29 protein-coding genes (1 of these 29 only partly in view) are annotated in these 50,299 nt (G+C 41.0%); 20 read left to right on the forward strand and 9 right to left on the reverse strand.

Features of this window, described 5'->3' with window-relative positions:
- Nucleotides 1–1,550: the 5' portion of a bifunctional aldolase/short-chain dehydrogenase gene (locus UXI14_RS03425; RefSeq protein WP_335964850.1), read on the reverse strand. It extends 547 nt beyond the left edge of the window; 1,550 of the gene's 2,097 nt are visible here — the first part of the coding sequence; the start codon lies at nt 1,548–1,550; its stop codon lies off the left edge, out of view.
- 177 nt (nt 1,551–1,727) lie between these two features.
- On the opposite strand from UXI14_RS03425, the gene UXI14_RS03430 reads away from it, so the two are divergent.
- The 5 genes from UXI14_RS03430 (at nt 1,728) to UXI14_RS03450 (ending at nt 11,455) form a co-directional block, all read left to right on the forward strand.
- A complete protein-coding gene (locus UXI14_RS03430; protein ID WP_335964851.1) occupies nt 1,728–2,789 on the forward strand; it encodes a GntR family transcriptional regulator in 1,062 nt (353 codons plus the stop codon).
- A gap of 74 nt (nt 2,790–2,863) precedes the next feature.
- Nucleotides 2,864–4,168: a rhamnogalacturonan acetylesterase gene (locus tag UXI14_RS03435; protein WP_335964852.1), complete on the forward strand. Its 1,305-nt coding sequence runs from the start codon at nt 2,864–2,866 to the stop codon at nt 4,166–4,168.
- The gene (locus tag UXI14_RS03440) at nt 4,158–7,031 is read left to right on the forward strand and encodes a glycoside hydrolase family 2 TIM barrel-domain containing protein (protein WP_335964853.1); all 2,874 of its coding nucleotides are present in this window, start codon (nt 4,158–4,160) and stop codon (nt 7,029–7,031) included. Before UXI14_RS03435 ends, UXI14_RS03440 begins: the two co-directional genes overlap by 11 nt.
- Nucleotides 7,032–7,037: 6 nt before the next feature.
- Complete coding sequence (locus UXI14_RS03445) at nt 7,038–8,600, forward strand: rhamnogalacturonan acetylesterase (RefSeq protein ID WP_335964854.1); 1,563 nt, start codon at nt 7,038–7,040, stop codon at nt 8,598–8,600.
- Complete coding sequence (locus UXI14_RS03450; protein ID WP_335964855.1) at nt 8,597–11,455, forward strand: glycosyl hydrolase 115 family protein; 2,859 nt, start codon at nt 8,597–8,599, stop codon at nt 11,453–11,455. The genes UXI14_RS03445 and UXI14_RS03450 overlap by 4 nt, the downstream gene beginning before the upstream one ends.
- A gap of 4 nt (nt 11,456–11,459) precedes the next feature.
- Here the strand turns inward: UXI14_RS03450 and rhaM are convergent, their stop codons facing one another.
- The 4 genes from rhaM to UXI14_RS03470 all read right to left on the reverse strand — a co-directional run bounded on the left by rhaM (nt 11,460) and on the right by UXI14_RS03470 (nt 18,716).
- Nucleotides 11,460–11,774: an L-rhamnose mutarotase gene (rhaM, locus tag UXI14_RS03455; protein ID WP_335964856.1), complete on the reverse strand. Its 315-nt coding sequence runs from the start codon at nt 11,772–11,774 to the stop codon at nt 11,460–11,462.
- 17 nt (nt 11,775–11,791) lie between these two features.
- Nucleotides 11,792–13,156 carry a glycoside hydrolase family 28 protein gene (locus UXI14_RS03460; protein ID WP_335964857.1) on the reverse strand — a complete coding sequence of 455 codons (1,365 nt, stop codon included), beginning with the start codon at nt 13,154–13,156 and terminating at the stop codon, nt 11,792–11,794.
- 259 nt (nt 13,157–13,415) lie between these two features.
- Nucleotides 13,416–15,521 carry a RagB/SusD family nutrient uptake outer membrane protein gene (locus UXI14_RS03465; RefSeq protein WP_335964858.1) on the reverse strand — a complete coding sequence of 702 codons (2,106 nt, stop codon included), beginning with the start codon at nt 15,519–15,521 and terminating at the stop codon, nt 13,416–13,418.
- A gap of 39 nt (nt 15,522–15,560) precedes the next feature.
- Nucleotides 15,561–18,716 (reverse strand): TonB-dependent receptor, encoded by a 3,156-nt coding sequence (locus UXI14_RS03470; protein ID WP_335964859.1) that lies wholly within the window; start codon nt 18,714–18,716, stop codon nt 15,561–15,563.
- 405 nt (nt 18,717–19,121) lie between these two features.
- On the opposite strand from UXI14_RS03470, the gene UXI14_RS03475 reads away from it, so the two are divergent.
- The 6 genes from UXI14_RS03475 to UXI14_RS03500 all read left to right on the forward strand — a co-directional run bounded on the left by UXI14_RS03475 (nt 19,122) and on the right by UXI14_RS03500 (nt 33,709).
- Entirely contained in the window at nt 19,122–20,450 is a 1,329-nt protein-coding gene (locus UXI14_RS03475) for a glycosyl hydrolase family 28 protein (protein ID WP_335964860.1), read from the forward strand.
- A gap of 92 nt (nt 20,451–20,542) precedes the next feature.
- The gene (locus UXI14_RS03480; RefSeq protein WP_335964861.1) at nt 20,543–23,245 is read left to right on the forward strand and encodes a glycosyl hydrolase; all 2,703 of its coding nucleotides are present in this window, start codon (nt 20,543–20,545) and stop codon (nt 23,243–23,245) included.
- Between the two features lie 27 nt (nt 23,246–23,272).
- A complete protein-coding gene (locus UXI14_RS03485) occupies nt 23,273–24,397 on the forward strand; it encodes a glycoside hydrolase family 88 protein (protein ID WP_335964862.1) in 1,125 nt (374 codons plus the stop codon).
- 7 nt (nt 24,398–24,404) lie between these two features.
- On the forward strand, nt 24,405–26,222 hold the full coding sequence (locus UXI14_RS03490; protein ID WP_335964863.1) for a prolyl oligopeptidase family serine peptidase: 1,818 nt from the start codon (nt 24,405–24,407) through the stop codon (nt 26,220–26,222).
- Between the two features lie 177 nt (nt 26,223–26,399).
- The gene (locus UXI14_RS03495) at nt 26,400–30,251 is read left to right on the forward strand and encodes a TIM-barrel domain-containing protein (protein WP_335964864.1); all 3,852 of its coding nucleotides are present in this window, start codon (nt 26,400–26,402) and stop codon (nt 30,249–30,251) included.
- A gap of 80 nt (nt 30,252–30,331) precedes the next feature.
- Nucleotides 30,332–33,709 (forward strand): glycoside hydrolase family 2 TIM barrel-domain containing protein, encoded by a 3,378-nt coding sequence (locus UXI14_RS03500; RefSeq protein ID WP_335964865.1) that lies wholly within the window; start codon nt 30,332–30,334, stop codon nt 33,707–33,709.
- Between the two features lie 68 nt (nt 33,710–33,777).
- Here the strand turns inward: UXI14_RS03500 and UXI14_RS03505 are convergent, their stop codons facing one another.
- From UXI14_RS03505 to UXI14_RS03520, 4 genes are read right to left on the reverse strand one after another with little or no spacing between them, the layout of a single operon-like run.
- Nucleotides 33,778–34,191 (reverse strand): DUF6691 family protein, encoded by a 414-nt coding sequence (locus UXI14_RS03505; RefSeq protein ID WP_335964866.1) that lies wholly within the window; start codon nt 34,189–34,191, stop codon nt 33,778–33,780.
- Nucleotides 34,192–34,195: 4 nt separating this feature from the next.
- Nucleotides 34,196–34,756, reverse strand: a complete 561-nt coding sequence (locus UXI14_RS03510; RefSeq protein ID WP_335964867.1) for a YeeE/YedE thiosulfate transporter family protein — start codon at nt 34,754–34,756, stop codon at nt 34,196–34,198.
- A gap of 59 nt (nt 34,757–34,815) precedes the next feature.
- Nucleotides 34,816–34,980, reverse strand: coding sequence for a hypothetical protein (locus UXI14_RS03515; protein ID WP_335964868.1), 165 nt, complete (start codon nt 34,978–34,980; stop codon nt 34,816–34,818).
- The gene (locus UXI14_RS03520; RefSeq protein ID WP_335964869.1) at nt 34,977–35,948 is read right to left on the reverse strand and encodes an AraC family transcriptional regulator; all 972 of its coding nucleotides are present in this window, start codon (nt 35,946–35,948) and stop codon (nt 34,977–34,979) included. The genes UXI14_RS03515 and UXI14_RS03520 overlap by 4 nt, the downstream gene beginning before the upstream one ends.
- Before the next feature lie 154 nt (nt 35,949–36,102).
- Here UXI14_RS03520 and UXI14_RS03525 point away from each other — a divergent pair, with 154 nt between their 5' ends.
- The 9 genes from UXI14_RS03525 to UXI14_RS03565 all read left to right on the forward strand — a co-directional run.
- Nucleotides 36,103–36,744 carry a class I SAM-dependent methyltransferase gene (locus UXI14_RS03525; RefSeq protein ID WP_335964870.1) on the forward strand — a complete coding sequence of 214 codons (642 nt, stop codon included), beginning with the start codon at nt 36,103–36,105 and terminating at the stop codon, nt 36,742–36,744.
- A gap of 72 nt (nt 36,745–36,816) precedes the next feature.
- Nucleotides 36,817–37,113 (forward strand): hypothetical protein, encoded by a 297-nt coding sequence (locus tag UXI14_RS03530; protein ID WP_335964871.1) that lies wholly within the window; start codon nt 36,817–36,819, stop codon nt 37,111–37,113.
- A gap of 22 nt (nt 37,114–37,135) precedes the next feature.
- Complete coding sequence (locus UXI14_RS03535) at nt 37,136–38,716, forward strand: PepSY-associated TM helix domain-containing protein (protein WP_335964872.1); 1,581 nt, start codon at nt 37,136–37,138, stop codon at nt 38,714–38,716.
- A gap of 112 nt (nt 38,717–38,828) precedes the next feature.
- Entirely contained in the window at nt 38,829–41,204 is a 2,376-nt protein-coding gene (locus UXI14_RS03540; protein WP_335964873.1) for a TonB-dependent receptor, read from the forward strand.
- A gap of 31 nt (nt 41,205–41,235) precedes the next feature.
- Nucleotides 41,236–42,492 carry a DUF4374 domain-containing protein gene (locus tag UXI14_RS03545; RefSeq protein WP_335964874.1) on the forward strand — a complete coding sequence of 419 codons (1,257 nt, stop codon included), beginning with the start codon at nt 41,236–41,238 and terminating at the stop codon, nt 42,490–42,492.
- Between the two features lie 63 nt (nt 42,493–42,555).
- On the forward strand, nt 42,556–43,821 hold the full coding sequence (locus tag UXI14_RS03550) for a DUF4374 domain-containing protein (RefSeq protein WP_335964875.1): 1,266 nt from the start codon (nt 42,556–42,558) through the stop codon (nt 43,819–43,821).
- 899 nt (nt 43,822–44,720) lie between these two features.
- Complete coding sequence (locus UXI14_RS03555; protein ID WP_335964876.1) at nt 44,721–45,308, forward strand: Crp/Fnr family transcriptional regulator; 588 nt, start codon at nt 44,721–44,723, stop codon at nt 45,306–45,308.
- Nucleotides 45,309–45,709: 401 nt separating this feature from the next.
- Nucleotides 45,710–46,267 carry a DUF4347 domain-containing protein gene (locus UXI14_RS03560; RefSeq protein WP_335964877.1) on the forward strand — a complete coding sequence of 186 codons (558 nt, stop codon included), beginning with the start codon at nt 45,710–45,712 and terminating at the stop codon, nt 46,265–46,267.
- An 11-nt stretch (nt 46,268–46,278) separates the two neighbouring features.
- Nucleotides 46,279–50,299, forward strand: a 4,021-nt coding sequence (locus UXI14_RS03565) for a thrombospondin type 3 repeat-containing protein (RefSeq protein WP_335964878.1), incomplete at its 3' end; no start/stop codon positions are given.

The raw sequence follows: 50,299 nt of genomic DNA on the forward strand, positions 1-50,299 counted from the left end.
ATGCCCCCAAATGCAAGTGCAGCATGCTCGAAGGCTTTTTCAATAGAATCCTCTTGGGTTACATCGCAAACAACGGTTGTCACCTGATCTTTTTTATATGTTTTTTCGGCCTCTTTTAAATAGGTTTCATTAATATCGGTCAATACCACATTGGCACCTTCGGCAACTAACTTATCGGCTATCGACTTACCAATGCCGCCCCCTGCACCGGTTACAATGGCCACTTTTCTGGAAAGGGGCTGTTCGGCAGGCATGCGTTGCAATTTGGCTTCTTCGAGCAGCCAATATTCAATATCAAAAGCTTCTTGTCTTGGCAAGGATGTGTATTGAGAAATGGCTTCGGCACCGCGCATTACATTAATGGCATTTACATAAAACTCGCTTGCCACACGTGCCGTTTGCTTGTTTTTGGCAAAAGAGAACATGCCAACTCCCGGATAGATAATAATAACCGGATTGGGATCCCGCATGGCAGGGCTGTTATTGTGTTTACAATTGTTGTAATAATCTTCATATTCTTTTCTGTACCGTTCAAAAGCCGGTGCTAATTTTTTTAAAACCGTTTGATGGGCTGTTACATCTTCATTTTTATCCAGGGCAAGAACCAACGGTTGAATTTTAGTGCGTAAAAAATGATCCGGGCACGAAGTTCCCATTGGGGCCAAACGTTCCAGATCGTTGCTGTTTATATATTCCAGCACGGTACTGCTATCGGTAAAATGCCCGATCATTGGCTTTTCAGAAGAACATAACCCCCGTAATAGGGGCATTAATAGGGCAGCTCTTTCTTTTCTTTTTTCTGATGGTAGACTTGTTACTTTTTCACCGCCAAAGACGTTGCCATTTTCTTTTACCTTTTTCTCGATATATTCCGAGGCCATTTCAATAACCTCCAAACTATTCATATAACATTCATGGGAAGTATCCCCCCATGTAAAGAGTCCGTGGCTTCCCAAAACAATGCCGCGAATTCCGGGGTTTTCGTTCAGGCATTTTTCTAGTTGTAAACCCAGATCAAATCCCGGTCGTTGCCAAGGTACCCATCCCATGGAACCCCCCCATATTTCTTTGGTTACCTTTTCACTGTCTTTTGCGGCTGCAACGGCAATCAGGGCATCGGGGTGTAAATGGTCAATATGCTTAAATGGCAATAATCCGTGCAAAGGGGTGTCTATAGACGGGGCCCTGCTATCGAGATCGTATATACAATGGTCGAAAAGGCCGACCATCCTATCTTCATCTTCCAAACCTTTATATACATTTTTCAAGCTTCTTAACCGATTGGTGTATAAACCGGCAATACCGGCCCGCGTAAGGGTCCCAATATCGCCACCGGAACCTTTTATCCACATTACTTCCACATCTTCATCGGTAAGCGGGTCTTTTTCAATGGTCTTGCAACTGGTATTTCCTCCACCGTAATTGGTAATTCTAAGGTCGGCGCCTAATATATTGGAGCGGTACAAAAAAAGTTCAACTTCGTTCCCTTTTAGAGCACTGGCTTTTTTATCATCCCAAAGATAGTTTACGTATTTAAAGGTTTTCTCCATTTTTTAATTTCTAATTGAATTTTATATGCCAAATGTAATTCTTAATAAAAACCATTCTATCCTGTGGTGTACTGTAAGAGTACAAAAAGAGTTTTTGTTAAAAATTATTATATTGGCAATAATTATTTAATTTTACGCAGTTAATCCGTAAAGTTACTACCAAAACCATAATAAATTATGAGTTCCGTTATGACCCAACCTACCATAAATATTACTATTGATGAAACATCCAGGGTTCCAAAGTATAAACAGATTGTTGACTCTATTATTAATGATATAAGTAAGGGCAGGTTACAGGTAGGCCAGAAAATACCATCAATTAACGAGTTGAGCGAAACCTGTTATTTATCAAGGGATACCGTAGAAAAGGCATACAAACAGTTAAAGGAGAGAAAAATAATAGTGTCGGTTAAGGGAAAAGGCTATTACACTGCCAAGACCGACCTTATATCCAAGGCGAGTATATTTTTTATGATCAATAAGCCAAGCTCGTACAAGATGATGATATACAACTCTTTTGTTAATGCCATTGGAGTGAATGCCCACGTAAACTTGTTTATTTATCATTGCGAGGAGTCGCTGTTTGTAAAAACCCTGGAAAAGAACATGGGAGCTTACGATTATTATGTAATCATGCCCCATTTTAAGCTGGACGATTTAAGTCATGTGAGTTACACCGAGGCCATATTGGATACGATCAATCAAATCCCGAAGGACAAACTCATTATCATGGATAACGCCAAGCCGTTTATTGAAGGGAAATACGGGTCTATTTATCAGGATTTTAAGGAAGATATATACAATGCGCTCAAAGAGGGGTTGGACCGCCTAAAAAAATACGACAAAATATTACTGGTATATCCCACCAAATCAGTCCATCCATATCCAAAACGGATTTTGCACGGTTTTAGGCAATTTTGTGTTGAATATGATTTTGATTTCGAGATTTTAGATGAAATCTATGACGATATGGAGCTTCAAAGTAAGGATATTTATATTACCATTGAAGAAATGGACCTGGTGAATTTGGTTCGGCAAATCCGTAAAAAGGGACTTGTTTTAGGTTCGGACATTGGTATTATTTCTTATAACGAAACCCCGTTAAAAGAATTATTGGGGATTACCGTAATTAGCACCGACTTTAAGGCAATGGGCGAAACGGCCGCTTATATGGTATTAAAAAACAAGAAAGAAAAGGTTAAAAATGTATTCAAGTATATTGAAAGAAACTCTCTTTAATTGCTTGTGGTCATCATAGTACAGGATGGTAGTTATGTCAACCCTTAATATATTGGGCAGAAATACACCAACCCATGTTTATAAAACAAAGAAGTTTTCTACTCATAATTTTTATTTTTTCTAATACTTTATCTGCTCAAAACCCCGGCACCGGTAAAAGCCTGCTATATCATTTCGGTAACAAACATGCCAAAAATGCCATTTCAATAACCAATGCAAGGCCTTTTCAGAACGGCGGTTACGGATTTGATTTTGAAACAGCCGAGAAGGTAAGCGTAGAGGAAAACGCTATATTGGCAAAAGAATCCGTTTATTTTTCAATAACAATCCCAGAAGGAAATTATAAAGTTGAGGTCCAACTAGGGAGCGATAATGCCACAACATGTAATACTGTTAAAGTAGAATCCAGAAGGGTAATGATTTCAGAAGAAAAAGTAAAGGCTGGGCAAAGCATAAATAGGAGTTTTACGGTGGAAGTTAAAAGCGCCCAGATAAACAGTGAGGAAACGGTCAAGTTGAAAGATAGGGAAAAAGCGGCCTTGAACTGGGACAAAAAACTCACTTTTGAATTTGCCAAGGGAACAGCAATACAACAACTTACAATTACAAAACAGGATACTGTTAACGCTCTTTTCCTAGCCGGCGATTCTACCGTGACCGACCAGGATTTATCGCCGTGGGCCTCTTGGGGGCAGTTTATCACTCAATATTTTAACGACGGGGTTGTGGTAGCCAATTATGCTTCGTCAGGAGCTTCGTTGGCTTCGTTCAAGGGAAGAAAAAGGTGGGATAAAATTTTATCGCTCATTAAAAAAGGCGATTATGTAATGATTGAATTTGGGCATAATGATGAAAAAAGAAAAGGAGAAAATGACGGGCCATGGCAATCGTATACCGATTTGCTTAAAGAATATGTAATAAGTGCGCGCAAAAAAGGGGCAAATCCTATTTTGGTTACCCCAACGCAACGGCGTTCTTTTAAAGGTGATGGCACACTAAACGAAACACATGGCGATTATCCCGATGCCATGAGAAAAGTAGCGCTGGAACTTCATGTGCCGCTCATAGATTTAACCAAAATGACAACAAGGCTCTATGAAGCATGGGGCGATGAAGAATCCAGGAATGCTTTCGTGCAATATCCCGCACATACGTTTCCAGGGCAGGAAAAAAAATTGGAAGACAATACACATTTTAATGATTTTGGCGCAAACGAGATAGCCTTATGCGTTGTAAAAGGGATAAAGGAAACTGCTGTTGGACTTGAAAAGTACTTGATAAAAACGCAAGAATATTCTCCGGAAAACCCAAATTATGTAAAAAATTGGACTTTGCCCATAAGTCCGCGATTTGAAGCAACCAAACCAGATGGAAACTAAAAAAAGAAAGATGTACAAAAACTTTTTTGCAATACTGATTGCAGTTGTTTGCATAGGTCCCATAAATAGCATGCTGGGACAGCAAACGGAAAAAATTTACCTTTCGGGAAAAGATTTTAAACATCCCGTAAAGTGGGATTTTATGTGTACCGATGGAGCGAACAGCAACAAATGGACCACCATAAATGTGCCCTCTCAGTGGGAATTGGAAGGGTTTGGAACCTATACCTATGGAAGATGGTATAAAGAGTTGAACCAAGATGAACCCAGCAAGGAAGAAGGTTTCTACAAATACCAATTTAAAGTGCCTCCCCGGTATAAAAACCAGCAGGTGAAGATTTTTTTTGGGGGAGCCATGACCGATACCGAAGTGAAAATTAATGGGAAATTAGCAGGGGCAATCCATCAAGGTGGGTTTTATGAGTTTAGTTATGATATTTCGGATCTGATAAAAATGAATGAAAACAATCTATTGGAAGTTCATGTAAAAAAACATTCAGAAAACACATCGGTAAATAATGCCGAACGAAAAGCAGATTGGTGGCTCTTTGGAGGGATTTACAGGCCTGTTTGGCTGGAGATAAAACCAACGTCTCATATCGAGCATATTGCCATAGATGCAAAAATGAACGGGGCTATGATGGTTAGCTTCAATGGTAGTAAAATTCCCGAAAATGCATATATAGAAGCATCGATCAATCCCATACATGAAGTTAGTGCAGTATTTCCATCACAAAAAATAAATATAGCTACAAACGATGCCCGGTTAAAATTTCAATGGGAAAATATTCAACTTTGGTCGCCCGAGACCCCCAATGTATACAATTTAAAACTTCAACTAAAACAAGGGAATGAGGTTTTGCATGAAGTAAATGAACGTTTTGGCTTTCGGACTATCGATTTTAGAAAAAAGGATGGCATATACGTCAACGGGAAAAAGATACTTATGAAAGGCATTAACCGGCATACCATTTGGCCGGAATCCGGGCGCAGTACCAATAAGGAGATAAGTATCCTGGATGTTAATCTAATAAAGGACATGAACATGAACGCGGTTCGGGGCCATTATCCGCCGGACGATCATTTTTTGGATGTGTGCGACTCTTTGGGACTATTTGTATTTGATGAACTTGCCGGATGGCAAAATCCATATGATTTGGAAACCGGGGCAAAGCTTATCGAAGAAATGGTTGTTCGCGATGTAAATCATCCATCTGTTATTATTTGGGATCAGGGAAACGAAGGAGGCTGGAAAGATGAACTCGACTCGGTTTTTGAGCAATTCGATCCGCAAAACCGTATTGTAATTCATCCATGGGCCGATTACAATGGTTGGGATACACATCATTATCCAACGTATTTAACCGGCGTTCACCGTTTTGTAAATGGAGAAAATGTGTTTTTTCCTACGGAATTTATGCATGGGACATATGATAATGGCCTTGGTGCCGGGTTGGAGGATTTTTGGAATCGTTTTAAAGAAAGTCCGCTTTTTGCAGGTGGCTTTATGTGGGCATTTATAGATGAAGCTGTAATGCGTACAGATTGGGAAGGGGAAAGAAAATACGACTCCAAGGGTTCTTTGGCCGCCGATGGAATTTTAGGGCCACATAGGGAAAAAGAAGGAAGTTTCTATACCGTAAAAGATGTTTGGTGCCCCATACAATTTGAACCCTTGCGCATAACTCCTTCATTTAGAGGGCAATTTTATGTATCAAACGGATACATATATACCAATCTCAATACTTGTACACTTTCGTATAATGTGTTTTCCATGCCAAACGATGCTTTTTATGCAACTAAAACAGCTGTTTCTATTGCCTCTGGGGAGATTTCGTTGCCCAGCATTCAACCAGGTGAAAAAAGGATGGTAAACATGGAGGTGCCTTCAAATTTTAACGAAGGCGATTGGATAGAAGTAAAAGCCCATGATCCATATGGGAGGCTCTTGAATACTTGGACATGGCCCATCCATCAACCTGTTTATTATGCACAAAAATTGATGAAAGAAGAAAGTGGGGAAAAAGCCGATATGGAAGAATTGCCCAATAGCATAGTGTTAAAGGCGAATAATATTCGTGTGGAAATAGGAAAACAAGACGGCATTATTAAAACCATTCATCGAGGAAAAGAATTAATTCCTTTCAATAAAGGGCCTTATCCCATTGGGATGAAAGCAGAAGTTAAGCAAACTACAGTTAAAAAAGAAGGCGACAATGTAGTTTGTATGATAAAATATAACGGGGGGATAGACCATATAAAGTGGATACTATTTCCCGATGGAAGGTTGAAAATGGAAATGCTGGCACTCAAAAACGCAGGCAGAAACAGTGGTTTTGATGGTGCTTTTTATGAAGGTGATATCGATAAATTCGGCATTACATTTTGGTATCCCGAAGAAGGTGTAAAAGGCATGGAATGGTTTGGAAAGGGGCCATACAGGGTTTGGAAAAACCGAATTAGGGGCGCCAATTTCGGTTTGTGGCAAAAAGATTATAACAATACCATTACGGGCGAAAGTTTTGAAAATTTAATGTATCCGGAATTTAAAGGGTACCATGCAAACTTAATTGCCGCAAAGATTGAAGCGGGAAAAAATACATTTAAGGTATTTAGTGAATCTGAAAATGTATTTTTAAGACTGTTTACCCCCGGCGAACCAAAATACGCCTTTAAGGGAGCCGATGCATATCCGGATTTTCCACCGGGCGATATTTCTTTTTTATATGAAATTCCTGCCATGAAGTCTTTTAAACCTGTATCTCAGCAGGGCCCACATAGCCAACCTACAAACATTAGGATAAAAAGTGGAGATGATGGCATTCCGATGCTATTATGGTTTGATTTTAGAAAAATAAAATAGCGATACATGAAACGAACAACGGTTTTATTAGCATGCTTTGGATTTTTATTGATGCAATGCAAAAAGGTAGATTCGGCCAAACAAAAACCTACCGTATATGCGGTTGGTGACTCAACAGTAAAAAACGGACATGGCGATGGAGCCGGAGGGCTGTGGGGGTGGGGCGATTTTATCGGTCAGTTTTTGGATACAACAAAGATACAGGTAGAAAATCATGCATTGGGCGGGACCAGTAGCCGAACCTACCTTCAAAAAGGATTATGGAAACCAGTATTGGATAGTTTAAAAAAAGGCGATTATGTATTGATACAATTTGGGCATAATGATAATGGTCCCATTAACGATAACTTTAGGGCACGGGGGACCATAAAAGGTATAGGCGATGCATCTAAAGAAATCGATAACATGTTAACGGGGAAGCATGAAGTTGTGCATACTTATGGTTGGTATCTTCGAAAAATTATCGAAGGAGCCAAGTCAAAAGGTGCCATTCCTGTAGTGATGTCACCCATTCCGAGAAATAAATGGAATAATGGACAAGTGCCCAGAAATAATGATTCTTATGGGTTATGGGCAAAACAAGTAGCAGCTCAGGAAGCGGTGACTTTTATTGATTTAAATGAGCAAATGGCTTTGAAGATGGAAGGACTTGGGGAAGAAAATATGTATGGAAATCTATTTTATAAAAAAGATCATACCCATACCAGTGCCAAAGGGGCTGTTTTAGCGGCTTCTATTATAACACAAGAATTAAAAAAGACAGCGAACCCTTTAAAAGGATTTGTGCTGGAAAACCCAACCATTATACTTCCCAAAAAAACGGACATTTATTTAATAGGCGACTCTACTGTGGCAAACAATGGAATTCCCGAAGCCGTGGGCTGGGGTGTTGAATTGTACAAATATATGGATACTACAAGGGTCAATATTATCAATAAGGCAAGAGGGGGCAGGAGCAGTCGTACCTTTTATAATGAAAAACTTTGGCAAGCGGTATACGATACTTTACAAAAAGGCGACTATGTATTAATGCAATTTGGGCATAATGATGGTGGAAATATAGACAAGCCTAAATACAGAGGCTCTCTTCGAGGCATTGGCGACTCCATACGAATAATCACAAAAGATGATGGTAAAAAAGAGGAAGTACATACGTATGGTTGGTATATGTCGGTGTTTATAAATGGCGCTAAAGAAAAAGGAGCTGTTCCGGTTGTATTTAGCCATATTCCTAGAAATGAGTGGCAAGGCAAGCAAGTCGAAAGAGCCAACAAAACTTACGGTTTATGGGCAAAGCAAACGGCAATACAAAACAATGCCGAATTTATAGATTTGAACGATAGTATTGCCATAGCTTATGAAGGAGTAGGGGAACCGATAATAAATAAGTTTTTCCCCAAAGACCATACGCATACCAATGCCAATGGAGCTTCATACAATGCATCAATTGTAGCTATGTGCCTAAAGAATGATAAATCAATAGGATTGAGTGGATTTGTATTGGGGCAAAAAGAAATTGACACGCTTTCAGCAAAAACAATAAACGATTCAACAGCAATAAGAAAATGATGAATTTCCAAGGTATATTTTGGATGAGCGTGGTAACTTTAATGGCTTTTTTTGAAGGGTTTTCACAAACAGAAGCATTTAACATCTATTCTAATGCCCGAATGGCAACTATTTTTTATGATGCCAAAGGGAATTCGTTAGATTCCATTTCAGCAAATTTATTGGCCGATGATATCGAGCGTACCACAGGACATAGACCGGAGGTTAAACCTGTTGTGAAAAAAGTAAGCGGACATGCCATATTGATAGGCACTATAAATTCATCTTTCATACAGAAGCATTTTTACAAAAAAACAAGCAAGCATTTTTTGTTGCAAAAGGAAAGTTATGTTTTGCAGCTATCAAAGGATAAGAAACGGTTAATTATAGCGGGCACCGATCCCAGGGGAACGGCTTATGGCGTTTTTAACATATCAAAAAAAATAGGGGTGAATCCATGGTATTGGTGGGCAGATGTACCGGTAGTAAAGAAAAATAAGTTAGAAATCGATATCGATACATCATACTCGAAAGAACCTTCCGTGGCCTACCGGGGAATTTTTTTAAACGATGAGGACTGGGGTTTGCAACCTTGGGCGGCCAACACCTTCGAACCTGAAACGGGAGATATTGGTCCAAAGACCTATGCTAAGCTATTTGAGCTTTTATTGCGCCTAAATGCAAATACTATTTGGCCTGCCATGCACCCCAGTACCAAAGCTTTTTTTCATTATGCGGGCAACCCTGAGATGGCAAAAAAATATCATATTGTTGTGGGGAGTTCCCATGCGGAGCCCATGCTGAGAAATAATGTGGACGAATGGGATGAAAAGCAATTGGGGAGCTTTAATTACAGAACAAACAAGGAACGGGTTTATAATTATTGGGAAACCCGTGTGAAAGAGTCAAAAAATATGGATGCTATTTACACCATTGGCATGCGTGGTGTCCACGATAGTGGCATGGAAGGTGTAGAGAATAAACAAGAAGCCATTACTGTTTTAAACAATGTAATTACAGACCAAAGGCTTTTGCTTGAAAAATATATCAATAAGGATATTTCATCAGTTCCGCAGGCGTTTACCCTCTATAAAGAGGTATTGGACTTGTATAAAAATGGTCTTGAAATACCCGATGATATTACCCTTGTTTGGACGGATGATAATTATGGGTATATCCGTGCCCTGGGTGATGCCAAAGAACATAAACGAACCGGCGGCGGCGGGGTTTATTACCATGCCTCTTATTGGGGGCGGCCCCATGATTATTTATGGTTAAGCACTACCAGCCCAAGTTTAATAAGGGAAGAAATGATGAAAGCATATGATTTAGACGATAAAGAAATATGGATCTTAAATGTAGGCGATATAAAACCAGCGGAATACAACACACAATTGTTTATGGATATGGCATATGATGCCGAAAAGTTTAAAGATGCGGCCTATCTTGAAAAACACCAGCAAGGATTTTATGCCGATGTTTTTGGTGCCGAAGTGGCTAAAAAAATTGTTGATATAAGAAAAATATATTACCAGTTGGCTTTTGAACGCAAACCGGAGTTTATGGGCTGGAGCCAAACCGAACCGACAACGTCCATACACCAAACAGCATACAACCCGCTGGTAAACGGGGATGAAATAAAACAACGCACCGTAGCTTATGAAATGATTGAAAACAGGGCTGATGAAATAGAAGAACGATTGCCGGAAAATTTAAAAAGCACCTATTTTCAATTGGTAAAGTACCCAATTCAGGCTTCGGCCAACATGAATAAAAAATTTTTATATCGGGACAAGGCACTGACCTATGCCGGGCAATTCAGAAAAAGTGCCTCCACTTACAAAGAGAGGTCAAATAAAGCGTATAAAAATATTGTTGCATTAACAGGGCAATACAACCAGCTGACTACCGGAAAGTGGAGCGGTATTATGGATATGAAACCAAGGAATTTGCCCGTTTTTGACAATCCTGAAATAAATATACCAGATATTTATTACAAACAACTTACCGGCATTGCCGTTGAAGATACCCTGAAAACCGCAGAAGGGATTGATAAACTGCCGAATTTTTATATAAATAATGCCGATGCTTATTTTATAGATGTTTATTTAAAGGCAGCCAATCATGCAAAATGGCAATTCTCTAAACTACCAGCTTGGCTTAGAGTTTCAAAAACATCGGGAGAATTAGCTCAAGAATTATTAGAAGATAGAATGTATGTTTCTATTGATTGGGATGCATGGAGAAAATCCGGAAAACCACTTTCAGGAATAATACATATTGAAATGCATGGTATGCAGAAAGAAATTCAAGTAAATGTTTCTGCCAGTTTTACAGATATTCCAAAACATAGCATTATTGAAAAAAACGGAATGGCAGTTATTTATGCCAAAAGCTATACTAAAAATATTCCTTTTAAGAATTCAATGTGGCATGAAATAAAAGGTTTGGGGCATTCAAAAACGGTGATGCAGTCCATGCCTTTTGATAAAACACCTAAAGCAAAACCTGAAAAAAATGCAATTTTAGAATACGAGCTGTATGCCGAAACGCTATCAAATAATGCAGAATTAGCAATTGTTGCATTGCCCACGCACCCCTTGACAACAGATGGACAGGTAAGAATTGCCGTGCAATGGAATGACGAACCAAGCGAAATTATAAATTTTAAAACAGCAGGAAGAAGTGAAACCTGGAAAAAAAATGTTCTGAGCAATAAAGCACTGAAAAAAATAGTGGTACCGATAAAACATAAAGGAAAACAAAAATTAAAGATATATGGCATTGATCCTGGCGTTTCCTTGGACTACTTTATTTTAAAAACAAATAGTAAAGAATTGCCTTATAAATTAATGCAGGAAACAACGAATGATTAATCGATTAATCCATATGAAACATTTTAATTAAGGGTTTTTCAACAGGGGAATTATCTTTATTGGTTTCCATGATATCGGCCATATATGCCCACCATTTTTTAACTATGGGATGATTGGGGATCTTAGAAGGAACAAAATCATCAGTTAATTTTTGAACTGCAAAAAGGGTCAGGGTGGTTTCGTCTAAAAAAATGGAATAATCAGAAATACCTGCTTCAGAGAGTAATTGTTTTAGCTCCGGCCAAATTTCATCGTGCCGTTTTTTATATTCACCCACAAAACCGGGCTTTAGCTTCATGGTAAATGCATTTTTATACATAAAGTGAAATGTTTTTGTTAGTTTTGGTTGAAGTTATCAACGTTTTGGTGAATATGCTTTTCTTTTCTAATACTATCGGAAGCAACTTCTGTTAATCGCACATTTTTAACGGGCTTTTCTTCTTGTCCTAAAATCCGGGATAAAAATTCAACGTTTTTGGCATGAATTTTATTCATGTAAATACCGTCAATTAAAGTAAGTCTGCGTTCATAGGTAGGTACTAAGTCCCGCCACTGATATAGCACATCGGTTTCTATGCCCAGGACACCCGCATCGATTTTCCCGGCTTGAATACTGTCCATGTAAATATTCTTTACATAGCCGCCGCGGCGTTCGTTGGTTTTTATGAAAAGTAAATGGTTGAGTTTTGCATTTTCGGCAACTTCGCAGTTAGACATATAGATGTTCTCCACCCCTCCAGAAAGTTCGCTTCCAATGGCCAATAATTGATGCCCGTTGATGATTTTACAGTTTTTTATAACAATGTCCTTTGAGGGCGTGTTTAGTTTCCATGCATCTTGATTTCTTCCGGACTTGACCGCAATTGCATCGTCACCTTGGTCAAAAACACAATTCTCGATTAATATATGCTGACTCATTTCGGGGTCCACACCGTCGTTATTGTGCCCATGTGCAAATACCTTTACGTTTTTAATAGTTACATTTTTAGACAGATACGGGTGAATTACCCAAAAGGGGCTGTGCGTAATAGTGATACTGTCCAATAAAATGTTTTCGGAACGGTTGAACTGAATAAATTGGGGCCTAAAATTGGAAGAATCGTTTACCATTTGGCGCTGTTCGACCGGAACGTCTTTAGCGGCCATATTGTACAAGCGTTTTAAACTGTTCATATGGCCCGGCGGCCTATCGAACCATTTCCGCCAAGTACCCATTTCCGCCTTTAATGTTCCCTGTCCCGTAATGGCAATGTTTTTACATTCATAGGCATAAATAAGGGGCGAGTAATTAAAACATTCCAGACCTTCCCATGTGGTATGCACGGGGGGCAGATAATCTTCAGGGGCATCTGAAAAAAGCAAAACAGCCCCTTTTTCCAAGTGCAAGTTAATATTGCTCTTTAAATGAATTTTACCCGTCATCCATTCCCCTTTGGGAATCACAATGGTCCCGCCCCCGTTTTCACGGGCCTTTTCAATAGCTAGTTTAATGGCTTGGGTATTTGCTTTTTTATCCCCGGGAACTGCGTTAAAATTGGTAATGTAATACTTGTTAAGATTACTAAAATCGGGAGTTTTAACAGCGACCCTTCCAAAGGGGGCAGATACCGGTATGCTTTGTAATATAACTTCCTTTTTTTTCGGTTGGCAGGAAATAAAGAAAAAAGAAAAAAACATTCCTAAAAATAGGCATCTGGACATAATGGTGCTTTTTGAGAGGTTAATGGGATTTTTTATAAAAATAATGCGCGCCCCGTTCTTTATCATCCTGTACCTACCTGAGGGATATTCCGTAGCCTTATGGTAAGAGATAAAACAAAACGCCCCGCCAAATGTTTAGGCGGAGCGTTAAGTAAATGAAGCTATACTTGTATGAAGAACAAAAGTGCTATTATAATCAACTGCTAATTTAATGTCTGCTTTAATAAATTAATTGATATGCTTAGCTTCATTATTAGGTTTAATTGCCATAACCTGGATTTTGCCATATGGCTTTATCAGAAGGCGATAAGTTGGTTCCATCCTCATTGAGCAGACCATCGATAAAGGTTTGCGGAATGGGGCGGAGTTCATGCTTGTTTTCCGTGATGCCGGTAGCGGCCTCCGGATTAAATGCCCGTGCTCTTTTAAACAGGGTCCCGGTTCGGGAAAGGGTCTCCCATCGTTGCCATTCGCCCAGTAATTCACGGGTCCGTTCATTTAAAATAAAATTGAGCGCTCTGTCATATTGGCTGGAAGCGCCTATTCTGGTCAGTATTTTTTCATCCTCCGGAGGCAAGTTGCTGGGGAAAGAACTTAGTTCCAGGCTAGATGCTTCCGTAGTGACATCAATATCCGGGTTGGACAAATAATACGTGTTCATGTTGAGGTTGGAATTGATGTAATTTTCAGCGGCAGTACCGGTGTTCAGACTATTGTTTTCAAAGGCCATGCCCCCATCGGTATAATAAGACCTGTTTTCTCCTGCCTTCCATTCGGCCCTTCTTCTTACTTCGTTAATATCGTTCATGGCATTTCCGTATTGATTCAGGCGCACATAACACTCGGCCCTTACCAGGTACGTTTCTGCCAGGCGGGCCATCGTTACATCGCGGTGCGCGTCTCCTTTTTCCGCAAAACGCGAGCCGTCATCGGTTTTGTTTATTCCCGCAAAAAAGTTACAAATGGGCTGGTTTTTGAAATTGGGGGCCACGTATTCCCCATTTTGGTACAATACCAATGAATTGGGGACCCATTGTCCGGGTTCATCGGTTAAGGTTCCCGCGGTTGGGGTCTGTCGTTCCCCCACATTCCACTCGGCAAGCCTTCCCTGGGTATCTGTCCAATCGGGGCTCTGCACAAAAGCGCCAAAGGTATAAGCATCGTAAGTATGATCGTCCTGTGTATTCAGGATCATTACAATTCCGGGGTCCCCGGGTTGAACGTCATGTCCTTCTTCAGCAATATTATTGGTTCCGTAAACGGTTTTAAAGGTCTTCCACATGCGGGCATCGTTTACGTGGTCGAAAACCGCATAGCTGTATTCGGTAGGCCTGCAGCGTTGAAAATCCATACCTCCGATCCATACTCCACGGCGTACCCAACCTCCCGAAAAGCTGGAAAATTGCGGGTTGAAATAGTTGTATGTCCTGTTGCCAAACCTTCCACCGGTTGCCCCGTCCGCATTATATCCGGCAGCCATTAAAATTTCATCCAATTGCTCGATTTCACAATCGACCCCCGTCCAGTTGGCATACAGGTCGTTATAATCGGGCGTAAGGGGGCCACGGGCACTAATGGCATATGAAGCGGCTTCTATGGCTTCATTTAAATCGGCCTCTTTATAGGAACTATTCCAATCGTCGTTCCGTTCAGATGCCCTGAACAAGAGCGCCTTGGCCAAGAAATGAGCTGCGGTGGCCTTGGTCCATGTAATCCCTTTTCCGTAGGTAAAGACTTCACCTTCAAAGAGCTCATAAGCATTTCTGAGGTCTGAGATTACTTGCTCCCAACATGCTTCCGCGGTCGGCCTTTCAAAATTCCTGACGATACCTTCAGCGGGTTCTGTCTGTAATACAACGCTTCCGTATTGGGCGGTAAGCCTGTAATAGTTATATCCCCTTAAAAAATAGGCATGTGCCAGGCAACGGTTGCGTACCGATTCATCTTCGATAATTTCCGGTGCTTTGGCAATAATGGTATTTGCAGAAGCAATCCCATAATACAATTCATCCCAGAGATTGGCAGGGGAGGTAGCATTTCCATTAGCGGCCCCGGTTTCGGGCGTTGCCCCAAGTGGCCCCAACCTATTGTCATAGGTGTTCCACATCTCATTTGTCAAATCATTGGCATTGGTAAATTCATCGGTACCATATAGGGTCGTACCATAGGCCCACTCATATCCAAAATGCCATCTTATATTACCATAAAGAGATATGGTAAGTTCTTCCAAGCCTTCCGGGGTATCAAAATAATCCGTAGAGTATTGGGTTGTCAATTCTTCATCCAGAAAGTCTTTGTTACATGAACCAAGTGACAGTCCCATTATGATGAAAAGGCAAGTTCCTATGTTTTTTAGAGTCGTCATAATCTTATTTTTTATATTCATTTCGTCAGTGCTAGGTTATTATATTCCGATATTGATTCCCAGAGCAAAGCTTCTGTTGAAAAAAGTGGAATTTACATCAAAGTCATACCAGTCTACAGCTTGATAGATACTTCCCGGGTTGATGGCCTGGAAGTAAATTTTCAGATTGTCAAATCCGTTTTTACTACAGAAATCCGATGGGAAATTATATCCAAGTGATATATTCCTGATTTTCACAAAACCGGCATCTTTGAAACCTAAGATTCCTGAAAAATCATCTTGGGACCCGGAAGTAGCCTGTCCTAGAATCGGTTTTTGAAATTCGGCACCTGGGTTATCGGGGGTCCAATAGTCTACATTTATTTGATTGGAATGTGCCGTAAAGGCCTGCCCCCCGATATTGTCGGTATAATTTAAACGCGAATAGATATTCATGCTCAATTCTATGCCCTTGTAGGAAAAAGCATTGTTCCAACCAATGACCCATCTTGGGTTGCTGTTCCCTAAAACAACACGGTCCTCTTCGGTCATTTCATAATCACCGTTTTGATCTTTAGGGCGTACGTTTCCTGGGGTAAAGTCATAACCATTGGCATTCCATAGCTCCATTTCGGCTTGATCCTCGGGAGTATCCTGCCACAGCCCTTCATTGTCATATCCATATTCAACAGCTATGGAGCGTCCTATAAACCATTGGTTGTCCACCATGTCGTTCTTTCCATAGGCCAGCTCTTCGATTTCGTCTTTTTGCCATGCAATATTGACATTGGTGTCCCAGGCAAATCCCCCTCCGGTTTCTATAGGGGTGGCATTTAAGGTCAATTCGACCCCGCGGTTGTTGGTTTTACCTATATTGGCAATAATATTGGGATATCCGGTTAACGTCGGGATATTTACCGACATTAATAACTCATTGGTAAAGGATTTGTACATGTCCAAACTACCATTGATCCTATTGTTGAACATGGCAAAATCCAGGCCGATATTGTATTGCGTGGTCTTTTCCCAGCCCAGGGCGGGGTTGGCCATGGTCAATTGATCTTTAGAGTAGTAAGGTTCGTTGGTGGTATATCCCACAGTATTGCTCATCCCGTTAAAAGGAAGGTAAATCTGGGTAACGTCCCCTTTGGTTGCATAAGGATCTACGGCTGAATTGCCGGTAGTCCCAAAGCCCAAACGAAGTTTAAGGTCGCTTAGCCAGGTTACCCCGGTCATAAAATCTTCCTGCTTGATCCTCCAGGCAAAAGCCGCCGAAGGGAAAAAGTCCCATTTATTGCCCTCGCCCAATTGCGAGGCACCGTCCCAACGTCCTGATAAGGTGATTAAATAGCGGTCGTCAAAGCCGTAATTGGCCCGGACCATATAGGAGCTTAGCTGGCGTTCGGTTAACCCGGAGCTCATAGAGGCATTGTTATCGGGATTTGTAATATCTATAGTACCAAAAGCATTCCATAGATACGATTCTTTAGGGATATTATTGGCACTCATGGCCGATTCTTCAATGTTCCAAGAAGAAGCTGTTTGCAATAAGGTAAGTCCCAAATTATGTTTTTCTGCAAAAGTTCTATTGTAAAGAAGCATATTGTCTAATGTCCAAGAAAAATCCCTTCGGTTTCTTAATCTGGCATAGTTGACCCCGGTAGAGCCATCTGCATTAATTTTATAGGAGGAGGTGCCATCAATATACGAGCCTTCCCTCCAATGGCGGAAATCGGGTCCGAAGTTCATTTTGTATTGAAGTCCTTTAAGCGGGCTCACGATCTCGCCCAGATCCAAAGTAGCGCTAAGGCTCCCCAATAACCGCATGGTTTCCGATTGCTGGGTACTTTTGTCCCATTCATCTATAATGGTATAAATACCCGATTCCCCTCCCGGATTAATTACCGGATTTCCTTCCGAATCGTAAGGAACAGCCATATTGTAGATGGCTTTTGCGTTCCCGTAAATGGCATCGGGGCCAGTACCGCTTCGTGCACCCAATTGAGACATCCCATAGTCTTGATCGCTCCATGTTGCGTTCATGGTGGCATTAAGGGTAAACCAATCGGTTGCCTTTATTTCGGCACTGAGTTTTGCAGTGTACCGCTCGTAAAACTGACCTTTTTGGGTTCCTTCGTTGTTTAGATATCCAAAAGAACCATAGGCATTCATCCTTTCGGTACCGCCACTGGCGCTTATATTATGTTCTGTGGTTAGTGCAGTTTGGGTAACAAAGTCGGTCCAATCTGTATCCACGACCCTGGAGGGATCGTAAGTTCCACCTTCCCATCCCCTTAAAACATTATCCCTGGAAGTTTGACCGTCCAGTGCGCTATCAAAAATAACATAGTCATTTTCATAGGTTGGATTGTCGGGATGTGCATATACTTCCGGATCTAGGTTGTATGCTGCCCAGCGTCTAAATTCAATAAAATCCGCTGCACTCATAGAAGGGGCCCTGTCTACAATTGTAGCGGTGGTTGCAACCCCTGTATAATTTAAGCTGAACCTTCCCGGTTTTCCTTTTTTGGTAGAAACGATGATAACCCCATTTGCACCGCGGGAGCCATAAATAGCCGTTGCCGAAGCATCTTTTAAAACCTCAATGGATTCAATATCCCTTGGGTTGAGCGTTTCAATCGAGCTGGGGGACATTAAAGGAACGCCGTCCACAACATATAGGGGGGCATTGCTTGCGGTAAGGGACCGGTTTCCCCGGATGCGAACCGTTCCAATTTGCCCCGGTCGCTGGTTACTGGTTATATCAACCCCGGCTGCTTTCCCCTGTAAAGCTTCAAATGCGTTGTTAACGGGCTGGGTCATTAGTTCTTCTGAACCTACGCTCACCAGGGCCCCGGTTACATCACTCTTTTTTGCTGTTCCATAACCAATAACAACCACTTCATCGAGCTCGTTGCTATCCAACTCCATAACTGCATTATAGGTGCTTTGCTGGGTAATGGTCTTCTCAATCGTTTGCGAGCCTACATAGGTAAAAACCAACACTTCTCCTTGAGAAGCATTTATACTGTAGTTTCCGTCAAAATCTGTACTGACACCCCTTTGTGTCCCTTTTACAACTACATTCACCCCGGGCATTGGAATCCCCGATGCATCTGTAACTGTTCCGGTTATATTTCTACCTTGTCCATATATGGAACCCGATATTAATATTAAAAGCAGTGTACTTAGCCAAAGAAAGAATTTTTGTTTCATAAAAAGTTAGTTTAGTTATCGTATTCTCAAAATTATTTAATTGAAGTTTCGATACTATCCTGTGGTGTACTGTAATCGATTAACCTAGCGCTTGTCTGTTAGGTGGGGAAATCAGTCAAGTGTGTAGTAAACACTTATGATTTGAGGCTTTGGCGCTATTAAAAAATACGGAGTGTTAAATAAAATATTTTTTGACTGTTTATGATAAATTGTTTTTATAAAGCCATTTTTTTTAATGGAATCATTATAATATTCTTAAATTTTTAGTATCGTATAAGTAGGTCAAATAGGTTTATAAACTTAAAAACTAACAAAAAAATGCTTCAATGCAGGACGGAGCAGGATGACCCCACAGGGGCTGAAGCTTATATTTATACTTTTGTTTAACGATCCAACCTATAATACATGAAAGCATTAGATGCAATGAGCTGTTTGAAACTATTTTTTTTACTTATTGCAATAGTTCCCCAAACGGTGACTTCCCAGGATATTTTTCCCGATGGGTCAAAAATTCCCAATTGGTTCCGTGAAATTAAAGAGACCGATATTTCCACCTTGGGAAAGCAGTACGTAATTACAGATTTTAACATAGATGAAGATAGTACGTTGGTGCAGACCGAAAAAATTCAGGCGGTCATAGACAGGGCGCACAAAAATGGGGGCGGGGTCATTGTTGTGCCCAAAGGCGTTTATTTGAGCGGTGCCCTTTTTTTTAAACAAGGAACGCATTTATACCTTGAGAAAGGCGGTGTGTTGAAAGGAAGCGATGATATAAGCAACTTCCCGGTCTTGATGACGCGTATAGAAGGACAATCGGTTAAATATTTCCCGGCCCTGGTAAATGCCGATGGACTTGATGGCTTTACAATTTCCGGAGAGGGCACCATTAACGGAAACGGGCTTAGGTATTGGAAAGCTTTTTGGCTTCGCAGGGAATGGAACCCGGATTGTACCAATAAAGATGAAATGAGGCCGCGATTGCTATATGTTTCTAATAGTAAGAATGTCCAGATTTCTAATATTCACTTAAAAGATTCTCCTTTTTGGACCACTCATTTTTATAAATGTGAAAATGTAAAACTATTGAACTTAAAAATAACATCGCCTTCAAAACCTGTAAGGGCACCGAGCACCGATGCGGTGGATATAGATGTGTGTACCAACTTCTTGATAAAGAACTGCTATATGTCCGTTAACGACGATGCAGTTGCCTTAAAGGGCGGAAAGGGGCCTTTTGCTCATGAGGATAAGGACAATGGTGAAAACCGGAATATTTTAATTGAAGACAATACCTATGGGTTTTGCCATAGCGCCCTTACCTGCGGAAGCGAATCCATACATAATTACAATGTGCTCTTTAGGCGTTCTACCGTAGAAGATGCTAGCCGGGTTTTTTGGTTGAAAATGAGGCCGGATACCAATCAGAAATACGAATACATCACCATAGAAAATATAAGCGGAAGTGCTCGAAATATGATTTATATCAAACCGTGGACGCAATTTTTTGACCTAAAAGGCGAAAAGAATATTCGAAAGTCCGAAGCACAGCACATAACCATGAAAAACCTGAAATTGACCTGCGATAAAGTCTTCAATATTCAAGAGTCCGATCAATATATGTTATCCGACTTTACTTTTGAAAACTTGTCGGTGAATTCCCCGGACGGAGCCATAGAAAATACCGGTTTTATTAAGAATCTAACATTGGAAAAGGTTGCTATTTCCGTAAAATAATTTTATGTTTTTCAGGGATTTAAATATTTCTGAAGGATTAGGCTATAAATAGCGCCCGTATTAATAAGCTTACAATGTATACCAATTCATCAATGCAAAAAAAGTACTTTATAAATAGTATAATGACCCTGGCAGGAGCCTTGACCATGGCACAAAACACACCTTCTTCTTGGCCAGAGGTTACCAAAACCCAAAGAACATGGACACGCTGGTGGTGGATGGGCAATGCCGTAGACGCTACCGGAATTAAATATAATTTAGAAGCCTTGAGCAAAGCCGGGATCGGGGGGGTGGAAATAACCCCGATATACGGTGTAAGGGGAGAAGAAGATAATTTTATAGGATATCTTTCCCCAAAGTGGATACAAATGCTCGACTATACCGTTCATATTGCCGATAGCTTGCAGATGGGCGTAGATATGACCTTGGGGACCGGTTGGCCCTATGGAGGGCCCCAGGTTGAAATATCCCATGCTGCAAAAAAAATAGTGAGTGTAAAAAAAGAATTAAAAAAAGGTGGAGTCTTACATCAATATATAGGGGATTCATTGGTAAAGGGAAATACATTGAAGTTAAAGGGGATTTATGCCTATGGAGTTGACAATAATTTTATCGATTTAACCCGTGAACTTTCTTATAAAAAGAAGAAATGGATTGCCAAAAATCAACCTTATAATGTTTACATCGTTTATCAGGCACCAACGGGGCAACAGGTAAAGAGGGCTGCCCCGGGGGGAAAGGGATATACTTTGGACCACTATTCGGAAACTGCACTAAACGATTATGTAGTCCCTTTCAACAAGGCTTTATCTCAAATTAAAGGGGAAATAAGGGCCGTTTTTAACGATAGTTATGAGGTATATGGCACGGATTTTACTTCCCGTTTCTTTGAAGAGTTCCATAAAAGAAGGGGGTATGACCTAAAACCTTACTTAAATAGATTGTTGGACAAGGAAAACAGCGAGGCAAGCAACAGGATACGCAGCGATTACCGGGAAACACTTTCAGATTTATTGTTGGAAGAATTTGACAGGCCCTGGACGGTGTGGGCACACCAAAGAGGATTTAAAACAAAATTACAGGCACATGGCTCCCCGGGAAACCTTATCGATTTATATGCCTCGGCAGATATTCCGGAATGTGAAACCTTTGGTTCGATGCCATACGATATTCCCGGTTTTAGAAGAGAGCCCGAAAATATACGTGAAGGCGATGCCGACCCCGCCATGTTAAAGTTTTCATCCTCCGCGGCCCATATTTCGGGAAAACCTTTGGTCTCTGCAGAAACCTTTACATGGTTAAGGGACCATTTTAAAACGGCACTTTCGCAGTGCAAACCAGAAGCAGAGGATTTGTTGGTAAACGGGATCAATCATATATTTTTGCACGGTTCTACCTATTCTCCGCCCAGGGCGGCCTGGCCGGGATGGAAATTTTATGCATCGGTTAATTTTAATTATAACAACACCATTTGGGAAGATGCCCCCGGGTTGTTTTCCTATATAGCCAGATGCCAGTCTTTTCTTCAACAGGGAAAGCCGGACAACGAAGTGCTTTTGTATTATCCTATTTACGATACCTGGAATAAATATTTGAAGGGGGATTTATTTTTTCAGTTTAAAATACATTCTTTAAATGAATGGCTAACGGATACCTCATTTTATAAAACCAATAAAACATTGACGCAGCATGGGTATGCCACCGATTATATTTCCGATAGGTTTATTGAACGGATACAGGTAAAGGACAAAAAAATAATACTGCCCGGCGGTACCTACAAGGCACTTGTCGTGCCGGATTGTGAACTGATGCCCTTAAAAACCCTGCAAAAACTCATTGCACTTCAAAAAGAAGGGGCCCATATTATATTTCAAGGAATCCCCAACAGCATCCCCGGCTATTTTGATGTAAAGGAACAAGAGCAAAAACTTAAGGAGCTTACCGGGCAATTAACCATATCAAGCAATCTTTTTAATGCCCTTGCCGGCAGTAATGTTAAAAACGAAAGTCTGGTTTTCAATGGGCTAAAGTACATCCGGAGGGATATGGATGGAGAAAAGATATACTACATTGTAAATCATACCAACAAGAACATATATGACGTCCCCTTGAATTTTCCTGCCGATCAGGTTACCGTTTACAATCCTTTAAACGGGAAAGTGGGAAAAGCAAGAATCACCTCTTTGAATACCGGGACAAAAGTAAAACTGACCATAGCACCCGGCCAGGCCTATATTTTAAAAACAGGATTGGATACAGCTGTAGCGCCATGGGTATATACAAAACCGATAGATGAAGAAATTGAGGTAAAAACACCTTGGAAATTAACTTTCAAGCAGGGAGGGCCGGAAATTCAAGAAACAAAAAACCTTTCAAAGCTTATTTCGTGGACAGCGCTCGGTGATGAAAAAGCAGTTGCATTTTCAGGTACCGGAATTTATGAAACAACTTTTGAATTGAACAAAACCGCCGATTATTGGGAGTTAGATTTAGGCCAGGTAAGGGAGAGTGCCAAAGTGTGGATCAATAATCAGTATGTCGGTATTGTATGGGCCCTTCCATTTAAAATAAAGACCAATTTGCTTAAAAAAGGAAAAAATAAGTTGAAGGTACAGGTAACCAACCTGCCCGCCAACCGGATCAAGGCCTTGGAAGAAAGCGGGCAGGAATGGAAGGTATTTTATGAAATCAATATGGTGGATAAGGATTATAAAAAATTTGATGCCACGCAATGGAAGGACACGCCTTCCGGATTATTGGGCCCGGTAAGGGTAACCCCCTTAAAAGAGGATTAAAAAATTAAAGGACTAAAAATATATAAGATGAAAAAAAAATTAGTACTGGTCGTAACCGCCCTTATGTTAACGAACACCTATGCGCAGGATATTTTTAAAAAAGAGGAGGTTTTAAAAAATTTAATATTGGCCAATGCCTATTTTATGGAAAAATGGCCGGATACCGGAAAAACCATTGTTACCAATAAAGAGCGTCCCAGCAATATATGGACCCGTGGGGTCTATTATGAAGGGCTCATGGCCTTGCACGAAATTTACCCGAAAGAGGCCTATTACCAGTATGCACTGGACTGGGCAAATTTCCATAAATGGGGCTTCAACGGGGGCAATACCACCCGGAATGCCGATAATTACTGTGCGGCGCAGACTTATATCGATCTGTATAATTTGGAACCTACTTCCGGGAAGCTTAAAAATACACGCGCCTGTATGCAAATGTTGCTTTCCACGCCTCAGTTAAACGATTGGGATTGGATAGATGCCATTCAAATGGGCATGCCTGTTTTGGCCAAAATGGGCGTATTGGAAAATAATACTGCCTATTTTGAGAAGATGTATGCCATGTATATGTTTACAAGGAATAAGGAAGGCGACAATGGACTTTTCAATCCAAAAGACGGTTTATGGTGGAGGGATGCAGATTTTGATCCGCCCTACACAGAGCCCAATGGACAAGATTCGTATTGGAGCAGGGGAAATGGCTGGGTAATTGCCGCCTTGGCAAGGATATTGGCAATTGTACCGAAGTCGGCCCCGCACCGGGAACAATATGTCAAAGACTTAAAATCCATGGCCAAAGCTCTGGTTCCCTTGCAACGTAAAGATGGTTTTTGGAACGTGAGTCTGCACGATGAAAACAACTACGGCGGAAAGGAAGCAACGGGGACATCCCTTTTTATTTATGCGATGGCCTATGGCGTAAATCAGGGTATTTTGGATAAGGAAACTTACCTGCCTGTGATAAAAAAAGGGTGGGAAGCCTTACTAAAGGATAGCCTGCACGAAAACGGGTTTCTGGGGTATGTGCAATCCACGGGAAAAGAACCCAAGGCGGGACAGCCATTGTCCTATGATAAAGTTCCCGATTTTGAAGATTACGGACTTGGTTGCTTTCTTTTGGCCGGCACCGAAATCTATCGCATGAATTTATAAGATTGTTATGAGGTATAGACCATTTACAACATTTTTATTTATCTTACTATTAGCTACAGGGGGGTATTCCCAAGGACAAAAGGTAATTAGTCTTTGGGAGCATGTTCCCGGGGCGGTCAAAGCAAAAAATTATACTGAAAGAGATGTCAAGGATGAAAGGGGCATCCCAAAGCGTATATCCCAAGTGGTCGAGCCCACATTAACTTTATTTTCCCCCAAAAGAACATCTTCGGAAAAAACGCCCGCCATATTGATCTGTCCGGGCGGTGGCTATTCACATTTGGCCATCGATAAGGAAGGATACAAAGTTGCCAAGTGGTTAAATACCCTGGGGATTGCCGCTTTTGTGCTGAAATACAGACTCCCCAATGACCAGATCATGGATGATAAAAAAGTGGGGCCGTTGCAAGATGCACAAAGGGCCATGCGTTTAATCAGGCAAAACGCAGAAGCTTGGAACATAGAGACCAACAAAATAGGTGTCATGGGTTTTTCGGCCGGAGGACATTTGGCATCGACTTTATCAACCCAATACAATAAAAAGACATACAATCTAGATGAAAACAAAAGTGCAAGACCGGATTTTTCAATATTGATATATCCCGTTATTTCTATGGAAGACCGTTATACGCATACAGGTTCACAAATGCATCTATTGGGAAAAAATGCCTCGGAAAGTTTAAAAAAGGAGTTTACCGCAACCTATAAAATTAATTCACAAACACCCCCGGCCTTCTTGGTACATGCAACGGATGATAAAGCGGTTCCGGTAGAAAATAGTATAGCATATTACAAATCCCTAAAAGAAGCGGGAATTGCCACAGAAATGCATCTCTATCAAAATGGCGGCCATGGCTTTGGGTTGGGAAACAATGAACAAACCCGGCAGTGGACAAAAGCTTGCCGGGATTGGTTAAAGGCAAATAATATATTGCCGGAAGAAAAAGCATACCTGTTTTCATATTTCAAGGGAAATGGGGAAGACGGGCTCCATTATGCATACAGTCCGGACGGTTATTCATGGAAGGCCCTGAACAATGACAATTCCTTTTTGACCCCCGTTGTCGGGAAAAGTAAATTAATGCGGGACCCATGCATTATAAAAGGAGGCGATGGTAATTTTCATATGGTCTGGACCTGCGGATGGACAGAAAAAGGGATTGGATATGCAAGTTCACCGGATCTGATACATTGGTCCAAACAAGTGTATATCCCTGTGATGGAGAATGAAAAACAGGCCAGAAATTGCTGGGCGCCTGAAATTACTTACGATCCGGAACAGGGACTGTACATGGTTTATTGGGCCACCACCATAGCAGGTGAATATCCAAAAACGCAATCAAAGGAAGAAAATGGGTACAATCACCGCATATATTATACTACCACTAAGGATTTTAAGCAATTTACGGATACAAAACTACTTTATGAGCCCGGGTTTAATGTCATCGATGCCACTATTGTTAAAAATGAGGATCATTACATAATGTTTTTAAAGGACGAAACAAGGGAACCTGCTAAAAAGAACATACGTATTGCCTACGCCAATAACATAACGGGACCTTATGGGGATGCCGGGAAACCCATAACGGGCAATTATTGGGCTGAAGGCCCCACAGTAGCTAAGGTTAATGGAAATTGGACGGTATATTTTGATAAATATATCGATAAAAAATACGGAGCTGTCACCTCTGCTGATCTGCAAAACTGGAGGGATATTTCAAACAAGCTTACCTTTCCGAAAGGAATACGGCACGGAAGTGTGATTGAAATTTCCTTGGAAGAATTCCGCACCTACTTTGGCGGTATGGAAATCGATGACCAATAAATAGCTATACCTATCATCCTCTTTAAAAAGGCTCCTGGAAATAATAGCGGGTCTAATTTTTTACGTTTTTCATTTTTACGACCACGATATAGGCGGGACATTATTTTTTTAACACTCTATATTATTATTATTCATCAATGATGGTTAATATTGTAAAATAATTATAAAAACAAGGAAATGAAAATAAATAATATTTCTAATAGTTATTTTATTTTTTTATTTACTTTTTTATTTATTTTTCTTACCACAACCGTCAAAGCCCAAGAACCCTCAGTAAAGGGCGCTGTTAGTGGACGCTCCGATTCGATTGTCCATGCCTCTCAGGTCGACAGTACGACCGTTGAGGTATTTTTTTCTGCCGGGCAAAAAATGATTTTTGATTTTTACGGGGACCATATATTCAGGCTTTTTCAAGATAATTCAAATAAGGGGATGAGGCCTCCCAGCGCAGAACCCCAAGCTGATATACTGGTGGATCATCCCAGAAAAAAAATCGAGAAACTCCAGCTTTCCCAAACGGATCATAGCGTACTGATAACCACCGGTGCAATAGCGGTTTCCCTGGATAAGGCCACCGCTTTGATAAAGGTACGCAACCTAAAGGCCGGGGCTGATGTGATAGAATTCCTGGCACCCGTAAGCTTTGAGAAGAACCGGACCAGGTTGACTTTAAAAGAACACGAGGATGAGTACTTTTACGGGGGTGGGGTTCAAAACGGCAGGTTTTCTCATAAAGGGAAGCGTATTTTGATAGAAAATCAAAACAGTTGGACCGATGGGGGCGTGGCCTCTCCTAATCCCTATTATTGGTCTTCCAGGGGGTATGGAATGATGTGGAATACCTTTAAAAAAGGAACTTACGATTTTGGTGCCGAACAAAGCGGTATGGTAAAACTATCCCATCAAACCCCCTATTTGGATGTTTTCTTTATGATTGATCATGGAGCTAAGGACCTGTTGAATGATTTTTACCAATTAACGGGGAATCCGGTATTGCTGCCCAAATTCGGATTTTATCAGGGACATTTAAATGCATATAACAGGGATTATTGGAGAACGGCCGGGGAAGGGGTTCTTTTCGAGGACGGAAAATACTATCAGGAAAGCCAGAAGGACAACGGGGGTATTAAAGAATCTTTGAACGGGGAAAAAGATAATTATCAGTTTTCCGCAAGGGCGGTTATTGACCGTTATAAAAATAACGACATGCCCTTAGGGTGGATCTTACCAAATGATGGTTATGGTGCCGGTTACGGACAAACAAAAACACTGGAAGGAAACATCCAAAATTTAAAGGAACTCGGGGTATATGCACGTAACAACGGTGTAGAGATCGGTCTTTGGACACAATCCGACCTGCACCCTAAAAAGGGCGTAAGTGCATTGTTGCAGCGCGATATAGTGAAGGAAGTTCGCGATGCCGGGGTACGGGTTTTAAAAACCGATGTTGCCTGGGTCGGGCAGGGGTATTCCTTTGGGCTTAACGGGGTGGCCGATGTAGGGGAGATCATGCCTGAATATGGCAACGATGCCCGCCCGTTTATTATTTCATTGGACGGTTGGGCAGGCACACAACGCTATGCCGGGGTCTGGTCCGGTGACCAAACCGGAGGGGTATGGGAATATATACGATTTCATGTCCCTACCTATATAGGTTCCGGTTTATCGGGACAGCCCAATATTACTTCGGATATGGACGGTATTTTTGGTGGGGGAAACCCCATTGTCAATACAAGGGATTTTCAATGGAAGACCTTTACGCCCATGCAGCTGAATATGGACGGTTGGGGGACCAATGAAAAATATCCGCAGGCCATGGGAGAGCCTGCAGCTTCCATTAACAGAAATTATTTAAAGTTGAAATCGGAACTCATTCCATATACTTATAGTATCGCAAAAGAGGCCACCGATGGCCTGCCGATGATCCGGGCCATGTTTTTAAAGGAGAAAAATGCGTATACACAGGGAATACCGACCCAATATCAATTTATGTACGGCCCTAGTTTTTTGGTGGCCCCCATATACAAAGAGACTGATCCGGATACTCATGGGAACGATGTACGGCACGGGATTTATCTTCCCAAGGGATTGTGGGTGGATTACTTCACGGGGCAGCAGTACCAGGGAGGTCAAATTATAAATAGTTTTGACAGCCCCCTTTGGAAGCTCCCGGTATTTGTAGAAAGGGGCGCTATTATTCCAGAGGCCAACCCCCATAACAATGTTTCCGAAATAGATGCCGGGCTGCGAACCTACGAGGTATATCCCTATCAGGGTTCTTCCTTTACGGTTTATGATGATGACGGGACGACAGAGGCCTATAAAAACGGAGCGGGCCTTTATACAAAAATAACATCAACGGCAGATGAAAAGGGCAACGCAAAGCTTGTTGTATATCCGGCCCTGGGGGATTTTAAAGGGTTGGTCAACAAGAAGCTCACCGCATTTAAAATAAATACAACGGACCGCCCCACAGCAATCTCGGCCCAGATTAATGGAAAGCATATTGCATTGAAAGAGGCCGGTACCAGGGAAGGTTATGAAAACGGTACCAATGTTTACTACTACGACCGGCGTCCTGACCTAAACCGGTTTTCGACCAAGGGCAGTGAATTCGAGCAGGTCGAAATGGTCAAAAACCCACAGCTCTTGGTACGGATTGAGGCATCTGATATTACCAAAGATACCATAGGGTTACATGTGCAGGGCTATAAATTCCGACCTGAAAACAAGGATAGGGTAAGCTCCGGATTATTGACCGCCCCCGGGAATGTTCGATTATCGGACAAAAACATAACGGCTTATACGCTGAAACCTGTCTGGGATAAAGTTACGCATGCCGATTATTACGAAATCGATTTTCAGCATATGCGTTATACGACCATTAAAGATACCGCCTACCTTTTTGAGAACTTAAGGGCAGAAACACATTATCGCTTTAAACTCAGGGCCGTGAATAAAGACGGGGTTTCTCCCTGGAGGACCTTTGAAGCCGAGACAAAATCGAATCCTTTGGAATTTGCCATACAGGGGATTAGTGGAACAACGAACGTTTATAATCAAGAAGGGTACGAGATCGCTAATTTTTTTGACTTTGATCAGGGAAATATGTGGCATACCCTATGGGGGGAGAAATCGGTCCCCTTTGAAATCGTAATGGACCTACGTTCATTCAATCAACTCGATAAATTTCAATACCTTGCCCGAAGTAGCGGTGGAAACGGCGTGTTTCGCCAGGGAAAGGTATATTATGGAAATGACGGGAACAACTGGCAGCCTGCCGGAACCTTTCAATGGAACGGGCGGGATGATCAAACCTTTGTCTTTACCGGGCATCCCACCGCGCGGTTTATTAAAATAGTGGTTACCGAGGGTGTGGGCGGTTATGGTTCAGGTCGGGAACTGTACGTGTTCAAGGTTCCGGGAAGCGAAAGCTACCTGCCCGGAGATATCAATAATGACGGGTTGATCGACGAAAATGATTTGACCTCTTACCATAATTACACGGGACTCCGACAGGGAGATGCAGATTTTGAAGGGTACGTAAGCAGGGGGGATGTGAATAAAAACGGGCGTATCGATGCCTACGATATTTCTGTAGTGGCAACCCAGCTACAGGGAGGGGTTCAACAGGGACAGCTTGAAAAAGTATCGGGAAGACTCCATTTGAGCACGCCGAAGAAGGATTATAAAAAAGGAGCGCTTATAGAGGTGACCGTTCGCGGGAGTGATTTAAAATCGGTCAATGCCCTTAGCATGGCCATACCGTTTCATACAAGGGATTATGAATTTGTCAGGGTAACCCCATTGGCCATGGGCCAAATGGACAATTTTACCAATGAGCGGTTGCATTCCAACGGGGATACCGTATTGTACCCCACTTTTGTCAATATCGGAAACCAACGGACAATAACAGGTGATCGGGCCTTGTTTGTACTTATATTCAAGGCAAAACATTCCCTTAGGTTTGATTTAAGCCCGGGACAGGGAATCCTGGTGGATAAAAATTTAAATATCATTGATTTTTAAACGGACAAAAGGGATGGGCCCTCAAATTCATTTTTTCTTGAACAATTGATAGGAAAAGAAGTTTTAAAACAATTTATTAGATGAAGCAATTAAACCTTATCGGGATTATCTTTCTTTTTGGCCACGGTTTTTCTTATGGACAGCCGCTTCCGAAGAGTTTGGAACACTATATAGAGAACCCTCGGGTGATCTCGGAAAATAAAGAAGATGCACATGCCACCTTTTATTCCTTTTCTTCCGAGGAAAAAGCAAAAAAAAACCAGTGGCGAACATCTCAAAATTATCTTTTATTGGATGGGGACTGGAAGTTTAAATGGGTGAAAAAACCGACGGATAGGCCACAAGATTTTATAAACCCGGAAATAAATGTGGATGCTTGGGATACTATAAAAGTACCTGCCAATTGGGAAGTTGAAGGATATGGAACGCCTATTTATGTAAACCACCAATACGAATTTGCGGATTACAAGGCGCCGGTCTCCAAGGAAATCGCCTTTATCGACGGGGTGTATCCTTCGGATCCGGGAAAGGTACCACATGATTACAATCCGGTAGGCTCCTATAGGAGAGCGTTTGTAATTACGCCTGATTGGAGGGAAAAAGAAGTGTTCCTTCATATTGGTGCCATGAAATCCGGTGGCTTTGTTTGGATAAACGGACAGTATGTCGGGTATTCGCAGGGGAGTAAATTGCCTGCTGAATTTAATGTTTCCAAGTTCTTGCACGAAGGGGAAAATACCATTGCCATGCAAATTTTCAGGTGGACGGACGGTTCGTATCTGGAATGCCAGGATTTTTGGCGGATAAGCGGAATCGAAAGGAGCGTATACCTGTATGTACAGCCCAGGGCCCGTATCAAAGATGTTGCCATGACGGCCACCACCGACCAGGGTTATGGCGATGGCATTCTCGATCTGTCCGTGGCATTGGAAAATACATCGCCCAAAAAGAAAAAGCTTGAGGTTAGCTATAAAATATTTGATAGGGACGATATCCTGGTCGCCAACGATATGCAGCCCCTAACCCTTGAGGCCAATGGGGGAACAAGCATTGATTTTTCCGCTTATGTAATGGGCGCCATGCTCTGGAGCGCCGAAACGCCCAACCTTTACAAAGTGATCGTCTCTACCAAAGAAAAACGGGGAGACATACTGGAAGTTATATCTAATGAGGTTGGCTTTAGAACGGTTGAGATTTCCGGGGGATTGTTAAAGCTCAACGGGCAGGCAATTACCTTGAAAGGGGTCAATACGCAAGAACATAACCCGGAGACAGGACATGTAGTCCATGAAGCACAGCTCATGAAAGATATAAAACTCTGGAAAGAGAATAATATCAATGCGGTGCGCTTAAGCCATTATCCGCAGTCTGAAAAGTTCTATGAACTCTGTGACCGTTATGGCATCTATATTGTCGACGAGGCCAATATAGAATCCCACGGCATGTATTATGGGGAACATTCGCTGGCCAAAAAGCCGGAATGGGAAAAAGCTCATGTGGACAGAATGCTGAGAATGGTTGCCCGTGATAAAAATCATCCTGCGGTTATTATATGGTCCATGGGCAATGAGGCCGGTAACGGAATTAATTTTTTCAAGGCCTATGATGCGATAAAAAACCTGGATCCTCAAAAGCGCCCGGTACAATATGAAAGGGCCTATAAGGAAATAGATGGAAATTTATTTGATATGGATACCGATACCGACATTATTGTCCCGCAATATCCATCACCTGCTACCTTTAAGGCCATTGGAACCTCGTTGACCGACCGGCCGTTTATTCCAAGCGAATATGCGCACTCCATGGGGAACAGCACCGGTAATTTTCAGGATTATTGGGATGTTATCGAACAGCACGATAACCTTCAGGGCGGGTTTATATGGGATTGGGTAGACCAATCTATATGGAAGACCAATGGAAAAGGACAAAAATATTATGCCTATGGGGGCGATTTTGGAGAGCATATGCCCACCGATAACAGTTTTTTGAATAACGGGATCGTTTTCCCCGATAGGGCCCCGCAACCGGCATTGCACGAAGTTAAAAAGGCACATGAGTTTATCAATTTTAAATACAAAGGGACTAACAGGGATAATGAGGTCAGGATTTTGGTAGAAAATTTATATGATTTCATAGCGCTCGATTGGTTTGCCATAACAGCCACCGTAAAGGCCGATGGAAAAATACTGAAAGCGGTTCCGATGGAACAATTGAAGATAGCCCCGCATACCGGAAAATTAATCCGTGTTTCATTGAACGGGATTGAATTCAAACCCAATACGGAATATTTTATGGAGGTTTCGGCGAAACTGAACTGGGACAATGGGATACTGAAAAAAGGGCACGAAGTCGCCCATGAGCAGATTCGGTTGGATAATAAAATACAATGGGATTCCCATCCATTAAAAAATGACAGGCCCGTACATCGTAAAGAAACCGAGGAGACCGTCATTTTTTATAATGAAGATTTTCAATTGGGGTTTGATAAAAAGACAGGCATCATGGGTTCCTATGGATTCAAAGGGAACGAATTCATTAAGGATGGGCACGGACCAAGACCTAACTTTTGGAGGGCCCCCACCGATAATGATTTTGGCAATCAGATGCAGAAGAGGAACATTGAATGGAAAAATGCTTCCCTCAATGCCAAGGTAAGCTCTTTTATGAGCGAAAAAAATAAAGATGGCTCTTATAAGGTAACGGTCGTATATGATCTGCCAGGGGTAAATACCACCTTTGAGAGCCGTTATACCATTTATGGGGACGGGATCGTTAAAATTGACAATACCTTAAACCGGACAACGTACAAAGCAGATATTCCCAGGGTGGGAATGCGGATGCAATTACCAAGGGAGTATAGTGAAATAACTTATTATGGTCGCGGTCCTTGGGAAAATTATAAGGACAGGAACGTTTCGGCCTTTGTCGATGTGCATAGATCAACGGTAAAAGAGCAATACGTGCCTTATATACGCCCACAGGAAAATGGGTATAAAACCGATGTACGATGGGTAGCCCTGACCAATGAAGTGCAAGAAGGCTTATTGGTCGTTTCTTCTCAAAATAATGAAAAAGACCTGGGCATAAGTGCCTTACATATGCTCAATGAAGATTTTGACGCTACCCCCGGAATTTCTTACAACGGCCAGCTTACCGAAAAAGTTAAAAAGCATACGTTGAATAATGATACGTATAGCGATGGGATGCCAGCAGTGAATATAAGTAAACATACCATTGACATTGTAGAAAGAGATCTTGTACAATTGAATGTTGACATGGACCAACGCGGGGTAGCAGGCGATAACTCCTGGGGGGCCATGCCACAGGAAGACTATTTAATAAAGGGAGATCAAATACATGCCTACTCCCTTTACCTGATACCATTTACAAACGGATCTCAAGAACAGTACATCAGTCAGTACAAGCGGTTTTATCCGATAGAACAGATAAATGACTAAAATATGGCTCCTTTAGAAGCTGAAAATTTTTTGTTTAACATGTGCAGGCCCCGGTCCATTGCCGTGAATTAATGCGGCAGCTTATTCTTAAGTACTCCGTAGGTAAAGGTCCCCAGTAATGCTCCGAGGATTACTACTATGACGGGATAAAAACCAGCCCCGGCCAGGACAAACATAGGTCCCGGACAGGCACCGGTGAGGGCCCATCCCAAGCCAAAGATGATACCTCCGATCAAATACCTAGGAATGCTTTTTTGTTTGGGGCTTAACCGTATTTCCCGCTTGCCAAAAGTTTTGATATGGTGCCGCTTTATGACCTGCACCCCGATAATACCCAGTAAAAGGGCTGATCCGATAATGCCATACATATGAAAAGAGCCAAATTGGAACATTTCATAAATTCTAAACCAGGATGCCGCCTCCGATTTGTACATTACAATCCCGAAGAAAACGCCCACCGATAAATAGGTTATATATTTCATATTGCTATCCAAAAATTAAAGGGTATAATATATGGACCATCACCAGACCTCCGATAAAAAAGCCAATGACCGCAATAAGGGAGGGAACCTGTAAATTACTCAGACCGGAGATGGCATGGCCCGAGGTACAGCCACCGGCGTAGCGCGATCCAAAGCCCACCAAAAAACCGCCCAGGAGCAATAAACCGATTGTAAAGGGATCGTCAAGTTGCTCCGTTGAAAACAGCTCAGAGGGCAAATAGGCTTTCCCGGCACTTTCGATATGATACTCCCTTGAGAGTTGTCCGGCCAAATCCGGGTTGATTTTTACAGTATTATTGGACATATACCGGGAGGCCAAAAAACCACCAATGACAGCGCCCAGAACCACCAGTAAATTCCATCCTTGTTTCTTCCAATCGAATTTGAAAAAATCCGATACCTTTCCGGCACCCCCTATGGAACATAATGTCCGAAGGTTTGAAGACATTCCAAACTGTTTTCCCGTCAGCAATAAAACGAACATCACTAGTGCGATGAGCGGGCCCGAAACATACCAGGGCCAAGGGTCATATATCCAACTCATATACCTTTATTTTTAAATGCAAATATCTGGATTTTTAAGAAATGAAACAGTAACATTGGTTACAGTACAACATATATCTGCATATGAATGATTTCACGAAGGGCCCCCATGGTATGTTCGAAAAAACGATGGTTGTCATAACCAACAATAATAGGGTTGTATCTATAGGCCATGCAGCGCAAGATTACCTCTAATGGGGAGGCAGAAAAGCGTACTGTTATCATTTAAATTTACTGGGGACAATGCCAAATTTCTTTTTAAAGGCGGTAGAAAAATGTTGTGGGTTTTTATAACCGACCATTTCAGAAACCTGGGAGATGCTTATGTTTTTTTGTGTCAATAGTTTTTTTGCCTTGTACATTTTTAAATCGTTGATGTAACCAAAAACTGTAGTCCCAACAAGCTCTTTGAACCCCTTTTTTAAGGTAAACTCGTTTGTGCCTATAAGTTTTGCCAACTTGGGGATGGTAATCTGGGCATTGTAATTGTTAATAATATGTTCCTTGGCCTTCTCAATTTTTGCGGCATCCACTTCCGATAAGGTCGAAGTAGGGGCAACAGAATCAAAACGACATTGATCTAGCTGTAAAAGCAGTAATTCCAATACTTTGGCATGGAGGAATATTTTTCGGTAATGTCCTTTCCAGGGCGACTCAATAATTTCTTCCAAAATTAACTGTATGGCAGAAGTTATGGGGAAATTGTTGTTTTGTAAATATCCGGTCTGCTGGTTCCTTATTAGGTTTTTAAATGTATCAAATGCTTTTTCTAGGGGCATAAATTCTTCAAAAAAAGCCTGAGCCAGCTGGATGTTTATAAAATGCGTTTTCTTTTCCTTAAATTCAATAAGGGCATGATTATTGGCACAATGGAATAAATTATGTGTATTGCCTTTAAAATGCTGTTTTTCTTCAGTGTCGGGGAAATGTGCCTTTAGGTTGCCTTTTAAAACAAACACCATTTCAATGGTCGCATCGGTATAATTACAATAAACCTGAATTGGTCTTGTAACCGATAATTTTCCATGGCCTATTTTAAGGTCGTCATAAACTATTTCTTTGTACCAACCTGAAAAATGCGGTTCCTTAAATTTGCTATATAATTCTGTGGTGTTGCAATCATCTTTTTGGATATCCTTTTCTCCAAAATTAAATTCCGTCAGCCTGGAATTCTTCTTATTTACCTCCAACATATTTATTATTTCGTATTACGTAGGTTTTATTCCGTTTGGCGTAATAACGGTATTAATTACCTCCATTATATTTGTTTCCAAAGTTAGTTATTTATATTTAATCTAAATAAGATTAACGTTTATTTTTAAATTTGATACGTAATTTGTTACCGTAATGAAAGCTGATATTTTTGAAGGGAATGTAGAAGATGAGTTTCAAAACATACTAATAAAGCCCGCCAATATAGAAACCATTCAATTAGATTATAAAGAAGCTGTAAAGCTTATTACCGATTCGTTGTCCTTATACCCAAAACTGCGGTTGTTGGATCTTTACTTCGGGCAAAACCCACTTCTGCCTTTTTTGTTTAAGGGCAGCCCCATTAGTTATTTTGGGTTTGAAACTTCCAATGAATTGATTCAAAAAAGTAAAACAACATATCAATATTACATTCGGCAACGCAAGGCAGTATTTAGTGAATTTGATGGCTTGCACGTGCCTTATGTGATGAACTTTTTTCATAGGGTCTTGAGTATCGACCCAAAAATAGCCCCATTTCATATAGAGGCTTATCTACAGGAAATTTTTAGGGTAATGGCGCCTGGCGGAATTATGGTCTTCACCTATAAAACGCAAAACTACGAAGAATGCCTCGGGCTTATTCAACGTGTCCAACGGAGTTCCTTTAGGATTGATGATTTAAAGGTGTTGAACATGGATTTAAACAGGGAAACAGATACAGGTTATAGGACTGTTTTCTTTATTCTGGAAAAACCGGAAATAAAAAAAAAATCGGTAGATCCCAATCATAATTAATATCCTTTTAATTCATAATCAATTTAAAATTTAATAATTAAAAAACATCCTCTAAACCTCTTAAAAGTAAAAATGCCTGCAAATAAAAAATACCTGACCAGGTCTCCCTTTCAAAAATTTGCCAAATTAACCGCAGCCTTTATAGGAGGCTATATGGTAACCGAGGCCTTGTTTATGGCCTTGATGGCATGGACAGATGCCGGTTCCATGCTGTTTACCTTACGCTATGCAGGGTTTATTTTATGGGTAGCATTAATGATTGTTGCCTTTATTGGTAAAAATGGCTGGGTCATATGGGGCATTTACCTATTGATTACTTTAATCCTATCCGTAATTACCTGCCTAGGAAACACAACGGCCCCACTATAACCCCTAACTACATTTTATTTTTATGACCAATCGCGTATACAATATCCTTTTTCATACCCATACCATCAGCGGTATTGTCATTAGTGCCTTATTATATGTTATTTTCTTTACCGGCTCCATTTCCTTTCTAAGGGATGAAATCAATGCCTGGGAAAGAAACGAACCAATTCAAGAACACTATTTCAGGAGCATAGATTTTGATACGGCCATTGATAAATTGGATTCCGAAGAGAAATTATATAGCAAGGATGTAACCTTTTCGCACCGTTATTACGAGAAAAGGATTGGCGCCTTTGTTTCGCCCGCAAAAGATACCACGCTTGCCAAGGAGAAAAAGCAGGGGAGAAGAAGGGGCTTTTTCTATCTCGATGCCGAAAAGCACCACAGGACCGACTATACCTCTAATTATTCCCTTGGGGAGTTTTTCTATAGGCTCCACTTTTTTGCACAACTTAATTTTTTTGGGCGTTCCGGGTACTTTTTATCCGGTTTGGTGGCATTATTCTTTCTCTTTGCGGTGGTTACCGGGGTAATCGTTCATTGGAAGAGGATTGTACCGGGCTTTTATGTTTTTCGCCCCAAGGCAAAATGGAAAACCATATGGACCGATGCCCACGTAGCCCTGGGACTAATTGGATTGCCTTACCAATTTATGTTTGCCGTAACAGGGGCCTTTTTAATTATAGGATATACGGTAATGCTGCCACCGGTTCAAAAATTTCTTTTTGATGATGACCAACAGGCTTTTAATAAAGTTGCGAATTTCAATGAAGAAGAAGTCTATCCATTTATTGGGGAGCGTGCCAATTTCCATGTTTCTTACAACGATTTTATCAAAAAAACACAAGAAAAATGGCCCGATTTGGTAATTAATGGCCTCAAAGTGATTAATTATGGCGATAAAAACATGCATGTTCAGGTGAGCGGGTCGCCCGATTATAAAGACGCGCTTACCGGGGCGGGGCACCTTACCTTTAGGGCGAGCGATGGAAAGTTGGTAAAGGCAAAAAATCCGTATGAAGTATCTTATGTTGAAGGGGCCAATGATGTTTTAAGAAGGTTGCATTACGGCGATTACGGTGGGTATGGAATGAAGCTTATTTATCTCGTACTCGGGTTTGTAACGTGTTTTGTCATTATTTCCGGGGTGCTTATATGGCTGGTGGCCAGGGACAAGAAAAATGTTCCCGAATACAAAAGACGCTTTAACTCATGGCTGGTAAGAATATACATGGCCGTATGCTTGGGCATATATCCGGTTACCGCATTCACCTTTTTGGTGGTAAAGCTCTTTGCCAATGGAACGCTTGTCGATCGCAAGGCCTTTATCAACCGGACGTTCTTTTGGTTATGGCTGGCGGTATCGCTTCTTTTGCTGATAAAGAAAAACCATTATTCCATTAATAAGCTATGCCTTGTTTCTGGAGGAATTATAAGCTTAATGATTCCTTTTGCAAACGGATTTATAACCGGAAACTGGTTATGGACCTCCGTTGAAAACGGATATTCCCAAATATTGGTAGTGGACCTTTTTTGGACATGCTCCGGGGTCATTTCCTTTCTCGTCCTATACAAAATGAAGCAGAAGGCGTCCAAGGCCTAAGGTCAATTATTCCGTATTACGTAGGTATTTATCCGCTTTGCGTATATGGGGACCCTGTTTAATATTATACTTTCGCATAAAATTTATATTAATTAAGTCTAAATAAAAATAAATGCAAACCCTCATCCCCCGTACTATTATATTGATAGGCAGTCTGCTGCTAGGTTTTTTTTCTTTTCCACAGCAGGGAAAAACGACCGTAAGCGGCGTTGTAAAAGATACAAACGGTAAGCCTATTTATGGGGCCACGGTATTGGTAGAACCTCTTAACAAAGGGGTGTCGACAGATGAACAGGGATATTTTCAGCTGAGTATCGGTACTGGCAACGGGTCCTATACCCTTAGGGTGACCTATTTGGGATTCGATGAAAAAAGGGTCCCAATCGAACTGGGTCAAACTGGTGAAAGCCCGTATAATATTGTGTTGGAAGAATCTTCATACGACCTTGATGAAGTGGTGGTCTCGGGAAAAAGTATCGTCAATCAGGTTAAGGAAAAGGCCTTTAACGTCAATGTGATCGATGCCAAGAAATTGCACAATACGACTTTGGACCTCGGGCATGCCCTGGACAGAACATCCGGGATCAGGGTGCGGGAGAGCGGCGGGGTGGGTTCCCAGATGAATTTTTCCCTGAACGGTTTTAGGGGGAAACAGGTACGTTTTTTTATTGACGGTATTCCCATGGACAATTTTGGGTCTTCCTTTCAGCTTAATAACATTCCCGTAAACCTGGCGGAGCGGGTAGAGGTATACAAGGGGGTGGTCCCCATTGGCCTGGGTGCCGATGCCTTGGGCGGGGCGGTAAATATCATTACCAATACCTATGAAAAAAGCCATTTGGATGCTTCTTATTCTTATGGTTCCTTTAATACGCACCGTTCCATGGTAAATGCCATTTATGTTTCTAAATCTGGATTTACGGCACAATTAAATGCCTATCAGAACTATTCGGACAACAATTATGATGTTACGGTAGATGTAGCAGACATCAATACCGGGGAATACTATCCGGATCAAACCGTGGAGCGCTTTCACGACAAATACCATAATGAAACGGTCATTGCCAATATCGGGGTCGTCAACAAATCGTATGCAGACCAATTGTTACTGGGGGTAACTACCGGATCGAGTTACCGGGAAATTCAGACAGGGGCACGTATTGTAAGTGTATTCGGGGCCTGGCACCGAAAAGGGAACATTCTTATGCCGAGTTTGAAATACATTAAAAAAGACTTTATAGCCAATGGGCTGGACGTCCGCTTGAATGCCAATTATAATTTTGGACAGGAAAAAAATATAGACACGCTGCATAGAAGATACAATTGGTTTGGCCAATATAAAGAATATGACAATCCCGGCGGGGAACGCTCTTATTCTTTATATGAATACCGGAACAACACGGGTATTGCAACGGCAAGTTTTGATTATGAATTATCCCAAAACCACAAATTTTCACTGAGCAACACCTTTAATACCTTTAACAGGAAAGGAGAAGACCAGCTGGACCCCGACAGTGAGATATACGAACAACCGCGAAAGACCATTAAGAACATTCTCGGGCTGGGATATGGGTATGAGGCCGAAAACTGGAGTGCCAATATTTTTGCCAAGCAGTATTTCCAGCAGAATAAATTCAGTCAATCCTATAACCCATCCGGCGACTATGGGGACATAGCCTATAGGGACCAGACCAATAAGTTCAGTTATCTGGGCTATGGCCTGGCCCTGACCCACTTCTTTAACGATGATTTCCAAATAAAGGCCTCTTTTGAAAAAAGTTACCGTATGCCCGAGACGGAGGAGCTCTATGGCGACCTTGTCAACCTGCAGGGGAATATTGATTTGAAACCCGAACAAAGTTATAATTACAATTTGGGGGCCAGCTACTGGTGGCATATGGGGACCCAACATCACATTAACTTGAATGCCAATGGTTTTTACAGGGATGCCAGCGATTTTATCCGCCCTGTTTTAAACAACAACCAGACCATGCAGGTAATGGATAATTTGGGGAGCGTTACCAATTTAGGGATCGAATCGGAAATTAGGTATCAGTATAGGGAAAAATTTAGTGCCGGGGTGAACGTTACCTATCAGAACTTACGGAACAATACAAAGTACGAAGGCGAGCAGACTACCGAAAGTGTCGTGTACAGGGACAGGATTCCAAACATGCCATATCTCTATGGAAATGCAGATATGAGTTATACGTTCCAAAATGTAGGGGGGACGGGCAACCTTTTATCTATTGGATATAATATGCTGTATGTGCACGCATTTTACCTCTATTGGCCAAGTTTAGGCGATGATAAGTTCGATATTCCAGAACAGATATCACAGGATTTAAATATTACCTATACCTGGAAAGAGGATTTACAGTTCACCTTTGAGTGCCGGAATATCTTCAATAAAAAGTTGTACGATAACTTCAGCTTACAAAAACCCGGCAGAAGTTTTACCGGAAAGATCAGGTATACCTTTTTTTAACTAAAACCAATCGATTAAAAAAAATGGCATTATGAAACAAAAACTATTCACAACTTACCTATCTATAAATGCACTTATTTTATTAGGTGCCTGTAGTAGTGATGATGACAGTGCAACGGATAATGGTGGGGAAGGGCCCGTGCCTACTTCAAAATATATCATTACCGCAAATCCAACGGCCTCGGAAGGGGTGGCCGATTACATTTTAACAACAGAAGATCTTACCCAAGGAAGTATTACCACCGAAGGAAACGGCATAGAACAAGATGGCACTTACCGGTATTATGTGACCAACAACAATAAATTCTTTAGTCTTTTATATGGTCAGGGAAATCCTGGGGCGGTTACCACTTATGAATTAAATGCAGATGGGGAACTGGAAAAATTATCTGACTTTCAATCGGAGACCGTTCAGGCACGCGCAGCGGTTAATGATGATGTCCTTATGATAAAGCTTTCCAGAGATCTTGAGTCGCCTTATGCATATTGGTACCGTCTGGATACCAATACATCCACTTTTGTGGATGAAGGACAAATAAATACCGAAGTATTGGCAGACAACGGAGAGTTGGCTTATTTTTCGTGGATAACACAGGTCGGCGATATGGTTTTTTTGCCCTATTTCGGAATTAAGGCCTGTTGCAATGATGCCGATGGGACCAACTTCCCGGACCAGGCCAATATTGCCGTGTATTCATATCCTGAAATGGAGCTGCAAACAGTTATTCACGATAATCGTACCAGCTTTATAGGAAGGTATGCCAATACCGGACTTTCGGTAGATGAAAAGGGGGATGCCTATACTTTTTCTTCTTCGGTAGCAATGAGCAACGGCGAATTTACTTCTACCAAGCCATCGGCCGTTACCAAGATAACCAGCGGTTCCCTAGAATTTGACACCGATTACTTTTTTAACCTTGAAGAGGCCTCCGGTGGTTATTACCTGACCAATCATTACTATGTTTCCAACGGTAAGTTTTTGGGCTTTATGGAAAAAGAAAAAGTATCGCAATATGATACGGGAAGGCACTTGGCCGTTATCGATGTCTATAATCAGTCCTTTACTTGGATTGAAGGCCTGCCCGAATATACAACGGTTACCAATGTTACGGCAAGGAACAATTATGTATCCGAAGATGGAACGACCATTTATACGGGCATAACCTCCGAGTCAGATGGAAGCTATGTATATGCCATTGACATACTAAATGCCACGGCCGAGAAAGGATTAAAAGTTGAAGGTGGCGTCATCAGTGCCATTAGTAAGCTGGACATAGCTCAACAATAAAGAGGCAACATACATTAAAGCAATATATAGAACTGAATAATTGAATTTTTAAATTTTTATACAATGATCAAGCAATCTAATTTTTACTTTGGATTAATATTTTTAGGGGCTACGACCCTTATAGGATGTAGTAGTGACGACGATGCAGGAAATCCTGATGATGGTGGGGAAAACCCGGCGGCCGAGTCACAATATTTAATCACGGCCACGCCAACCGCCTCGGAAGGGGTAGCCGATTACATTTTAACCACGGACGACCTTACGCAAGGAAGTATTACTACCGAGGGAAATGGTATTGAGCAAGACGGAACGTACCGTTATTATGTAACGCATAACAATAAGTTTTTCAGTCTTTTATATGGGCAGGGGAATCCGGGAGCGGTAACTACCTATCAACTAAACGCTGAAAGCAATTTGGAGAAGATTTCTGATTTCCAATCAGAGACCGTTCAGGCTTTTGCCCCCGTAAATGATGATATCCTCATGATCAAGATTTCCAGAAATGCCGAATCCCCCTATGCGTATTGGTACCAACTGGATACAGAAACTTCTCAGTTCACCGGGGAAGGTCAAATCAACACTCAGGAACTGGCCGATAAAGAAAATGGGGAATTGGCTTTCTTTTCCTGGATTACCCAGGTTGGCGACAAGGTGTATTTGCCATATTTTACGGTAAAGGCATGTTGCAATGATACTTTTGGGACAGATTATCCTGATGAGGCCAATATAGCGGTGTATTCATATCCGGAAATGGAACTGGAAACCGTTATTCACGACGACCGTACAAGTTATATTGGTAGATATTTCGACAACGGACTTTCTGTAGATGAAAACGGGGATGCCTATGCTTTTTCTTCTTCAGTGGCCACTACCAACGGTGAGTTGACTTCTACAAAGCCTTCGGCCATTACAAGAATTAAAAGCGGTACATCGGAATTCGACCAGGATTATTTGTTTGATATAGAAGCAGCCTCGGGCGGGGCCTATATTACCGATCATATGTATGTAGGGAACGGTAAGGCCATCGGAATACTTATGGATGAGAAAACCTCTGCCTACTCAACTGGAAACAGATTGGCGGTCATCGACCTGTATAATCAAACCTTGGAATGGGTAACCGGGATGCCAAGCCCAGAAACAATCCTAAATGTTACCAAAGGGATGGACAATTATGTTTCTGAAGACGAAAGCACTGTTTTTGTTGGCGTAACAACCGAAGGTGGAAGCTTTATATACAATATTGATGTTGCCGGAGCAAGTGCAACGCAGGGACTGGAAGTAGAAGGAGGACAAATTACAGCGATAAACAGGTTGGACCCTGTAGAGTAAGTGCAAAGTTAATGCATAATTTTTATTGTTGGTAAAGCAGCTTCACAAACGAAGCTGCTTTTTTTAGTGCGCCTAGCATGGGCGATAACTATAGGGTGCAAGTCCCGAACATGCTCTAGCAGTGGGAAGTGTTAGCCAAGAGCAAGGGTGTCCATTGCGAGGTGGAATCTGAAGGAAGCTGGCGGCAAAATCCCGGCCTGACTGGCATTAAAGGTTTGTGGATGTTCATTTATAGATAAAGCAAAAGGGCGTTGCTTAAGTGATCGTTTTTTCAATTCTCGATCAAGTATAATTCCCGGATGAATTCCTTTATATTTGTAATAACCCATATTTATAAAAAAGCATTTAATTTTAAAGCATCGTGCTATCTATATTACTTTCCTAGAGTTGCTACCTTTACTATATCGGTTCGATTTGTGTCTAAGATTTTTAGAGCAATTAATCATAACGCCATACTTTTTACAAAATGGTTGCTATAAATTACTTTATGTAAAAAGCCGTTATGGGAGGAAATGACACGGATTTTATAGTTCTACAGCGGTTACCTTCTAACTGTTTTTTACTTTTCCAATAGTTCCATTCGGTATCGAATCATTTCTTTCAATTAAACTGGCAGGAAGCGGGTTTATTCAATAGAAATTGAACCGAACCTTTCCCTTTTTTAAATTCACTTAATTCCGGGTTAAACTTTTCCATTGTTGTAGGATTTCAAAAATCAAGAACCTTTAACCACTATAATGAGCTATAAAATAAGATAGACAAAAATTATTGCGTTTCATCGATATTTATGGGATTTTGTCTTTTGAGGGATTTATTTTACAATCTTTTATGTGTTAATTTTAATTGCATAATCGTTAAAATACATTTTTAAATTTCCTTATACTACCTAAAACTATATTGTGAAGCATTCAAAAGTATCATTAAGTCTTATTTTTCTTGGAGAAATATTTCCTCTCAGCCAAGGCTTTATAAAGTATTACAAGTCTAAAGTATCCTATGCAAATTTTAAAAAAGGAACTGTCTTGGTTAAACAAGGAGGGTTTAGTGATAAAATTTATTTTATAAGGCAGGGGCTAATAAGGGGTTTTTATCAAACCATCAATAAGGAGTTTACCACCTGGATAAGTATGGAAAATGAATTGGTAACATCCATTACCGGTTTTTTTGTTGAGCAACCAACCAGGGAAAATATTCAGGTGTTGGAGGACACCTATGTTGAATACATATCCATTAATGACCTTAATTATCTTTTGGAGAATTTTCCTGAAATGTCCAGAATCTATCTAAAACTATTAACCGAGTATTATATGCATTCAGAATCAAGAGCGCTGATGGCACGCTTACCCAATGCCAAATTACGGTATGACTTTTTTATTGAAGCAGGACTCGGTCATTTGGTAGAAAGGGTGCCCCATAAATATTTAGCTTCACTATTGGGAATACGGCCGGAAACATTTAGTCGTTTATTAAGGGATTATTCCAGCTAATGGATAAAGAAGTTGACAATTGTCAAGATTGTTATCCGATAAACAAATAATTTGTTTTTTTTAAACTTAGGCTAAATTATATTTGCCCCACCTATTTCAAACAAATAACTAATATTTATGTATATGATTCAAATTTACTTTTCACCTATAAGTCCATAGGAACAACACATTTATTTTAAGATTTAAAGACTGTTTTTTATTGATTCTCATTCGGGAGTCAACAAGAGAATTATGGTCTTTATTGTATGGCTTTTTTTTAAATCAAATAAGCTCATGGGGCTTTTTATGTCTCTTTTTAAAATTACAAACACTATCTAATTTACTGTAAATAAGGTTTTTAAAGTGTGCGTCGAATAACAGTCATTATTTTTTTATCAATTAAACTACCTAAAATTAACAAAATGATTTTGAGAACAACTTCAATTAAATCTGTGTTTGCATTTTTGATACTTCTCTTAACAGGAGCATTCAATGTAGTAGCACAACAAAACAAACTCATTGTAGTGGATATGGAATACCCCCATCTATCACAACTGGAATTTACAAAAACACAAAACTTAGAGGTTTTAAAATTAACAACGCAGGAAAATCCATGGAAGAACATAAGAGAATACCTTCAAATGCATCCTGAAATTACGGAGTTGCATTTGTTTGCAAAAACTACCGAAAATAGCATTCAGCTTGGCGGAAACAATTATTCAGCAAAAAAGCTGGATGCAGAATTTGAAATATCCCTTATGGAAACCCTCTATAATTTTAAAAACAGACACCAGCTCCTTATTTATAGTTGCAATATAGCAAGGGAAGAAACAGGCAGAGCCATCCTTAAAAAATTAGGAGAACGTACTTTATTTAACATTGCAGCTCCTACCAGCTGTGATGATATCTTTTCAGAAACGTTAGAGTTTGATTTTCAAACCTATCCAAAAGCCAATCTTATCCCTATTACGAATCTTTAATCTTTATGGTAATGAACAAAATATACAATTATCTAACAGTCTTTTGCTGTTTGATGCTCTCTTTATATCTGCACGCACAAAATGTAGAAATGAAAGTTACCCAAGGCCCCAATGTGGATGTAATGTTAACAGTGGGATCTGCAAATGTTGACCTGAGTACTTTTGAGCAGGATCTGGAACAATCCATGCATACTAAAGGAATCCCACTTGGAAAACTTCGTGTTGAGGCTTTTCAACGAAGTACTATTTCATCCGATCAAGCTGATGCAGAGGCCATTTTTAGCAGTTGGAATAAAATGAATTATAATGGAACTGAACCACCAGAGGCAGGTAGTTATTCTGGAGATTATTTTTCATTTGATTCAGGATCCAATTCCGTAATTGCGGATTATGTTTCAAGATATAATGGATATGGATTTGCAATGTATGATCCCACTGGCGATATGACCGATGGAACCATTTCTGCAAGATGGGGATTGACAGCAGCTCCTAGCGCTCATGGAGAAGTTGGTTTTATTTTTAGGAAAGAGGATAATCAAAACTTTTACGCCTATATCATCGATAATCATACCGCCTGTGGAAATTTAATGAACTATTCAAATGGTGATGGATATGCTGCAGAGGCCATTTTAAAAGTTGAAGACGGAGTAACCACCATATTAGCTGTAAATACGGATAGTGGAAAAAGCGGAAGTGCTCCCAAGGGGTGGAATGCAAATCGTAGTGATTTGTTTGCTCCTTATTACAATGGACAGGTGATAGACTTTAAAATAGAGCTTCATGGTAATGATATTAAAATTTCCAGAAAAGGGGGAGGAGGGAATGCCGGTACTAACTGGATAGAGTCTTTTAATATAAGTGATGTTTCTCATACACAGGGAAGTTATGGCTTTTATGTTCATGAACAACAGGGAGCTTATTTTAAAAATATAGAATTTACAAAATTATCCTTAAGAGCATTCAAAGATGTGTTACGGGAACCTCAATGGCGTAACAATGCCTTAAGATTCAATGTCAATTTGGACGATCTTGAAGTAGCTGATTTTGATTCGGATAGCGATCTTTCTGAAATCCTGATGCGAACAATTAATGAAGATATTCATTATATAGGTTGGGGAGTTGATGGCAATAAAGAACAATTTGAAAGATTTATAGCACAAAATAATACCAACGGAACTTTTGTTAATCGCTCTAGTAGTAGCTATGCCAGTTCTGTGGATCAAATAGCGCAATATATTTACGATCATTACCTTAAAAATACCATCTCTGAGGGGAATTATTTTATTGCCGGAACTTCGGTGGAAATTGATGTGACTCCTTCACAATTAAAAAGCAATACTGCCAATGCCAGTTACCCTAACGGAAGATGGAATATAAGCCATGATGAAACAGTATTTGAAAATAATTCGGGGAAGGCATCCTGGAATGAGCTTTATTTAGAGGATGTACCTGAATTATACAATAAAACAGGGAAGTATAGTTTCACTTTTGAAGAAATGCCGACGGCCCCTACTACTTTATTCTTTCATAGAAAACCAATTGCCAGTTTTACTTATAATGCGGGTACCGGTGTTTCAAACAATAATTCTTATGATTTAGACGGTGGTGCAGATCAGGGAATTGAGCAAGTGGAATGGAAGTGGAAAGCTATTGATGCTCTTAGTACAAATGATTGGAATGAGGGGCAATTTGAAAATAATAATGTAGCTGACGGAGAGTACCTTTTAATGTTACGGGTAAAAGATCATCAAGGAGTATGGAGCAGACCTTCAAGTATTTTTATAGAAAAGTCAGGTAGTGTTGGTGGAGCAGATGACCTTCCGATAGCTCAATTTAATATTTTGCCGGATGTGTTAACAACCTATTCGGGAGCAATGACTATCAATGTTGAAAACAATTCTATAGATCCTTATTCCAGAGCCTTAGTAGAAGACGAGTGGGTGGTTATAAAAAGAGTATATGATGCAAACGATGAACCCACAGATACAGAAGTGTATAGAGGTTCAACTCCTATGGCAGATTTCGGATCTTATGCTGATCAAAGTGCTGAATATATCATAAGCCTTCGAACAAAGACCGATACCGATGTTTGGTCACAACCGTTTTACCGAACACTTACAATTATTGATGATCAAATAGCACCAACTATAAGTGCTTCTCCTGCAAACGGAACGCTAACCACCGATGATCAGATAACAATTTCATTTAATGATGAAAATGGAGGAAGTGGGTTTGACGTACAACGTTATGTCCTTACCCAAAATAGCAGTGCACCTTCTTCGGATGACAGTGGTTGGACTTCTTGGAGTAATAGTCAGTCCAAAAAAATCTCATTTACAAAAGGAGGCGCTGGATGGTATATCCATTTAAATGCTAAAGACAATGCCGGAAATACAGGAGTCCAAACTTTCGGTCCGTATGATGTCACCCTAATTTTAGATGCTCAGGATGATTTGTCTTTAATTGATGAAGATACAGTTTCAGATCCGATTGATGTATTGTACAATGATAAATATGATTCAGGTAAAGCAGTCTCTATTACCATCCTAACAAACGGAAGCAAAGGAACTGCCATAGTAGATGAGGATAATCATATTATATATACACCAAATGCAAATGCAAATGGCACGGATACCGTAATTTATCAATTGGATAATGGCGGAGACATGACAACGGCTAGTATTACCATATCTATAACGGCCATTGATGATACCCCGGTTGCTCAGGCCGACTCCTTTTCAGTGGACGAAAATGGCTCTCTAACCGATAATGTATCCTCGAATGATCAGGAGGTAGACGGAGATGCTACTACCTATTATTTAATCGATGGACCATCGGATTCGGCGGCCTTTAGCTTTGATGAGGACGGAACCTTTACTTATACCCATAACGGTGCAGAAAATGCAACAGACTCCTTTACCTATAATTTTGATGACACCAATTCATTTAGTGAAACGGTAACCGTAACACTGAATGTTACTAATGTAAATGACCTTCCAACTGGAGGGGCAGCCTCTGTAACAGTTGTTGAAGACAAAGGATTTAATTTCTCAGTTGAAGATTTTACTTTTAATGATCCTGATCAAGGTGACAGTTTCAATGGAATACAAATTATTTCATTACCCGCTTTAGGTACCCTTGTCTATAATGGAAGTGCTGTGAGTCCCGGAGATCTAATTGATGATGTAACCAAGCTTGTTTTTACAACCGACACAGATGGTTCAGGGGAAGATTATACTTCTTTTAATTTTAAGGTGAAAGATCAATCGGATGCTGTAAGTACAAATACTGATATTCTTTCTGTAACGGCACTAGCAGATATGGACGGGGACGGAATCTCCGATGAAACTGATCCAGATATCGACGGAGACGGAACTCCAAATGAAAAGGATACTTTCCCTTACGATCCTACCGAGGATACCGATACCGATGGCGATGGTACGGGAGATAACACGGATCCGGATATAGACGGAGACGGAACACCAAATGAAAAGGATGCCTTCCCTTATGATCCTACCGAGAATACCGATACTGATGGTGATGGTACGGGAGATAACAAGGATACTGATATCGACGGAGATGGAACTCCAAATGAAAAGGATGCTTTCCCTTACGATCCTACCGAGGATACCGATACCGATGGCGATGGTACGGGAGATAACACGGATCCGGATATAGACGGAGACGGAACTCCAAATGAAAAGGACGCCTTCCCTTATGATCCTACCGAGGATACTGATACCGATGGCGATGGTACGGGAGATAACACGGATCCAGATATAGACGGAGACGGAACACCAAATGAAAAGGACGCCTTCCCTTATGATCCTACAGAGGATACCGATACTGATGGCGATGGTACGGGAGATAACACGGATACTGATATAGACGGAGATGGAACTCCAAATGAAAAGGATGCCTTCCCTTACGATCCTACCGAGGATACCGATACCGATGGTGATGGCACGGGAGATAACACGGATACTGATATAGACGGAGATGGAACTCCAAATGAAAAGGATGCCTTCCCTT

Source organism: Galbibacter sp. PAP.153 (assembly GCF_037029175.1).
Taxonomy (GTDB): domain Bacteria; phylum Bacteroidota; class Bacteroidia; order Flavobacteriales; family Flavobacteriaceae; genus Galbibacter; species Galbibacter pacificus.

Coding starts and splice junctions, on each gene's coding strand:
- UXI14_RS03430 (WP_335964851.1), top strand. CDS start 1,728: ATGAGTTCCGTTATGACCCAACCTACCATAAATATTACTATTGATGAA.
- UXI14_RS03435 (WP_335964852.1), top strand. CDS start 2,864: ATGTTTATAAAACAAAGAAGTTTTCTACTCATAATTTTTATTTTTTCT.
- UXI14_RS03440 (WP_335964853.1), top strand. CDS start 4,158: ATGGAAACTAAAAAAAGAAAGATGTACAAAAACTTTTTTGCAATACTG.
- UXI14_RS03445 (WP_335964854.1), top strand. CDS start 7,038: ATGAAACGAACAACGGTTTTATTAGCATGCTTTGGATTTTTATTGATG.
- UXI14_RS03450 (WP_335964855.1), top strand. CDS start 8,597: ATGATGAATTTCCAAGGTATATTTTGGATGAGCGTGGTAACTTTAATG.
- rhaM (WP_335964856.1), bottom strand. CDS start 11,774: ATGTATAAAAATGCATTTACCATGAAGCTAAAGCCCGGTTTTGTGGGT.
- UXI14_RS03460 (WP_335964857.1), bottom strand. CDS start 13,156: ATGTCCAGATGCCTATTTTTAGGAATGTTTTTTTCTTTTTTCTTTATT.
- UXI14_RS03465 (WP_335964858.1), bottom strand. CDS start 15,521: ATGACGACTCTAAAAAACATAGGAACTTGCCTTTTCATCATAATGGGA.
- UXI14_RS03470 (WP_335964859.1), bottom strand. CDS start 18,716: ATGAAACAAAAATTCTTTCTTTGGCTAAGTACACTGCTTTTAATATTA.
- UXI14_RS03475 (WP_335964860.1), top strand. CDS start 19,122: ATGAAAGCATTAGATGCAATGAGCTGTTTGAAACTATTTTTTTTACTT.
- UXI14_RS03480 (WP_335964861.1), top strand. CDS start 20,543: ATGCAAAAAAAGTACTTTATAAATAGTATAATGACCCTGGCAGGAGCC.
- UXI14_RS03485 (WP_335964862.1), top strand. CDS start 23,273: ATGAAAAAAAAATTAGTACTGGTCGTAACCGCCCTTATGTTAACGAAC.
- UXI14_RS03490 (WP_335964863.1), top strand. CDS start 24,405: ATGAGGTATAGACCATTTACAACATTTTTATTTATCTTACTATTAGCT.
- UXI14_RS03495 (WP_335964864.1), top strand. CDS start 26,400: ATGAAAATAAATAATATTTCTAATAGTTATTTTATTTTTTTATTTACT.
- UXI14_RS03500 (WP_335964865.1), top strand. CDS start 30,332: ATGAAGCAATTAAACCTTATCGGGATTATCTTTCTTTTTGGCCACGGT.
- UXI14_RS03505 (WP_335964866.1), bottom strand. CDS start 34,191: ATGAAATATATAACCTATTTATCGGTGGGCGTTTTCTTCGGGATTGTA.
- UXI14_RS03510 (WP_335964867.1), bottom strand. CDS start 34,756: ATGAGTTGGATATATGACCCTTGGCCCTGGTATGTTTCGGGCCCGCTC.
- UXI14_RS03515 (WP_335964868.1), bottom strand. CDS start 34,980: ATGATAACAGTACGCTTTTCTGCCTCCCCATTAGAGGTAATCTTGCGC.
- UXI14_RS03520 (WP_335964869.1), bottom strand. CDS start 35,948: ATGTTGGAGGTAAATAAGAAGAATTCCAGGCTGACGGAATTTAATTTT.
- UXI14_RS03525 (WP_335964870.1), top strand. CDS start 36,103: ATGAAAGCTGATATTTTTGAAGGGAATGTAGAAGATGAGTTTCAAAAC.
- UXI14_RS03530 (WP_335964871.1), top strand. CDS start 36,817: ATGCCTGCAAATAAAAAATACCTGACCAGGTCTCCCTTTCAAAAATTT.
- UXI14_RS03535 (WP_335964872.1), top strand. CDS start 37,136: ATGACCAATCGCGTATACAATATCCTTTTTCATACCCATACCATCAGC.
- UXI14_RS03540 (WP_335964873.1), top strand. CDS start 38,829: ATGCAAACCCTCATCCCCCGTACTATTATATTGATAGGCAGTCTGCTG.
- UXI14_RS03545 (WP_335964874.1), top strand. CDS start 41,236: ATGAAACAAAAACTATTCACAACTTACCTATCTATAAATGCACTTATT.
- UXI14_RS03550 (WP_335964875.1), top strand. CDS start 42,556: ATGATCAAGCAATCTAATTTTTACTTTGGATTAATATTTTTAGGGGCT.
- UXI14_RS03560 (WP_335964877.1), top strand. CDS start 45,710: ATGATTTTGAGAACAACTTCAATTAAATCTGTGTTTGCATTTTTGATA.